The organism is Blastococcus saxobsidens (assembly GCF_010682065.1).
In the GTDB taxonomy this organism is placed as follows: Bacteria; Actinomycetota; Actinomycetes; order Mycobacteriales; family Geodermatophilaceae; genus Blastococcus; species Blastococcus saxobsidens_B.
On sequence record NZ_JAAGWG010000023.1, the window covers coordinates 1 to 57426 of the forward strand.

Below are 57426 nucleotides of genomic sequence, written 5' to 3' on the forward strand. Positions count from 1 at the left end.
AGGAGCGGACGCGCAGAAACTCGACCCTTCCGGGCTTCGTCCCTGGCTGGATGTCCAACTCTACGCCGGTTTCCAGAAGCCCGTCTAGCGGGGGTCCGGTCCGGCGGCCCTTCCGGGCCGCGCGGCGCAAAGAGAAAGTTACACGGGGGTGTCCGGCAGGTCAAACCCGGGGGTCCGTGACGCGCGCCACCCCTGTGGTGATTGCGGTCGGCCCCGTCCGGAGGCTCGCGCCGAGCGTGCGAGGCGTGAGCGGGACGGGGTCCTCTCAGAGCCCCAGGAAGCTCTCGATGCCCACGGTGAGACCGGGCCGGCGGCCGATCTCGCGGACGGCCAGGAGCACGCCGGGCATGAAGGAGGCGCGGTCGAAGGAGTCGTGACGGATCGTCAGGCTCTCCCCCGCCGCTCCGAGCAGCACCTCCTGGTGCGCGACGAGCCCCGCCAGCCGGACGGCGTGCACGGGGACGCCCTCCACGTCGGCACCGCGGGCCCCCGGGAGCGCGTCCGTCGTCGCATCGGGCGCCGGGGGCAGGCCCGCTGCGCGCCGGGCGGCCGCGACCAGCCGGGCGGTCCGGACGGCGGTGCCGGACGGGGCGTCGACCTTGTTCGGGTGGTGCAGCTCCACCACCTCCACCGAGGGGAAGAAGCGAGCCGCCTCCTGGGCGAACCGCATCAGCAGGATGGCGCCGATCCCGAAGTTCGGGGCGATGACGACGCCCAGCTCCGGCTTGGGCTCCAGCCACTCGGCGACCGTGGCGAGCCGGGTCTCGTCGAACCCCGTGGTGCCGACCACGCAGTGGATGTTGTTGTCGATGCAGAACCGGATGTTGTCCATGACCACGTCGGGCCGGGTGAAGTCCACGACCACCTGGGCGCCGGCGTCGGCCACGTTGAACAGCCACTCCCCGTCGTCGACCATGGCGACGAGTTCGAGGTCGTCGGCGTCGTTGACGGCCTTGACCACCTCGGTCCCCATCCGGCCCCGGGCGCCGAGCACCCCCACGGGGATCAGCGAGGACTCGCGGGCGGCGGGTGCGGGCTGCTGGTCGGTCGCGCTGGTGGTCACGCGGTCAGGTTTCCCGGCCGACGTCCCCGGCGCAAGACAGGCGCTCCGTTCAGCGGGATCGCCCGGCGGTCCACGCCCACGCGGCCAGCCCCATCGCGATGCCGAGGACGTCGGCGACGAGGTCGGCGACCGAGCCCGACCGACCCAGCGGCGCCACCCCCTGGACCACCTCGCTGAGGAGGGCGTAGCCGGTCAGGCCGGCAGCCAGCGGCCACCGGGCGAGCCCGGCCCACCGGCCGGTTGCCGCCAGCGCGGCGAACAGCAGCAGGTGGACGACCTTGTCCGTCCCGGGCGGCGCGGTGGGCACCCCGGACGCCGGGATGAACAGGACGACGACCGAGACGAGCACCGTGAGCCCGAAGGCGAGCGAGGGCAGCGGACGGCGGCCCGGGGACCCGGGCACGTCAGAGCCGGTCGAGGTCGGACTCGCGGTAGGGCCCCACGACGGCGAGGCAGGTCGGCTGACCGAAGAGGTCGGCGGCCACCGACCGCGCCTGGTCCTCGTCGACGGCGTCGATCCGGGCCAGGACGTCGCGCACCGGCACGTACTCGCCGTAGGACAGCTCGCTCTTGCCCAGTCGGCTCATGCGCGACCCGGTGTCCTCGAGACCGAGCACCAGACCGCCGCGCAGCTGGCCTCGCGCCCGTGCGACCTCGTCGGCGTCCAGACCCTCGGCCGCCACACGGCTCAGCTCGGCCCGGATCAGGCGGAGCACCTCCGGCACCCGCTTCTTCGAGCACCCGGCGTACACGGAGAAGGCGCCGGCGCCCGCGTAGTGCGAGAGCGCCGAGCCCACGCTGTAGACCAGGCCCCGCTTCTCCCGGATCTCCTGGAACAGCCGCGAGCTCATCCCACCGCCGACCGCGGCGTCGACGACCGCGGCGGCGTACCGGCGCTCGTCCAGCCGGCCCATCGCCGAGCCACCCAACAGCAGGTGCGTCTGCTCGGTGCGCCGCGGGATCAGCCCGAACGGCCGGGCCGGCCGGCTCAGCTCGACGTCGCCGGTGCGCAGCCCGACCGGTGCCGCGGACCCGGTCAGCCGGTCCCCGAAGGCCGCGGTCACCAGGTCCAGCACCTGTTGGTGGTCCACCCGCCCGGCGGCCGTCACCACGATGGACGGGACGGCGTACCGCGAGCGGTACCAGCCGTCGACGTCGTCACGGGTCAGTCCCTCGATGGACTCGACGGTGCCCAGCACCGAGCGGCCCAGCGAGGTGTCGCCGAACAGGGTCTCGGAGAACAGGTCGTGCACCGCGTCGGACGGCTCGTCGTCGCGCATGGCGATCTCCTCGAGCACGACCGTGCGCTCGGACTCCAGGTCCGCCGCGGTGTTCGTGGCCTCGGTGACCAGATCGGCCAGCAGCGTGACGGCGAGCGGCAGGTCGCTGGCGAGCACGTTCGCGTAGTAGCAGGTGTGCTCCTTGGCGGTGAACGCGTTCATCTCACCGCCGACGGCGTCCATGGCCGTCGCGATCTCCAGCGCCGAGCGCGAGGAGGTGCCCTTGAACAGCAGGTGCTCGAGGAAGTGCGACGAGCCGGCGACGCCGGCCGTCTCGTCCCGCGAGCCGACGCCGACCCAGATGCCGAGGGTCGCCGAGAGGACTCCCGGCATCGTCTCGGTCAGGACCCGCAGGCCCCCGGGCAGCGTGGTCCGCTCCACCCGGCCGCCGACCTCGTCCAGGTCGAGCAGCGCGGTCTCGCCGACGGCAACCGGGGCGGGTGCAGCAGCACCCGCCCCGGTTCCCGTGATGTCAGGCGTTGTCACTCACCCGCGGGCGCGGCAGCGGCCTCGGCCGGAGCCTCGGACGCGGCGCCACCGGCGTCGCCCTCGGCGACCGGCACGAGGCTGATCTTGCCGCGGGCGTCGATGTCGGTGATCTCCACCTGCATCTTGTCGCCGACGTTCGCGACGTCCTCGACCTTGCCGATGCGCTTGCCGCCACCGAGCTTGCTGATGTGCACCAGGCCGTCGCGGCCGGGCAGCAGGGAGACGAAGGCGCCGAACGGCGTGGTCTTGACGACCGTGCCGAGGAAGCGCTCGCCGACCTTGGGCAGCGTCGGGTTGGCGATGGCGTTGATCCGGTCCACCGCGGCCTGGGCCGAAGGGCCGTCGGACGCGCCGACGTAGATCGTGCCGTCGTCCTCGATCGTGATGTCGGCGCCGGTCTCGTCCTGGATGGCGTTGATCATCTGGCCCTTGGGGCCGATCACCGCGCCGATCTTGTCGACCGGGATGCGCACCGTGGTCACGCGCGGGGCGTAGGGGCTCATCTCGTCGGGGGCGTCGATGGCCTCGCCCATGACGTCGAGGATGTGCAGCCGGGCCGCGCGGGCCTGGGTCAGCGCACCGGCGAGGACGTCGGAGGGGATGCCGTCGAGCTTCGTGTCCAGCTGGAGGGCCGTGACGAAGTCCTTGGTGCCGGCGACCTTGAAGTCCATGTCACCGAACGCGTCCTCCGCGCCCAGGATGTCGGTCAGCGCCACGTACTCGGTCTTGCCGTCGACCTCGTCGGAGACCAGGCCCATGGCGATGCCGGCGACCGGCGCCTTCAGCGGCACACCGGCGTTGAGCAGGGCCAGCGTCGAGGCGCAGACCGAACCCATCGAGGTGGAGCCGTTGGAGCCGAGCGCCTCGGAGACCTGGCGGATCGCGTAGGGGAACTCCTCGCGGTCCGGCAGCACCGGGACCAGCGCCCGCTCGGCGAGCGCACCGTGGCCGATCTCGCGGCGCTTGGGCGAGCCCACGCGGCCGGTCTCACCGGTGGAGTACGGCGGGAAGTTGTAGTTGTGCATGTAGCGCTTGCGGCTCACCGGCGACAGCGTGTCCAGCTGCTGCTCCATGCGGAGCATGTTCAGCGTGGTGACACCCAGGATCTGGGTCTCGCCGCGCTCGAACAGCGCCGAGCCGTGCACCCGCGGGATGACCTCGACCTCGGCCGACAGCGGCCGGATGTCGGTCAGCCCACGGCCGTCGATGCGGACCTTGTCGCGCAGGATGCGCTGGCGGACGACCTTCTTCGTGAGCGCGCGGAAGGCTCCGGAGATCTCCTTCTCCCGACCCTCGAACTGTCCGGCCAGGGCCGCCTTGACCTCGTCCTTGAGCGCGTCGGTGGCGTCCTCGCGCTCGGCCTTGCCGGCGATCTGCTGCGCCTGGGCGAGCTTGTCGGCGACCTGCGCCTCGACGGCGGCGTAGACGTCGTCCTGGTAGTCCAGGAAGCGGGGGAAGTCGGCGACCGGCTTGGCGGCCTTCTCCGCCATGGCGGACTGGGCGTCGCACAGCGCCTTGATGAACGGCTTGGCGGCCTCGAGGCCCTGGGCCACGACCTCCTCGGTCGGGGCGGGGGCGCCACCGGCGACGAGCTCGATGGTCTTCTCGGTGGCCTCGGCCTCGACCATCATGATCGCGACGTCGCCGTCGGGCAGGACGCGGCCGGCCACGACCATGTCGAAGACGGCGTCCTCGAGCTCGGTGTGGGTCGGGAAGCCGACCCACTGGCCGTTGATCAGGGCGACGCGGGTGGCGCCGACCGGGCCGGAGAACGGCAGGCCGGAGAGCTGGGTGGACGCCGAGGCGGCGTTGATGGCCACCACGTCGTAGAGGTGGGTCGGGTCCAGCGCCATGACCGTGATGACGACCTGGACCTCGTTGCGCAGGCCCTTGGCGAAGGTCGGGCGCAGCGGGCGGTCGATCAGCCGGCAGGTGAGGATCGCGTCCTCCGACGGGCGACCCTCGCGGCGGAAGAACGAGCCCGGGATGCGCCCGGCGGCGTACATCCGCTCCTCGACGTCGACGGTCAGCGGGAAGAAGTCGAACTGCTCCTTGGGCTGGCGGCCGGCCGTGGTGGCCGAGAGCAGCATGGTGTCGCCCATGGTGACGACGACGGAGCCGGCGGCCTGCTTGGCGAGGCGGCCGGTCTCGAAGGTGATGGAACGGCTGCCGAAGCTGCCGTTGTCGATGACCGCGGTGGCGGTGGTGACGCCGTCCTCGGCGTCGAACTCAGCGGTGATGGTGGGTGCGGACATGTGTCCTTCTCTCTTCTTCGTCGCATCGGCCTCGTGCCGACCTGCGACTCCTCTGACGACCCGCTCGTCTGGTGCCGAGCCGTCCTGCGTCCGGGGCGACCGGTACTCGATCGAAGCCCTCGGGCGGTGCCGTTCCCGTCTCCGGGGACGGACGTCCCGGGGGCCACTACCGAGGACCGGCCCGTGCGGGCGCGTCCGGCGGCGGGCCGGTTCTCCCCGCGCGGCGGGTGCCGCACGAGGAAGGGGACCGCCCCGGATGTGTCCGGGACGGCCCCCTCGTCGTGCTAGCGGCGAAGACCGAGCCGCTCGATGAGCGAGCGGTACCGGTTGATGTCGGTCTTCGCCAGGTAGTTCAGCAGGCGGCGACGCCGGCCGACCAGCAGGAGCAGGCCCCGCCGGCTGTGGTGGTCGTGCTTGTGCATCTTGAGGTGCTCGGTCAGGTCGCTGATCCGGCGGGTCAGCATCGCGACCTGCACCTCGGGCGAACCGGTGTCCTTCTCGACCGTCGCGTACTCGGTCATGATCTGCTGCTTGACTGCGCTCTCGAGCGCCATGGTTCGCCTCCGGGGCGGGTCACGTGTGGCCCTCGGTCTGGTTCACGAGGGCAGGCTTCACACACGCCGGTCATACCGGCTGCCACGAGGCTACCAGCGGCACCAGTTCGGTCTCGCCGAGTGGGCCCCGGAGGGGTCCGCGCAGGCGGGAGGCAGCGGCTCAGCGGCGGAGGGGCCGGCACCTGGCCGCGGTGTCGTCCGGAGGACGACGATGTCACAGCCCGAGCGCTGATCGCGTGTCGGCGACGTCCTTCGCCATGGCCGCGAGCAGCGGCTCGATCCCGTCGAAGGCGGCCATCGCGCGCAGCCGCGCGGTGAACTCCACCCCGACGTGCTCGCCGTAGAGGTCGCCGCTGTAGTCCAGCGCATACGCCTCGACGGTGCGACGGGTGCCCTGGAACGTCGGGTTCGTGCCCACCGAGATGGCTGCGGGCAGCCGGTCGCCGCTGGTGCCGTCGCCGTGCCGGGTGACCAGGTGGCCGGCGTAGACGCCGTCGGCCGGGATCGCGGTGAACGGCGCGGTCTCCACGTTGGCCGTCGGGTAGCCGAGCTCGCGCCCGCGGCGGTGTCCGCGCACCACGACGCCGTCGACCCGGTGCGGCCGGCCCAGTGCACGGGCGGCCGACACCATGTCACCGGCGGCGACGCAGGCGCGGATGTAGGTCGAGGAGATGGTGACCTCGCCGTCGTCCGAGGAGTCCTGCGCCAGGGGCACGCCCTCGACCGAGAAGCCGAACCGCCGTCCCTCCTCGGCCAGGGAGCCGACGTTCCCGGCCGCCTTGTGGCCGTAGGTGAAGTTCTCCCCCACGACCACCTGGGCGGCGTGCAGGCGCTCGACCAGCACGGTGTGGGTGAAGGTCTCCGGCACCAGGCGGCTGAACTCCGGGGTGAAGGGCAGCACGCACATGGCGTCCACCCCGAGCCCGGCGACGAGCTCGGCCTTGCGGTCCAGCGCGGTGAGGATGGCCGGGTGCGAGCCCGGGCGCACCACCTCGGCCGGGTGCGGGTCGAAGGTCACCAGCAGACAGGGTCGGCGCATCGCCCGGGCCCGGGCGACGGCGGCCCCGATCAGCTTCTGGTGGCCCCGGTGGACCCCGTCGTACATCCCGATGGTGACCACCGAGCGGCCCAGATCACCCGGGGTGGCCTCCAGCCCCCGCCAGCGCAGCATGCGAGCGACTCCGGTCAGGAGACCCGGTGCAGCCAGCCGTGGGTGTCGGCCACCCGTCCGTGCTGGATGTCGAGCAGCGCCTCGCGCAGCCGCATGGTCAGGGTGCCCGGCGTGCCGTCGCCGACGGCGAAGTCGCCGGTGCCCGCCCTGACCTGGCCGACGGGCGTGATGACCGCCGCGGTGCCGCAGGCGAAGGTCTCGGTGACGGTCCCGTCGGCGACGCCGCGGCGCCATTCCTCCAGGCTGACCTTGCGCTCGGTCACCCGGTGGCCCAGCTCGCGCGCGACGGTGATGAGCGAGTCGCGGGTGATGCCGGGCAGCAGGGTGCCGGAGAGCTCCGGGGTGACCAGCTCGGCGTCGTCGCCGGTGCCGAGGACGAAGAACAGGTTCATCCCGCCCAGCTCCTCGATGTACGTCCGCTCCACGGCGTCGAGGTAGACGACCTGGTCGCAGCCGAGCGCGGTGGCCTGCTGCTGCGGACGGAGGCTGGCGGCGTAGTTGCCGGCGCACTTCACGTCGCCGGTGCCCCCGGGCGCGGCCCGGACGTAGTCCTCGGAGACGTAGACCGACACCGGGTGGACCCCCCGCGGGAAGTAGGCCCCGGCCGGGCTGGCGATGACGAGGAACAGGTACTCGTGCGCGGGGCGGACGCCCAGGAAGGACTCGCTGGCCAGCTGGTAGGGGCGCAGGTACAGCGTCTGGTCGGCGCCGGTGGGCACCCAGTCGCGGTCGGCGTCGACCAGCGCGTCGACGGCGGCGAGGAACGCCTCCGCGGGCACCGGGGGCATCGCCAGGCGCTCGGCGCTGCGGATGAAGCGCGCGGCGTTGGCCTCGGGCCGGAAGGTGGCGACGCTGCCGTCGGGCTGGGCGTAGGCCTTGAGGCCCTCGAAGATCGACTGCGCGTAGTGCAGGGCCGCGGTGCCCGGCTCCAGCGGCAGCGGGCCGTACTGCGTCAGCCGGGCGTCGTACCAGCCCTGGCCCTCGCGGTAGCGCGCCACGAACATCGAGTCGGTGAAGTGCCGGCCGAAGCCGGGGTCGGCCAGGACCTCCGCGCGCTCTGTGGTGGAGCGACGCTGCACGTCTTCGATGACCACCGGCACGTCCGCGGTGAACATCCGCGAGGAGGTACGGCTGTCGGCGAGCGTGTCGGTCATGGCTCCCACCCGGGCGTGCTGGTCACGGCGCCGGCCCGGCGGCACGCCGGGTCGGCACCGGCCCCGCGGACTGCGGGACCGGCGCCGTCACAGTAACCCCGGTCAGACCTGGTTCTCCTGGTTGGCCTTCGGCCCGGCGTACTCCAGCACCTCGTAGGTCCACACGTGCGCCGAGTGCGGCGCGGCCGAGGCCAGGGTGTCCCCGCCACCGTCGTGGGCGCGGTCGAAGTCCTGGCTGGACTGCCAGGCCTCGTAGGCCTCGGGGCTGCTCCACCGGGTGTAGACCAGGTACTGGTCGGTCCCCTCCACGGGGCGCAGCAGCTCGAACCACTCGAAGCCGGGCGTGGACTCCACGGCTCCGGCGCGCCCGCGGAACCGCTCCTCGAAGCGCTCCTGCTTGTCCTTCGGCACGGTGATCGCGTTGATCTTGACGACGCTCATGGGTCTCCCGTTCCCGGCGGGCGCCCCGGCCAACCCCATGATCAACCACATGTGCGGCAGGCTGGCGGTGTGAGCGCACCCCGCACCGGCGACCTCGGGTTCGCCCGGCTGGACCTGGACCGCGAACGCCGCACCGGCACGCCGGAGGTGGTCTACGCGGCGGGCAAGACGCCCGGCGAGACGGTGGCCTGCCTGGCCGGTCTGCTCGACGGTTCGCCGCGCCCCTTCGCCTGGGCCACCCGGGTCGACGACGCCACCGCGGCCGCCGTGCTGGAGCGCTGGCCGGACGCGGTCGTCGACGCGCAGGCGCGGTGCGTGCTCGTCGGCCGGCCGCCGGAGCCGGTCGGCGAGGTCCTGGTGCTCACCGCCGGCACCTCCGACGGCCCGGTCGCCGCCGAGGTCGCGGCCACGCTGCGGGCCTGCGGAGCGGGCTGCCGCCGGGTCGACGACGTCGGCGTCGCGGGGATCCACCGGGTGCTCGCGGTGTCGCCGGACCTGGCGGCCGCCGACGCGGTGGTCGTCGTCGCCGGGATGGACGGCGCCCTGCCCAGCGTGGTGGCGGGCCTGACCGACCGGCTCGTCGTGGCCGTGCCGACGTCGGTCGGCTACGGGGCGGCGTTCGAGGGCCTGGCCGCCCTGCTCACCATGCTCACCGCCTGCGCGCCCGGGGTGCTGGTCGTGAACATCGACAACGGCTTCGGCGCCGGGGTGGCCGCGGCCCGCATCGCCCGCGCGGTCGCCGGACGGGAGGACCGGTGACCACTCCCCCGGCGGTCGAGCTCGCCCCGGTGCCCCCGAGCGCGGCCGGTGAGCTGCTGACCCTGCAGCGCGCCGCCTACGTCACCGAGGCCCGGCTGTACGGCGACCCGGACCTGCCGGCCCTCACGCAGTCCCTGGAGGAGCTGGTCGCCGAGCTCGCCGGCAGCCGGTGCACCGGCGCGTGGCTCGGGCGCCGGCTGGTGGGCGCGGTGCGCACCCGGGAACGGGACGGGACGCTGCACGTCGGGCGCCTCGTCGTCGCCCCCGACCTGCAGGGCCGCGGCATCGGGAGCCTGCTGCTGACCGCCGCCGAGGAGGCCGGCGGGTTGCCGCGGGCCGCCCTCTTCACCGGCCACCTCAGCGAGGCCAACCTCCGCCTCTACCGCCGCGCGGGCTACGTGGAGACCCATCGGGAGGACGTCCACCCGGGACTCCGGCTCGTGCACCTGGTGAAGGCGACGGCCGGTCAGCGGTAGCGGACGGGGTCGGGCAGCAGCTCGTTCATGGCGCCGGAGCGGAACCCGCGCGGGTCCAGCTCCACCCGCGCGAAGCCGGAGACGGCCACGAGCAGGTCCGGCCGGGCGGCGACGTCGTCGACCAGCTCCGCGTCGACCTCCACCCGCGCCACGTCGTCGCCCAGGTCGCGCACCCGCAGGTCCCGCACCGGCAGCCCGGCGCGCAGCAGCGCGGTGCGCAGCGCGGACTCGGCCCGTTCCACGCGGGCCAGGCCGGCCGCCGACACCGGCACCCCGTAGGCGATGCGGCTGGCCAGGCAGGCGGCGGCGGGTTTGTCCGCCAGCGGCAGCTCCCAGCGGCGCGCGGCCGCCCGGACGTCGTCCTTGGTGAGGCCGGCCAGGACCAGCGGTGTCCAGGCGCCGCGCTCGGCGGCGGCGCGGATGCCGGGGCGGAAGCCCGCGCGCACGTCGTCGGCGTTGGTGCCGGTGACGACGTCGGCGATGCCGAGCCGCGCCGCCAGCGGCAGCAGGACCTCGACGAGCTCGGTCTTGCAGAAGGCGCACCGGTCGCCGGCGTTGGCGCGGTAACCCGCCCGGGAGAGCTCGTCGGTGCGCGGCTGCTCGTGACGGACGCCCAGCGACGCGGCGAACCCGGCGGCCCCGGTCAGCTCGGCCGCGGGCAGGCTCGGCGAGACGGCCGTGGCCGCCACCACCCGGTCGGCGCCCAGCGCCCGGACCGCCGCGGCCAGCAGCACCCCCGAGTCCACGCCGCCGGAGAACGCGACCACCAGGCCCGGCAGCGGGCGCAGCAGCGCGTCCAGGCCGGCCAGCCGGGCGTCGAGGCTCACGGCTTCAGGCTGCCACCGGATCAGGACGGCGGGAAGCCGACCGCCACGCGGGCGCTGCGGCCCGCGTCCTCGACGAGGGCGGCCAGCCGCCCGTCGGGGTCGACCGCGGCGTGCAGCCCCCCGGCGCCGGTGGCCGGGATCCGCTGGCCGTAGCCGAGCGCGCGCGCCTCCTCCGCGGTGAGCCGGCGCTCCGGGAAGACCAGCCGCGCGGCCTCGGTGAGCCCCAGGAACCCGGACCCGCCGCCGGCGACCAGCGACGCCGCCGACTCCTCGACCGTGCCGGCGGCGGTCACCGCGAACGGCCCGGACACGGTGCGGCGCAGGGCGGTGAGGTGCCCGCCGACGCCGAGGGCCGCGCCGGCGTCACGGGCGATGGCCCGGATGTAGGTGCCGGCGGTGCACTCGACGGTCACGTCGACGTCGACGAGGTCGGGCTCGGGGCGGGCGATGCGGTGCACCTCGAGCCGGTGGACGGTGACCGACCGGGGAGTCAGCTCCACCGTCTCCCCCGCCCGCACCCGGTCGTAGGAGCGGCGGCCGTCGACCTTGACCGCGCTGACCGCCGAGGGCACCTGCTGCAGCGGGCCGGTCTGGGCGGCGAGCGCCGCGCGGACGGCGTCGTCGTCGAGGTGGGCGGTGGAGGCCGTGCTCAGCACCTCCCCCTCGCGGTCGTCGGTCACCGTCGCCTGGCCCAGCCGGATGGTGGCCTCGTAGGTCTTGTCGTGCCCGCCGACGTGACCGAGCAGCCGGGTGGCGGTGCCGACGCCGAGGACCAGCAGGCCGGTCGCCATCGGGTCGAGGGTGCCGGCGTGGCCGACCTTGCGGACCGAGAGCGCGCGCCGGGCACGGGCGACGACGTCGTGCGACGTCATGCCGCCGGACTTGTCGACCAGCAGCAGGCCGGGCGGGACATCGGCATCCGGGCGTCTGGGGCTCACGCCGTAACCGTCTCAGGGGCGCCGAGCCACCGGTCACCCGCCACCCGGACGACGGTGCCGGTCAGCCGCAACGCGATGAAGACGGTCAGCCCGGTCCAGACGCCCGCGAGCCCCCAGCCGAGCGGCAGCGCCAGCAGCGACAGGGGCAGGAAGCCGAGCAGCGCCGAGCCGATCGTCAGCGTCCGCAGGTACCCGACGTCGCCCGCACCGATGAGGACCCCGTCGAGGGCGAAGACCAGGCCGGCCAGCGGCTGCATCCCGGCCAGGAACCACCAGACGACCTCGGCCTGGGCCACCACGGCCGGGTCGTCGGTGAACAGCGGGAGCAGGACCCCGCGCAGGGCCAGCAGCGCCCCGCCGATCAGCACACCGGTGCCCGCCCCCCAGAGCGCGACCCGGCGGGCCGTCGCCCGGGCCTCCGCCGGCGACCCCCGGCCCAGCGCCTGACCGACCAGGGTCTGCGCTGCGATCGCGTACGCGTCGAGCACCAGCGCGAGGAACAGGAACAGCTGCAGGGCGATCTGGTGGGCCGCCAGCGGCACCGTCCCGGCGCGCGCGGCCACCCCGGCGGCTGCCAGGAACGCCACCTGGAGGACGGCCGCCCGCAGCAGGAGGTCGCGGCCGATGACCAGCTGGGCCCGGACGGCGGCCGGGCGGGGGCGCCAGGCGACCCGCTCGCGCCCCAGAGCGACGAGGAACAACGCGGCCGTCACCGCCTGGCCGGTGACGTTCGCGACCGCCGACCCGGCCAGCCCGAGGCCGGCCGGGTACACCAGCACCGGGCAGAGGACCAGGCTGACCAGGCTGCCCGCCAGCACGTAGCGCACCGGTCGGCGCAGCTCCTGCACCCCGCGCAGCCAGCCGTTCCCGGCCAGCGACACCAGGAGCAGGGGCGCACCCACCGCGGCGATCCGCAGCCACTGCTCCCCCGCGTCCGCCACGGCCCCGGCGCCACCGGCCAGCGCGCGGGTCAGCGGGCCGGCCAGCAGCTGGAAGGCCAGCAGCACGGCCAGGCCCAGCCCCAGCGCGAGCCAGGTGGCCTGCACCCCTTCGGAGACCGCACCGGACCGGTCCCCGGCGCCGGCCCGGCGCGCCGCCCGCGCCGTCGTGCCGTAGGCGAGGAAGTTCAGCAGCCCCGCGGCCCAGGCCAGCAGCCCACCACCGACGGCCAGGCCGCCGAGGGCCACGGTGCCCAGGTTGCCGACCACCGCGGTGTCCACCAGCAGGTACAGCGGCTCCGCCGCCAGGACGACCAGTGCGGGCAGGGCGAGCGCCAGCACGCCGGGGCCCTCGCTGCGCGGTCCGGCGGACCGCGCGGTCATCGGACGCTGAGCTCCGCGCGCAGCGCGGCGACGGTGCCCTCGCGGTCGAGGTGCGAGGTGTAGCCGGCCGCGGCGCGGTGCCCGCCGCCGCCCAGCGCCATGGCCACGCGGGCGACGTCGGTGGCTCCGCGGGAACGCAGCGACACCGACCAGGAACCGTCGTCCTGCCCCTTGAGCACGCAGGCGACGTCGGCCTCCTGCGCAGAGCGGATGACGTCCACGAGCGCCTCGAGCTGCTCGCCGGCCAGTCCGTGCTCGGCGGCCTCGGCGGTGCTCGACCAGGTCCAGACCAGGCCTGCGCCGACGTCGGTCTCCAGCGCCGCACGGCCGGTCACGACCGACAGCAGCCCGAGCCAGCCGAAGGGCGCGGTGTCGAACAACCGGCGGCTGATGGCCGCGTGGTCGATCCCCGTGCTCAGCAGCCGCGCCGCCAGCTCGTGGGTCTCGGGGCGGGTGCTGCCGAAGCGGAAGGAGCCGGTGTCGGCAGCCAGGCCCGCGTACAGGCAGGTGGCCAGCTGCCGGTCCAGCGTCACGCCCAGGCCGTCGAGCAGGTCGGCCACGAGGGTCACCGTCGCCGGGGCGGCGGGGTCGACCACGCGGATCCGGCCGAAGCCCGGATTGCTGGCGTGGTGGTCGACGACCACCGAGGTCGCCGCCTGGTCCAGCAGGGGCGCCAGCTCACCCAGCCGGGGCGGGGAGGCGGCGTCCAGGCTCACGAACACGTCGGGTGAGGAGGGCACGGAGTCCGAGGGCACCAGCCCCTCGGCGCCCGGGATCCAGCCGAGGGACGCCGGCAGCGTGAAGGGCCCCGGAAAGGTCGCGAGCACCCGGGCCCCACGTCGGCGCAGCCCCTCGGCGAGCGCCAGCGTGCTGCCGAGCGCGTCGGCGTCGGGCTGGACGTGGCCGGACAGGACGACCGTCGAACGGGAGGAGGCGGCCTCGGCCAGGACCGCGGCGGCGGTCCGCATGGCCTCGGCGAGGTCGTCCGTCGTCGAGGCGCGGCTCACGTGCCCGCGTCGGGGTCGGCCATCCGGCCGCCCTGGTCCTCGCGGATGTCCCCGCCACCGACCTCGTAGCCGGGGCCGCCGTCGTCGGGCTCGTCGGCGGCGATGCTCGGCACCTCGCCGACCTGACCGCGCCGGCCGCCGTCGGTGGGGTCGCCGTCCGCTGGGACGGGCCGGCCGCCCAGCACGGACGTGCCCTGCCCCTCGTCCGGCTCGTACGGGTCGGGGTCGTTCTGGGTCACGGTGCGCTCCTGGTCTCCACAGCGGCGTCCTCGCCCCTGTCATCGGCAGTGCCGGATCCGACCGGGTCGGCTCCCCCGTCGGCCTCCTCGTCGTCCTCGTCCTCGTCCTCGGACGGGCGCCGGTAGGGGTCGGGCTCCCCGGCGTAGCTGGCGCCCTCGCGGGCGCGGGCGAGCTCGGCGTCGGCGTGCCGGGCACGCTCCAGCGCCTCCTCGAGCTCCCGCGCGGTGTCGGGGACGATGTCGGCGATGAAGGCCAGCGACGGCACGAACTTGATGCCGGTCTGCTTCCCCACCGTCGACCGCAGCACGCCGGTGGCACTGGCCAGCGCCTTCGCCGAGTCGGCGATCTGCGTCTCGTCGCCGTAGACCGTGTAGAAGATCGTGGCCTCGCGGAGGTCACTGGTCACGCGGGCGTCGGTGACGGTCACCATGCCCAGGCGGGGGTCCTTGATCTGGGTCTCGATCGCGGCGGACACGATCTGACGGATGCGCACCGCGAGCTTGCGGGCGCGGGCCGGATCGGCCATCGGAACTCCTCGGAACTGCCAGGTGTCGACCTGGGTGGGTCTGGAAGGCCCCGTCGCAGGGACCCATCGCCAGCGTGCGAGCGGTGGGGGGCGACGGGGCCCCTAATCGGTGTCGGAGAACAACTGCCGATGCGTCGACAGCAGCGTCACCTCCGGCCGCTCGGCCAGCAACCGCTCGCACGCGTCGAGCACGTCGTTGACCTGACCGGCGTCGCCGGCCACGGTGGCGACCCCGACCTGCACGCGGCGGTGCAGGTCCTGGTCACCGACCTCGGCGGCGGCCACGGCGAAGCGCCGCCGCAGCTCGGCCACGATCGGCCGCACCACGGCGCGCTTGCCCTTCAGCGAGTGGACGTCGCCCAGCAGCAGATCGGCGGTGAGCGTGCCAGTGAACACTAGAAGGACCCTCCTGCCCCCCACCGCTCGCGAGCTCGCACCGGGGCCCTGCACGAGGGCCGTTCCAGCACGTCACCCGCTCGCGGCGGGGGGCAAGGGAGCATCTTCTTAGTCGCGCGGCTTCTCACGCATCTCGAAGGTCTCGATCACGTCGTCGACCTTGATGTCGTTGAACGACCCCAGGCCGATACCGCACTCGTAGCCCTCGCGGACCTCGGTCGCGTCGTCCTTGAAGCGGCGGAGCGACTCCACCGTCAGGTTGTCGGCGACCACGGTCCCGTCGCGCATGAGACGGGCCTTCGCATTGCGGACGATCGTGCCGCTGCGGACCAGCGAACCGGCGACGTTGCCGATCTTCGGCACCCGGAAGACCTCGCGGACCTCCGCCGTGCCGAGCTGGACCTCCTCGTAGATCGGCTTGAGCATCCCCTTGAGGGCGGCCTCGATCTCGTCGATGGCCTGGTAGATGACCGTGTAGTACCGGACGTCCACCCCCTCACGGCTCGCCAGCTCCGTGGCCTGACCCTCGGCCCGGACGTTGAAGCCCAGGACGATGACGTCGTCGGCCAGCGCCAGGTCGATGTCGCTCTTGGTGATGCCACCGACGCCGCGGTGGATCACCCGCAGCGAGATCTCGTCGTCGATCTCGATCTTCATCAGCGCCTCTTCGAGCGCCTCGACGGTGCCCGAGTTGTCGCCCTTGATGATCAGGTTGAGCTGACGGGTCTCCTTGAGCGCCGCGTCGAGGTCCTCCAGGCTGATCCGCTTGCGCATGGAGGCGTTCTGCGCGTTGCGGATCCGGGCCTGACGACGGTCGGCGATCTGCCGGGCGATCCGGTCCTCCTCGACGACCAGGAAGGTGTCCCCGGCTCGCGGCACGGACGTCAGGCCGACGACCTGGACCGGACGCGCGGGCAGGGCTTCCTTGAGCTTGTTGCCGTGCTCGTCGAGCAGCGACCGGACGCGACCGTAGGCGTCGCCGGCCACGATGGAGTCGCCCTGGCGCAGCGTGCCGCGCTGGACGAGCACCGTGGCGACGGGGCCGCGGCCCTTGTCGAGCTTGCCCTCGATGACCACACCCTGCGGGTCCTGCTCGGTGTTCGCGCGCAGGTCCAGCGAGGCGTCGGCGGTCAGCAGGATCGCCGTGAGCAGCTCGTCGAGGCCCTGGCGGGTGGTCGCGGAGACGTCGACGAACATCGTGTCGCCGCCGTACTCCTCGGCCACCAGCCCGTACTCGGTGAGCTGCTGACGGATCTTGGCGGGGTTGGCCCCCTCCTTGTCGATCTTGTTGACCGCGACCACGATCGGCACCTCGGCGGCCTGGGCGTGGTTGAGCGCCTCGACCGTCTGCGGCATGACGCCGTCGTCGGCCGCGACCACGAGCACCACGATGTCGGTGACCTTCGCGCCACGGGCACGCATCGCGGTGAACGACTCGTGACCCGGGGTGTCGATGAAGGTGATCGGGCGCTCGTTGTGCTCGAGCTCGGTGACGATCTGGTAGGCGCCGATGTGCTGGGTGATGCCACCGGCTTCCTTGGACTGCACGTTGGCGTGCCGGAGGGCGTCGAGCAGCTTGGTCTTTCCGTGGTCGACGTGACCCATGACCGTGACGACCGGCGGACGGGACGACCAGTCGTCCTCGTCGCCCTCCTCGTCGCCGAAGGTGAGGTCGAAGGTCTCGAGGAGCTCGCGGTCCTCGTCCTCCGGGCTGACGACCTGGATGACCCAGCCGATCTCGGCACCGAGCAGCTGCAGCGTCTCGTCGTTGACCGACTGCGTCGCGGTGATCATCTCGCCCAGGTGGAACAGAGCGGTGACCAGCGCGGCCGGCTCGGCGTTGATGCGCTCCGCCAGGTCGGTCAGCGAGGCGCCACGGGGCAGGCGGACGGTCTGTCCGTTGCCCCGGGGCAGCATGACGCCACCCATGCTGGGCGCCGCCATCGAGTCGAATTCCTGACGCCGCTGCTTCTTGCTCTTGCGGCCACGGACCGGCCCGCGGCCACCGGGACGACCGAAGGCACCCGCGGTGCTGGCACCGGAGCCACCGCGACCGCGGCCACGCGGACCGCCGCCACCACGGAAGCCACCACCGGCCGGCGCGCCGGCACCGGGGGCACCGCCACCGCCACCGGGGCGGAAGCCGCCGCCGCCGCCGCCACCGGGACCACCCGGGCGGCCACGACCGCCGGGACCACCGGGGCCACCACCGGGACGGCCGCCACCTGCGGGGCGACCGGGCATCATGCCCGGGGAGGGCCGCTGCGGCATCATGCCCGGGTTGGGACGCGGCCCACCGGGACCGGCCGCAGGCCGCGGACCACCGGCACCCGGGCCGGGACGGGGACCGCCCGGACCCGCGGGACGGGGACCGCCGGCACCGGGCGCCGGGCGAGGACCGCCCGTGCCGGGCGCCGGACGGGGCGCGCCGGCCCCGGGACCCGGACGGGCTGCGCCGCCGGCGGGGCTGGGGCGCGGAGCGCTGCTGAAGGGGTTGTTGCCCGGACGCGGCGCGGGCCGCGGGCCGGGACGCGGACCACCGGGAGCGCCACCGGCCGCAGCCGGACGCGGCGAAGCCGGACGGGGGGCAGCAGGCTGCTGCGGCGGGGCCGCGGGCGCCTGGGCGGCCGGAGCCTGCGGCGCCGGGGCCTGGGGCGCCGGGGCCGGCGGACGCGGGCCGGGACGCGGACCCGCTGCGGGGCGGGACGCGGCCGGCGCTGCGGGAGCCGAGGGCGCGGCCGGCGCTGCGGGAGCGGCCGGTGCTGCGGCGGCGGGAGCCGACGGGGCAGCCGGTGCCGCGGGGGCGGCCGGCCTGGGGGCGCTGGGGCGGGGCGCAGCCGGGGCGGCTGCTCCGTTGCCGCCGCCGGTGGCGGCGCCGAGTGCCTCACGGAGCCGCCGGGCCACGGGGGCCTCGACGGTGGAGGACGCGGACTTCACGAACTCGCCCTGCTCCTTGAGCTTGGCGAGCACGGTCTTGCTGTCGACACCGAACTCCTTGGCGAGTTCGTGTACGCGGGCTTTGCCTGGCACGGGTCTCCTCTTTGTGAGGCCGGCGGCTTGCCCGCTCGACCTCGTCGTTAGTGGCGCATGGTCATCGTGAGAACTTCACGGCTGAGTCATCCGACGGTGTCCTGTCGACATGCGGACCGGCCTCGTGCCGGCCCGACTGGGAACTGCTGTCGCCCACTCCGGTCCTGCTCCCGACACCTCAGGACGAGGTGCCGAGTACGTGGTCCCGGAGCGGACCGGCCTCCAGCGGGGCGCTGCTGCGCAGCGCCCGCGGGAAGGCCCGGCGTCGCTCTGCCGCGCGCAAGCACTCCGCGGTCGGGTGCAGGGAGGCACCGCGACCAGGGAGCACCCGTCGTGGATCGGGGACCAGGGCCCCGGCCACCACGACGACGCGCAGCAGGTCGACGACCGTCGCGCGCTTCCGGCACCCCACACAGGTGCGGACCGGATTCGACGTTTCGGCCATCTGCAACTCTAGCGCGTGGCGGGTCCGCGATGTTCCGAGCGCCGTGGCGCGGAACGCGGACCCCCCGACGGAGCCTGCGAACGGGCCCCCGGAGCGCCGCCACGTCCCCCGCCCGGGTGGGCCGGGGACGCCTGCCGCAGCGGCGCGCGTCCGACCCCCGGCGAGGGGGTTGCGTCCGCCTCGTCGGTCTGCGCGTCGCTGCGGATGTCGATCCGGCAGCCGGTCAGCCGGGCGGCCAGCCGGGCGTTCTGCCCTTCCTTGCCGATCGCCAGCGAGAGCTGGTAGTCGGGGACGACGACCCGCACGGCCTTGGCCTGCGGGTCGACCAGGCGGGCGCTGCTGACCCGCGCCGGGCTCAGCGCCTGCGCCACGAACTCCGCCGGGTCCTCCGACCAGTCGACGATGTCGATCTTCTCGCCGTGCAGCTCGCTCATGACGTTGCGCACCCGCTGGCCCATCGGACCGATGCAGGCGCCCTTGGCGTTCAGCCCGGGCACCGCGGTGCGGACGGCGATCTTCGACCGGTGCCCCGCCTCCCGGGCGACGGCGACGATCTCGACGCTGCCGTCGGCGATCTCGGGGACCTCCAGGGCGAACAGCTTGCGCACCAGGTTCGGGTGCGTGCGGGACACGGTCACCTGCGGGCCGCGGAAGGTGCGGGACACGGCGACGACGTAGGCCTTGATCCGGCTGCCGTGGCTGTAGCTCTCCCCCGGCACCTTCTCCGCGGACGGGAGGACCGCCTCCACCTTGCCGATGTCGATCATCACCAGGCCGCTGGCGTTGCGCCGCTGGTCGGCCTGCACGATGCCGCTGACGATGTCGCCTTCCTTGCCGGCGTACTCGCCGAAGGTCTGCTCGTGCTCGGCGTCGCGGAGCCGCTGGACGATCACCTGCTTGGCGGTGCTGGCCGCGATCCGGCCGAAGTCCGAGGGGGTGTCGTCCCACTCGCGCACGACCTCGCCGTCGGGCCCGACCTCCTGGGCCAGCACGGCGACCTCGCCGCTCTTGCGGTCGACGTGCACCCGCACGTGCTTGGCCGCGCCGTCGGCGTGCCGGTAGGCGGTGACCAGGGCCGTCTCGAGGGCCTCGATCACCGTGTCGACCGGGATGCCCTTCTCCCGCTCCACCGCCTTGAGCGCGGTGACGTCGATGTTCACTTCTCTCCTCCGTCGTCGTCCGCGGGCTCGGCCTCGTCAAGGTCCTCGAGCTCCGCGGCGTCGTCCTGCTCGATGTCGTCGTCGATGTCGACCTCGAAGTCGGCGTCGACGTCGGGGTCGGGGGCGTCGTCCCCGGTGCCGGGCCGGCCGAACTCCACCTGCACGCGCCCGGCACCGAGCTCCGCCCAGGGCACGAGCCGGGGCTGCGGCGGGCGCTTCTTGGCGCCCGGCTTGCCCTTCGCCTCCACCGCCAGGGTCACGCCGGCGTCGTCCACCGCGGTGATCCGGCCGGTCAGCTGGTCGGCCGATCCGGACGGACCGGCGGCGACCTGCACGATGCGCCCCGTGTTGCGCCGCCAGTGCCGGGGGTCGGTCAGCGGCCGGTCGACGCCGGGGCTGGTCACCTCGAGCACGTAGGGGGTGCGCCCCATGCCGTCGTCGTTGCTGTCCAGCACCTCCGACACCGCCCGGCTCACCTCGGCGATGCCGTCCAGGGTCACCCCCTGGTCGCGGTCGACCACCACGCGGACGACGCTTCGCCGGCCCGCGGGCGTGACCACGAGCTCCTCGAGGTCGTATCCCGCCTCGGTGACGACCGGCTGGATCCAGCCGGTCAGCCGCTCGGTGGCGGGGTCGCTCCGCTGGGTTCCGCGAGAGGCGGACACGCTTGCCTCCTCAGGCTCGGTCGACCGGCACGATGCCGTGCGCGCACCCCCGCCGACCGGCGCCGTGGGCTGCGCCGCTGACCGGACCCGGTGCGGAGGGGGAAGGGCCCAGGCTACCGCCCGGCAGCCACCGCCGGACGGCCGCACCGGCATCCCCGCCCCGCACGGCCGGTCCCACGCGCTGGGACGGGAGGGGCGGGCGGGATCCGGGAGGGCCGCGAGTGCGACGCGGAGGGACGAGCCGCGCCCACGACCGGCTTCCGGGGTCCGCGGCTGCGAGGATGGACGGCGATGCCTCCCCTCGCTCCCGCCGGCCCGCGGACGTTCACCCGCAGGACCCTGCTCGCGGTCTCCGCCGCAGGGTTCGCCGTCGCCGTGGCCGGGTGCACCTCCTCCTCGTCGGCCGACGAGCGCGACGCCGTGACCAGCGAGCAGGCCGACGAGCTCGCCGCACAGGTGACCGTCCAGTCGGCCCTCGTCGCCGCCTACGACCTCGCCTTCACCGCCGACCCCGCGCTCGCCGCGGCGGCCGCCGACCTGGCGACGCAGGCGGCCGAGCAGCTGGAGCGGCTGCGCGCCGCCGCCCCGGGCGACCACCCGGCCGGCGAGCCGTCCGGTCCCCCGCCCGCGGTCGGGGCCCAGGGGTGGCTCCGGGCCCAGGTCGCCGTCGCCGCCACGTCGCACGCGTCCGCCTGCCTGGACCAGGCGGGCGGACGGGCGGCGCTGCTGGGGTCCATCGCCGCGGGGCTGCGCGGCCACGAGGCTCGACTGGCATGAGGGGGTCCACCCATGGCTGACGACACCGCCGACGTCCCCGCCGACGACGCCGCACTGAACGCCGCCCTCGCCGCCGAGCACGCGGCCATCTGGGGGTACGGCGTCGTGGGCGCCGCGCTGGGCGCCGGCCAGGCCGCCGTCCTCGCGGCCGAGATCGCGCACCGCGACGTGCGCGACCGGGTCACCACGCTGCTGGCCGACCGCGGCACCGAGCCCGTGCCGCCCGAGGGCGGCTACGCGCTCCCCTTCCCCGTCCTGTCAGCCGTCGACGCCGCCGCACTGGCCGTCGTCCTCGAGGAGGGCGTCTCCGCGGCGTGGGTGCGGGTGCTCGACCGGACCGCCGAGCGGTCCACCCGCGAGCTGGCGGCCGAGGTGCTCGGGGCCGCCGAGGTCCGCGCCGTGGGCTGGCGGGCCGCGGCGGCGCAGAACCCGACGACCCGGGCCTTCCCCGGCCTCTGAGGGCCCGGCCCGCGCCTCCGCCCGTGGCTCAGCCCGTGGCTCAGCCCAGGGCGCCCAGGAAGGCGTCGGTGACGGCGACCGCGGCGCTGCTGGACTGACCGCCCTCGACCAGCACCGCGAACGCCACGCCACCGTCCACGCCGCCCAGCCGGTAGCCGGCGAACCAGCCGTGCGAGTCCGGCGGGGTGTTGGTCCCGTACTCGGCGGTGCCGGTCTTGCCGAACACCTCGCCGCGATCGGCCAGCGCGGTCGCGGTCCCGGACAGGACGACCTGGCGCATCATCGGCCGGAGGGCGTCGAGCACGGCCGCCGGCGGTCCCGCCGGAGCGGGGCCCGCCGGAGCGGCACCCACCACCTCGACCGGTGCGGCCGGTGTCCCGCTCGCGATGCCGGCGACCACCAGCGCCATCTGCGCCGGGCTCATCAGCACCTGCCCCTGGCCGATCGCGTTGGCCGCCTTGGTGGTGCCGGTGCTGTCCGAGGGCACCGTCCCGCCGAAGATCCCGATGGGCAGCTCCCAGTCCGAACCCACGCCGTACGCGGCGGCGGCCTCGGCGAGCGCGCCGTCGGGCAGCTGGAGCCCCTGCTGGATGAAGGTGGTGTTGCAGGACTGGGCGAAGGCCTCGGTGAAGGGCACGGTGCCCAGGTCGAACTGGTCCTGGTTCTCGAACTCCCGGCCGTCGACGACCGTGGTGCCCGGGCACGGCACCGCGGTGTCGGGACCGAGCGCGCCGGTGGAGAGCAGGGCGGTGGCGGTGATGGCCTTCATGCTCGACCCGGGCGGGAACTGACCGCGCAGGGCGTTGCCGGGGTTGGCGCCCTCGTTGGAGGCGACGGCCAGGATCTCGCCGGTGCCCGGGCGCACGGCGACCAGGTGCGTGGGACGCGACTCGGTGGCGACCGCGGCTTCGGCCGCGGCCTGGATGGCCGGGACGAGGGGCGTCTGCACCGGCTGCCCCGGCACGGGGTCGACGGCCGCGATCTGCCGTCCGGCGTCACCGGTGGTCTCGTCGGTGCTGATCACCGACACGGCGAAACCGGGGGTGCCGGTCAGCTGCTCCTGGAAGGCCCGCTGCAGGCCGGAGAGCCCGAGCTGGTCGCCGGCGGCGTACCGGGGGGCGCCGTCCTCCGAGGACTCCTCGAGGACCTCGGCGGTCGCGCCGCCGACCCGGCCGAGCAGGGCCTCGGCGAACCGGGGCGAGGGCGCCAGCGGCCGGGTCTCGGTCGGGAAGACAGCACCGGGCAGGTCGAACACCTGCGCGCGGATCGCCTCGAACTGCGGGCGGCGCAGCGAGATGACCGGGACGAACTGCCCCTCCGGCGCGGCCTCCACCTTCGCGACGATCTCGGCGGCTGGGACGCCGGTGGCCGCCGAGAGCGCAGCGGCCAGGCCCGGGAGGTCGGTCTCCTGCCCCTTCGCGACGCCGACGTTGACCACCTCGGTGGGCGTGAACAGCGGTGCGCCGTCCGCGCCGGTGATGGTTGCGCGCTCCGGGAGGCTGCGGGTCAGCTCCAGGTGCTGCCCCTCCCCCAGCTCCGGGTGCACCAGCGCGGGCTCGGCGACCACCTGCCAGGCGTCGTCGCCCTCCTCGAGGCGCAGCTCCGCGTCGTAGCTCCAGTCGGGCGCGGCCGTGAGGTCCCAGGTCGCCGACCAGTCGACGGTCGCAGTGCCGTCCTCCACCACGACGTCCCCGACTTCGGCGGTGAGCGCGGCGTCGGGCAGGTCCCCGGCGGTCTGCTCGAGGATCGCGGTCGTCGCCTCCGGGTCGGTGGTGGCGGCGGCGGCAGCAGCCAGGTCACCCGCGGTCCAGTCGTCCAGGAACGCCTCGGCGGCTGTCCGCACGTCGTCCTCGCTGCTGCCGGAGCAACCGGCGAGCACGGGGGCGGCGAGCAGGAGCGAGATCAGCAGGGTGGGGGCCGGTCGTGTCCGCACGGGTCAACCCTGTCAGAGACAGGGCCCGGACCCGTTCCCGGCTCGCGGCGGAACTCCGGACCGGACCGTCAGAACAGGACGCTGGAGTACACGCCGACCTCGCGGAACCCGACGCGGGCGTAGGCGGCCCGCGCCCGCGCGTTGTAGTCGTTGACGTAGAGGCTGACGACCGGCGCGATGGCCGCCCGGGCGTACTCGACGACGGCCGCCGTGCCCGCGGTCCCGATGCCGCGGCCCCGGTAGGCCGGGGCCACCCACACGCCCTGGACCTGGCAGGCGGCCCGGGAGACCGCCCCGATCTCGGCCTTGAAGACGACCGCGTCGTGCTCGATCCAGGCCAGCGACCGGCCGGCCCGCACCAGGTCCCCGACCCGCGCCCGGTAGCCGGCGCCGCCGTCGGACCGCAGCGGGCTGACCCCGACCTCCTCGGTGAACATGGCGATCGACGCCGGCAGGAGCGTGTCGAGCTCGTCGGGACGGACGGGGCGGACGCGCGGCTCGGGCGCGACGGCAGGCGGGCCGTCGACGGCCAGCAGCGGCTGGCGGGGCCGGTGGTCCCGTGCCGGACCCCAGGACGGCTCGAGCAGCTCCCACAGCGGCTCCACCGACGCGGCCGGTCCCACGATGGTGCTGCACCGCCGGCCGGCCCGGCGGGCGCGGTCGGCGAAGGCGTGGGCCGCTCGCTGCTCGGCACCCGGCAGGGCGAAGGGGATGAGGTTGGCGCCGGCCAGGCAGACCGCCTCCAGCGACCGGCCAACCCCGAAGCCCCACAGCGGCGCCCCGATGGCCATGGGCGCGGTGCCCACCGCCTCGACCCGCCCGGCCAGCCAGCACGTGGCCACCGGATCGGTGGCCAGCAGCTCGGTGACGGCGGGCTCGTCGCTCTCGTCGAGGACCCGGGCGTGGGGCGTCCGCAGCACGGGTCAGCTGACGGTGACGACCGGCGGGCCCGAGGGCTCACCGGCGGCGAGCTGCTCACCGGCGATCTTCAGGGCCTCCTCGATGAGGGTCTCCACGATCTGGGACTCGGGCACGGTCTTGATGACCTCGCCCTTGACGAAGATCTGCCCCTTGCCGTTGCCGGACGCCACGCCCAGGTCGGCCTCGCGGGCCTCACCGGGGCCGTTGACGACGCAGCCCATGACCGCGACGCGCAGCGGCACCTCCATGCCCTCCAGCCCGGCGGTGACCTCGTCGGCCAGCTTGTAGACGTCGACCTGGGCGCGCCCGCACGAGGGGCAGCTGACGATCTCCAGGCCGCGCTGGCGCAGGTTCAGCGACTCCAGGATCTGGTTGCCGACCTTGACCTCCTCGGCCGGCGGGGCCGAGAGGGAGACGCGGATGGTGTCGCCGATGCCCTGGCTGAGCAGGGCGCCGAACGCGACGGCGGACTTGATGGTGCCCTGGAAGGCCGGGCCTGCCTCGGTGACGCCGAGGTGCAGCGGGTAGTCGCACTGCGCGGCCAGCAGCTCGTAGGCCCGGACCATCACGACCGGGTCGTTGTGCTTGACCGAGATCTTGATGTCGCGGAAGTCGTGCTCCTCGAACAGCGAGCACTCCCAGAGCGCGGACTCCACCAGCGCCTCGGGGGTGGCCTTGCCGTACTTGGCGAGCAGTCGCTTGTCGAGGGAGCCGGCGTTGACGCCGATGCGGATCGGGATGCCGGCGTCCTTGGCGGCCCGGGCGATCTCGCCGACCTTGTCGTCGAACTTCTTGATGTTGCCCGGGTTCACGCGGACGGCGGCGCACCCGGCGTCGATCGCGGCGAACACGTAGCGGGGCTGGAAGTGGATGTCGGCGATGACCGGGATCTGCGACTTCTTCGCGATGACCGGCAGCGCCTCGACGTCGTCGGTGTCGGGCACCGCGACCCGCACGATCTGGCAGCCCGACGCGGTCAGCTCCGCGATCTGCTGGAGGGTCGCGTTGATGTCGGCCGTCTTGGTCGTGGTCATCGACTGGACGCTGACGGGGTGGTCGCTGCCGACACCGACGCCGCCCACGTCCAGCTGGCGGGTCTTCCGCCGGGGCGCGAGGACGGGCGGGGGCGCAGCGGGCATGCCGAGGCCGACGGGGATCGCCATGCGCCCAGTATCCCCCGCCTGCGCCACCGTGCCGCCGACGCCGGCTGTGACCTCCACCCGGACGCCGGAGGCGCCGCCTCACACCGCGTAGGCGGAGGCCTCGGCGACGAGCGCGTCGACCACGGTCCGCACCGCCCGCCGGGCGGCCTTGTCCGGGCGCATGAGCGCCTCGACGATCCGCCCGGCCCGCAGGTCGGCCAGGGGCACGAGCGCCAACCGGCCCTCGGCCCTGTCCCGGGTGGTGTGCCGGGGCAGCAGCGCGATGCCGTGCCCGTGACCGACCAGCTTCTCCATCAGCGGCAGGTGCGTGGTGCGGCGGACGACGTGCACCGGGGCACCGGCCCGGGCCGCGATCGCGGTGAGCACCCGGTCGATCGGGAAGTCGGCCGGCGGGGCGATCCACCGCTCGCCGATCACGTCCAGCGGGCTCACGCGGTCGCGCGTGGCCAGCGGGTGGTCCAGGGGCAGGGCGACGTCGAGGGGCTCGCGCAGCAGCAACCGCACCTCGACCTGCGGCCGGGCCGGGGGCACCACGTCGTCCGACCGGTGCGCGACCACGATGTCGTAGTCGGCGGTGAGCGCGGCGAAGTCGTCCTGGGACACGTCCTCGTCGTGGGTCTCCAGGACGATCTCCGGGACCGCGGCCAGCCGGTCGAGCAGGCCGGGGACCAGCAGCTCGCCGGCCGAGTGGAACACCGCGAGGCGCACAGTCCCCCCGGCGCCGCCCCGGTAGCCCGCCCAGTCGGCCTCGGCCACGGCCAGCGCTGTCGCGACACCGGTGGCGATGCCGGCCAGCGCCCGGCCGGCATCGGTCAGCCGGACCCCCCGGCCCACCCGTTCGACCAGCGGCACCCCCACCCCCCGCTGCAGCACCTTCAGCTGCTGGGACACGGCGGACGGCGTCCTGGCGGTGGCCCGGGCGACGGCGGTCACCGATCCGTGCTCGGCCAGCTCGCGGAGCAGGAGCAGCTGGGCCGGCTCGACCCGCTCCCAGAGGCCCGGACCGTTCACCACCATGAAGGCACGCTACAACGACGTTTCACGACATCGCGCTTGTCCTTCACCGACGATGCCCGGAGGCTCGCGGTGTGCCCGTCCGCGACCGCCTTCTCGCGTGCCTCGTCGCGGTGTGCTGGGGGCTGAACTTCCCCGCCACCGCACTCGCCCTCGAGCAGTTCCCGCCCCTGTTCATGGTCGCCCTGCGCTTCGCGCTCGTGGGCCTGCCCGCGCTGCTGCTGATCCCCCGGCCGCGCGTCCCGCTGCGCTGGCTGGTCGGCGTCGGGGTGGGCATCGGGATCCTGCAGTTCGCGTTCCTCTACGCGGGCATGGCCGCCGGCATGCCGAGCGGCCTGGCCTCCCTCGTCCTGCAGGCGTCGGCGCCGTTCACCGTCCTCATCGCCGGCTTCTGGCTGCACGAGCGGCTGACCGCGCGCCAGCTCGGCGGAGTGCTGCTCGCCGTCCTCGGCCTGGCCGCGATCGCCGTGCACCGGGCGCAGACGGCCGCCTGGCTACCCGTCGTCCTCACCCTCTGCGGGGCGCTCGGCTGGGCGATCGGCAACGTCTGCAGCCGCCGGGCGCAGGCGCCGAACGCGTTCCACCTGACGCTCTGGACGGCGGCGATCCCGCCCGTGCCCATGCTGGTGCTGGCGCTGGTCGTCGAGGGCCCGACCCGCATCGGGCGCTCGCTGTCGACCGCGTTCACGACGTCCGCGCTGCCGTCGGTGCTCGGGCTGCTCTACGTCGTCGTCGTCGCCACGCTGGTCGGCTACGGGATCTGGAACACCCTGCTCTCCCGGCACCCGTCGAACGTGGTGGCACCGTTCTCCATGCTCGTGCCGGTGGTCGGCGTCCTCGCGTCGTGGCTGGCCTTCGGCGAGGTGCTGGACCCGGTGGAGCTGGTCGCCGGCGTCCTCGTGGTGGGCGGCGTCCTCGTCGCCTCCCGGCCGGCCCGCCGCACCGCGACGCCGGCCGCGCCGATCACCCAGCCAGCGTGACCGGGTTGACGATGTCGGCGACGAGCAGCAGGAGCGACAGCGCCAGGAAGAGACCGGCGACGGCGTAGGCGACCGGCATCAACCGCGCGATGTCGAACGGCCCCGGGTCGGGCCGGCCGCGCACGCGGGCCACCGTGGCCCGCCCCTTCTCGTAGAGCGCGCCGGCGATGTGCCCGCCGTCGAGCGGGTAGATCGGCAGCATGTTGAAGAGGAACAGCACCATGTTCATCCCGGCGAGCAGCTGGATGAAGTAGCTGATCTTCTGCGTCCCGGAGAAGCCCTCGAAGGCGAACACCTCGCCGGAGATCCGGCTGACGCCGACCACGCCGATCGGGCCGAGCGGGTCGCGCTCCTCGCCGAGGAACGTGGCCCGGAACAGCTGTGGGACGCGCTCGGGGATCTCGAGCAGCCGGTCCACCGACCGGACGACGATGGTGCCGAGATGGCCGGGGACGTCGGTGATCGACTGCCGCACGTCGCGCGGCGCCGGGCTGATCCCGACGAAACCGACGGTCTCGGTCCGCTCGCCCTCGTCGTCGGCGTACACGCGGTTCTCGGTGGGCGTGACCGTGAGGTCGAGCCGTTCATCCTCGCGCTCGACGGTGAAGACGACCGGCTCGTCGGCGCTGACCCGGATCGCCTCCTGCACCTGCTCCCAGCCGACGTCGGTCTCCCGGGACACCGGCTCGCCGTCCAGCGCCACGATGGTGTCGCCCGGGGCGAGTCCGGCCTCGCTGGCGGGGCTGCGGGGCGGGAGCGCGCAGCCGGGGGCCCCGGTCTCGCAGAGCTGTCCTTCCGGCGTGATCGGCACCGCGCACGGGTCCTCCGCGCGCGCCGACGCCGCCCCGGCGGGCAGCACGCAGTCCGGCACCCGGGCGATGGTGGTGGTGATCTCCGGGATGCCGAAGCCGACCAGGACGACGGTGAAGAAGACGACGGCCAGCACCAGGTTGTGGAACGGCCCGGCGAACATCACGATGACGCGCTGCCACCAGGGCTTCTTGTAGAAGACGCGGCCGCCGTCGGAGGGCAGCACGTCGTTGAGCGACTGCCCGCGGACCTCGGCGATGAAGCTGCGCATCCGGGTGGCGCGCTTGCTCTCGCCCTCCTCGGCCGGCGGGATCATGCCGACGATGCGGATGTAGCCGCCCAGCGGGATCGCCTTGACGCCGTACTCGGTCTCGCCGCGGCGCCGGGAGAACACCGTGGGCCCGAAGCCCACCATGAACTGCGGCACCCGCATGCCGAACTTCCGGGCCCACCAGAAGTGGCCGGCCTCGTGGAAGGCGATGGAGAACATCAGGCCGAGGGCGAAGAGGACGATCCCCAGGATCGTCAGCAGGATCTCGCTCAGCTCGGCCCCTCCGTCACATGCCTCGGTCGATCACGCGCCGGGCGTGCTCCCGGGCCCACTTCTCCGCCGCCAGGACGTCGTCGACGCAGGTGGGGGCACCGAGATCCGGTGCGGCGTCGAGGGTACGCGCGACGAGGTCGACGATCCCTGTGAACGAGAGGCGACCCGCCACGAACGCCGCGACGGCCTCCTCGTTGGTGGCGTTGTACATCGCCGGCACCACGCCACCGGCCTCCCCGGCCTCCCGCGCCAGCCGCACCGCGGGGAACGCCTCGGAGTCCAGCGGGGCGAACTCCCAGGTGCTGGCCGTCGACCAGTCCAGCGCCGGCTGCACGTCGGGCAGGCGGTCGGGCCAGGCGAGGGCCAGCGCGATCGGCAGCCGCATGTCCGGCGGGCTGGCCTGGGCGATGGTGGCGCCGTCGGCGAAGGTCACCATCGAGTGCACGATCGACTGCGGGTGCACGACGACGTCGATGTCGGCGAACGGGACGCCGAAGAGCAGGTGGGCCTCGATCAGCTCCAGGCCCTTGTTCACCAGCGTGGCCGAGTTGACGGTGATGACCGGGCCCATGTCCCAGGTGGGGTGGGCCATCGCCTGCTCGACGGTGACGGCGGACAGCTCCTCGCGGGTTCGGCCGCGGAACGGACCGCCGCTGGCGGTCAGGACCAGGCGGGCCACCTCGCTCCGGTCACCACCCCGCAGGCACTGGGCGATCGCCGAGTGCTCGGAGTCGACCGGTACCAGCTGGCCGGGCGCGGCGGCGGCGAGGACCAGGTCCCCGCCGGCGATCAGCGACTCCTTGTTGGCCAGCGCCACCGTCCGCCCGGCGGACAGCGCGGCGAGCGTCGGGCCCAGGCCGATCGACCCGGTGATCCCGTTGAGCACCACGTCGGCGGGGCGGGCGGCGAGCTCCTCGGCCGCCCGCGGACCGGCGAGGATCTCCGGCAGCGCGTACTCCCCCTTGGCCCAGCCGCGCTGGGACGCGGCGGCGTAGAACGCCAGCTGCAGGTCCTGGGCGGCGGTGGCCCGGGCGACGGCGACGGTGCGCACACCGAGGGAGAGCGCCTGCTCGGCCAGCGTGGCGACGTCCCCACCACCGGCGGCCAGCCCGGTGATCCGGACCCGGCCCGGGTTCTGGCGAGCGACGGCGACGGCCTGCCGGCCGATCGAGCCGGTGGAGCCGAGGAGGGTGATCTCGCGGGGTTCGCTCGACGCCTCCGCTTCGCTCCCGCGGGGCGCTCCGCTCCTCACTCGTCCCGCGCTGCGATGCTCACGCCCCTGTTCGCTCACACCCGCATACTCCCCGACCCGCCGTGCACACCCACCTCGGAGGGTGCGGCGACCCCACGCCTGCCAGAATGGCGGGGTGACCGAGGCATTCCACTCCCCGTCGACCCAGCGGGTCAACCAGCCCGGACGAGAAGAGGGCATCGTCCGCGCCGGCTCCCACCCCGTCGAGCACGAGAGCCCGCAGGACTGGGGCTGGCACGGCGAGACCGGCAAGTGGGGCCAGATCGGCGGCTGGCTCGCCACGATCGTGATCCTGACCTACCTGATCGGCAACCACGAGGGCCGCGTCGAGGACCTCTGGCTCTACGCCATCGCCGGCATCATGGCCCTCATCCTGATCTGGGACCTGCGCCGCAAGAAGACCGCCTGGCGTCGCTGACGCCAGGCGGTAGCGACGGCGGCCGGGTTCCCTGCGCGGGAGCCCGGCCGCCGTCGTCTGTCGGCACCGGAGGACCGAGGACCCTGCTGCCGGCAGGACGACGTGGACCGTCGGCACGTGCGCCGGATGGCGGCTACGGACGGAACGGGCGCTGACTTCGTCAACTTCTGGCCGGAAAGCTCTCGAACCATGGCGTGTCCTGCCCGTTTCTCGATCGCACAGCGGGCGCCGCTTGTCGGTAGACATTGCCTATCCGGTCGCGCACCGGTCCCGATGAACCGGAGCGTCCGATGTCCCGCTCGTCCCTCGCCCGCGTCGCCGCCGCGTCCGGGCTGACCCTCGGCCTGGCTCTGGCGAGCGCAACGCTCGCGCCGGCCGCCCACGCCGCGCCCGCCCCTGCCGCACCCTCGGCGGCTCCGGTCGTCACTCCTGCCTCCGTGGCCGCGGGTCCGGCCACCACCGTCACCATCACGGGGACCGGCTGCACCATCTCCGGCTCCACCGTCCCCACCACCGCATCCGCCGGCGTGAGCTTCGGGGAGATGGGCAACGGTGGCCAGGTCCAGGCCAACACCGACGGCACCTGGTCGATCAACGTCAAGCTCCCGGCCGACCTGCCCGCGGGCAGCTACCCGGTCATGGCGAAGTGCCTCACCTACTACGGCACCGACCTCTTCACCTACGCCGCGCAGTCCGTGACCGTCACCGCCCCGGCCGCGCCCGTCAAGACCGCGACCGTGACCAAGGACGCCAAGGGCGTCGTCACCGTCACCGCCGAGCCCGGCCAGTCGCTCACACCGCAGGGCCCCGTCAAGGTCGGTCAGCGCCTCGCCCTCCGCCTCACCGGGTACACCCCCGGGGAGACCGCCAAGCTCGTGCTCCACTCGACGCCGCGGGACATGGGGACCCGCACGGCCGGTGCCGACGGCGTCCTCGTCACCGACTTCGTCGCCCCGGCCGGCACCCCGGCCGGTGAGCACACGCTGAAGGTCACCAGCGCCGACGGCACCGTGCGGAGCTACCCCGTCACCATCTCGGCGGAGAAGCTCACCGCCGCCGAGCTGGCGGCCACCGGCGCGGACGTCACCGTCCCGCTGGTCGGCGGCATCGCGCTCGTCCTGGTCGGCGCCGGCGTCACCTACGTCGCACGCCGTCGCCCGACGGGGGCTGCGCAGGCCTGAGCATGACCACGTCCGCCACGGGCGCCGACCGGGACTGTCCCGGTCGGCGTCCGTGGCGTCCGCGTCTGCGGCCGACCCGGCTCCGGCTCGCGCTGGCCGCCGTCGTCGTCCTCGCACTGGTGTGTGCCGACGCCGCGCTGCTGCAGAGCCGGATGGATCGGCTCGACGTGACGCTGACCGCCGGCGAGGGCACCACGTGGGTGCTGGTCGGCACCGATTCCCGGGCGGCCCTCCCTGCCGGGGCGCCGGCATCTGAGTTCGGCACCGCCGACGACGTCCCCGGCACCCGAGCCGACGTGGTCCTGGTCATCCACGAGTCGACGGAAGGCACGACCGCGTTCTCCGTGCCGCGTGACCTCCTGGTGCCCGAGGGGCCACTCCCCCCGAGGCTGGCCGTGACCTGGCTCGACGGTCCGCAGGCCACCGTGGACGCGCTGTGCACCGTCGGTATCCCGACCGACCACCTCGTCGCCGTCGACCTGGCGGGGTTCGCCGCCACGGTGGACGCCGCCGGCGGCGTCGAGATCGAGATCGCCGAGCCGGTCCGGGACCCCGCCGCCGGACTGGAGCTGCGCACGACGGGGCGCCAGCGCATCGACGGACGGACGACACTCGCCGTGGTCCGGTCGCGCCATCCCGAGCACCTGGTCGACGGGATCTGGGTGCCGGCTCCAGTCGACCCGGACGGACGGGCCACGGCCGCCGGCACGGTCGTGCGGGCCCTGGCCGACGCTGCAGGGCAGCTGACGACCCGCCCTTGGCGGCTGCAGTACCTCGCGTGGGCCGGGTCCGGCGCCCTCACGGTGGACGACGGCACATCCCTGGCCGAGCTGTCCGCCCTCGCGAGCTCCGGCATCCCGGAGGTCCAGGTGCTGCCGACCGGCTTCGAGGGCGGAGACGGCCTGGTCCGGCCGGTGACGGCGGAGACCACCGAGGCGCTCGCGGCCGCGGGCATGTCGTGCGACGGCCGGGTCAGCTGACCGCGACGCCGATTGCCGAGCCGATCAGGTAGGTGATCCCGGCCGCGGCGGCCCCGAAGACCAGTTGCCGCAGGCCGGCGAACCACCAGGGCCGCGGCGTGAACCGGGAGGAGATCGCGCCGGCGGTCAGCAGACCGAGGCCGCCGCACAGCAACGCCACCCACAGCAGGGAGACGCCGAGGAGGTACGGCAGCAGCGGCAGCAGCGCGCCGGTGCCGAAGGTCAGGAACGACGAGACGGCGGCGACCGTCGGGGACGGCCGGTCCTCGGGGCTGACGCCGAGCTCGGCGAGCACGTGCAGGCGCAACGCCGTCTCCGGGTCGCGGGAGAGCTGGACCGCGACCTGCCGGGCCAGCCGGTCGTCGACGCCGCGGACCCGCAGCATCTCGGTGAGCTCGGCCAGCTCCCCCTCGGGGTTGCGCTCGAGCTCCCGGCGCTCCTTCTCGACCTCGAGGTCGAGCTGCTCGTTCTGGGTCTTCACCGAGGTGTACTCACCCAGCGCCATGGACACCGCACCGGCCACGAGGCTCGCGACGCCGGCCAGCACGATGCCCCGGGGCGCCGCTCCCCCGCCGCCGACGCCCGCGACCAGGGCGGTGTTCGTGACCAGCCCGTCCATGGCGCCGAAGACAGCTGCCCGCAGCCAGCCGCCGGAGACGTCGGCGTGGCTGTGCTCGTGCGCCTCGGCCGCAGCGGGTGGCGGGAGCGGGGCGCCGGCGGTCACGCCTGGTCCGCCTCGGCACCCAGCGGCACCGGCGGCTCGACCGGCTCGACCGACGGAGAGGCGAGCGCGACACTCGGCACGCCCTCGACCTGGTCGGCGGCGGCCAGCTGCCCGCAGGCGCCGTCGATGTCCTGGCCGCGGGTGTCGCGGACCGTCGTCGGCACGCCGGCGGCGCGCAGCCGGGCGACGAACTCCCGCTGGGCCGGCAGCGGGCTGGCGTCCCACTGGCTGCCGGGCGTGGGGTTGAGCGGGATCAGGTTGACGTGCGCGAGCCGCCCGGCGAGGAGCTTGCCGAGGAGGTCGGCGCGGAAGGGCTGGTCGTTGACGTCGCGGATGAGCGCGTACTCGATGGAGTAGCGGCGGCCGGTCCTCCGCGCGTAGGCGTCGGCGGCGTCGACCACCTCACCCACGTTCCAGCGGGTGTTGATCGGCACGAGGGTGTCGCGCAGCTCGTCGTCCGGCGCGTGCAGGCTGACGGCGAGGGTGACGTTGCGACCCTCCTCGGTGAGCTTCCGGATCGCGGGCACCAGCCCGACGGTGGAGACGGTCACGGAGCGCTGCGACAGCCCGAGCCCGTGCGGGGCGGGGGTGAGCAGCGCGTCGAGCGTCTTGCGCACCCGCGCGTAGTTGGCCAGCGGCTCGCCCATGCCCATGAACACGACGTTGGACAGCCGTCCCGGGCCGCCGTCGAGCTCGCCGTTGGCCATGGCCGCCGACGCCGCGACCGCCTGGCCGATGATCTCGGCGGCGGAGAGGTTCCGCGTCAGGCCCTGCTGGCCGGTGGCGCAGAACGGGCAGGCCATCCCGCAGCCGGCCTGGCTGGAGATGCAGACGGTGGCACGGTCCGGGTAGCGCATGAGCACGCTCTCGACCAGCGCGCCGTCGTGCAGCCGCCAGAGGGTCTTGCGGGTCCGGCCGTCGTCAGCGGTCTGGTGGCGGACGACGGTGAGCAGCCCCGGCAGCAGCGCCTCGGTCAGCGTCTCGCGAACCGCGGCCGGCAGGTCGGTCATCTGCTCCGGATCGGTGACCCCGCGGTAGAAGTGCCGGGCCAGCTGGTCGGCCCGGAAGGCCGGCTGGCCGAGCTCGGACACGGCTGCGCGGGCCTCCTCGCGGGTGAGGTCGGCGAGGTGGCGGGGCGGCTTGCCGCGGCGGGGGGCGTCGAAGACCAGGGGCAGGGCAGTCATGGCGCCCTCCATCGTCCCACTCCCCCGCCTCCCGCGGCCGGTCCGGAGACCCATCTCACCCGGCCGGACCGGACCCCTGGCATCGTCGGGGCATGAGCCGGCTCGCCGACGTCGACCTGTCCGCCACCCTGTCCAAGAAGGACGGCAAGAAGCAGCTGCAGGAGGCGCAGGAGCGGCTGGTCCACCTACGGCTGCTGCTGGGCGGCCAGATCGGCCCCGGCGACCTCGGCCCGCCGCTGCTGGTGCTGTTCGAGGGCTGGGACGCGTCGGGCAAGGGCGGGGCCATCCAGCGGCTGGTCGGCGAGCTCGACCCGCGGCACGTGCGGGTGGCCCAGTTCGCCGCACCCACCCGGGACGAGAAGCGGCACCACTTCCTGTGGCGGTTCTGGCCGGTGCTGCCCGGCTGGGGAGGCATGGCCGTGCTCGACCGCACCTGGTACGGCCGGGTGCTGGTCGAGCGGGTGGAGGGCTTCGCTCCCGAGGAGGCCTGGCGCCGCGCCTACGGCGAGATCGTCGACCTGGAGACCTCGCTGGCCGCCGAGGGCACGATCCTGGTGAAGTTCTGGCTGCACGTCTCCGCCGAGGAGCAGCTGCGCCGGTTCGAGAGCCGGCGGGCCGACCCGTACAAGGCGTGGAAGCTCACCGACGAGGACTGGCGCAACCGGGAGAAGCGGGGCGCCTACGAGGCCGCGGTCGAGGAGATGCTGGAGTGCACGGACACCGAGGTGGCGCCCTGGCACGTGGTCGCCGGGGACGACAAGCGGTGGGCGCGGGTCTCCGTCGTCCGCACGGTGTGCGAGGCGATCGAGTCGGCGCTGCACGCCCGCGGCATCGACCCGGACCCGCCGCTCGGGGACGACCGATGAGTTCCGGGCGGCCGGCCGGTCTCTAGCGGCAAGGAACCCACGAGCCACCAGGAGCGCACCATGACCGCCGTGCTGTCCACCGACACCCTCGACGTGCCGGGCGCCGCCCTCGCCTACGACGTCCGCGGGCCGCTGCCGACGGCGGACGGGCGGCCGGTGTTGCTGATGGTCGGCCAGCCGATGGACGCCGGCGGGTTCGGCACCCTGGCCGGGCTCTTCGCCGACCGCACCGTCGTCACCTACGACCCGCGCGGGCTCGCGCGCAGCGAGCGCAGCGACGGCCGGACCGACCACGACCCGGTGCAGCAGGCCGACGACCTGCACCGGCTCGTCGAGGCCCTGGGGGCCGGGCCGGTGGACCTGTTCGCGAGCAGCGGCGGGGCGGTCACGGCGCTGGCGCTGGTGGCCGCGCACCCCGGGGACGTGCGCACGCTCGTGGCGCACGAGCCCCCGATGCTGGGTGTGCTCCCCGACGCGGAGCAGGCCTTCGCCGCGTGGCGCCGGATCCGCGCGGCCTACGACGAGCGGGGCTGGGGCGCCGGCATGGCCGGGTTCGTCGCACTGACCTCGGTGCAGGGCGAGTTCACCGGCACCTTCGACCTCCCCGACCCCGCCGCGTTCGGCTTCCCGGCCGAGGACGACGGCACCCGCGCCGACCCGCTCCTCTCCGGCGCCTCCGACCCGGTGGTGGCCCACCGGCCCGACGTCGAGGCGCTCCGCGCCGCCCCGACGCGGGTGGTCGTGGCCGCCGGGGTCGAGTCGCAGGGCACGCTCACCTGGCGGACGTCCGCCGCGACCGCCGAGCTGCTGGGGCAGGAGCTCGCGGTCTTCCCCAGCCACCACGGCGGCTTCCTGGGCGGCGAGCACGGGTACGCCGGCCAGCCGGAGGCGTTCGCGGCACGGCTGCGCGAGGTGCTCGGGGACGCCTAGCGGTTCGCGCCGAGGTCGGCGTGCTGCCGGATCCAGGCGTGCATCGCGATGCCCGCGGCCACGCCCGCGTTGACCGACCGGGTGGAGCCGAACTGGGCGATGGAGACGGTCATCGCCGCGCCGGCTCGTGCCTCCGCGGTGAGCCCGGGGCCCTCCTGGCCGAACAGCAGCACGCACCGCTCGGGCAGGTCCGCCGTCTCGATCGGCACGGCTCCGGGCCCGTTGTCGACGGCCACGACGGTCAGGCCCTCCCGGGCGGCGAAGCCGAGCAGCCCGCCGACGTCGGGGTGGTGGCGCAGGTGCTGGTAGCGGTCGGTGACCATCGCGCCGCGGCGGTTCCACCGCCGCCGCCCGACCACGTGCACCTCAGCGGCGAGGAACGCGTTGGCGGTGCGCACGACGGTCCCGATGTTGAGGTCGTGCCCGAAGTTCTCGATCGCGACGTGGAACGGGTGCCGGCGCCGGTCGAGGTCGGCGACGATCGCCTCGACCGTCCAGTACCGGTAGCCGTCGACGACGTTGCGCCGGTCCCCCTCGGCCAGCAGCTGCCGGTCGTAGCGCTCGTCCTCGGGCCACGGGCCCTCCCACGGGCCGACGCCGACCGTCGTGCCCCAGTCCGTGGGGCCGGGCAGGGCGTCGTCGGTCACGCCGGCGATGCTCCCAGCCCGTCGCCGAGCCACTCCAGCCGCCCGCCGTGCGGTGCGGACCGGGCCAGCGGCCGGCGGTCCAGGGAGACGACGAACTCGTTGCCCCAGCCGTCGGCGGGACGCTCCCCGGTGCCGGGGACCATCCCGGCCGGCTCCTGCGCCAACCAGCGCACCGGGAGACCGGCGACGGTCTCGGCGAAGCGGGCCCGGACGTCACCCGGGACGTAGGGCAGCACGGCGGTGTGCAGGACGACGACGGTGCTGCCGGGGGCGGCGAACCCGAGGGCGTCGGGGAGCCGGTCGACCAGGTCCCCGCGCAGCAGCGTGGCCGGCTCGGCGGCCGCCACCTGTGCGGCGGCGTCGAGCCGGCGCAGCCGCTCGTCGGCGACCGGGCCGGGCCAGACGAGCGCGCGCAGCCAGGCGCGGTCACCGGGATCGGCGGGGTCCAGCGGGTTGAGGTCCACACCGATGCGGGCGACCACCTCCGGCACGGCGGCGGGCACCGGCACGGCCCCGGAGGTCTCCACCCGGATGCGGAGGGAGTCCGACGGTCCGACCTGCACGCCGTCGTAGTCGTAGCCGTACCGGTCGGGGTACAGGCACAGGCCGGCGGAGGCCCCGACCTCGATCAGCGTCAGCGGCCCCTCCAGCTGGGCCAGCACCGGGAGCAGCGCTCCGCAGCGGGCGGGCTCGTTGGTCTGGGTGGCCCGGGTCAGCATGGTGGCGCGCAGCCGCTCGGCGTCGTCGGTGATCCGGCGGTCCAGCTCCGCACCGTCGCCCGGGGCGCCGCCGAGGAACTGCAGCGCCCCCAGCAGCAGGTTGGGCTGGCGCTTGCCGGTGGGCAGCGCGGCGAGGAACTCCAGCACCGTCGGGGAGCCGGCGGCGTGCTCGGCGAGCCGGGCGTACAGGGGCGACGTGGGGCGGGCCTCGTCGACGAAGGCGCGGTAGCCCTGGGCGATCCGGTCGATGTCCTGCTCCGTCATGGGGGCAGGATCGCAGGGTGACAACAGGCACCTCTCGGCCGCGTCCCGGGGCCCGCCCTGAGCCCGCGAAGGGTGGGGAGGACGTGGTCCTTCATCTGATCGAGCCGGCCGCCTGGCGCGAGGCGCTGCGCGAGGGCGCCGTCCGCCCGCCGTCGCTGGCCGACGCCGGCTTCGTGCACCTGTCGACGCCGGACCAGGTGCACCTGCCCGCGCAGGCGCTGTTCCCGGGCCGCCGGGACCTGGCACTCCTCGTCGTCGATCCCGCCCGCCTTCCCGATCCGGTGCGCTTCGAGTCCGGGCGGCCCGAGGACCCGGCGGGGATGCTGTTCCCCCATCTGTACGGCCCGCTGCCGGTGTCCGCCGTCGTCGCCGTCGTGCCGTACCGGCCGCCGGCCCCGCTGCGGCTGCCCGCGCCCGGGGACGCCGAGGCGCGCGCCCGCGCCTTCTTCACGTCGCTGCCGGTGCGGCGGGCGGTCGGCGTCGGGGACGTGCCGGGCGGCGTCGCCGTCCTCGACCCCGACCACGTCCGCTCGCACGACAACAACCGGCTGCTGGTCACCGAGGCGGTCGACGCCGGCACGGTGGAGGCCGCTGCCGACGAGGTGGGCGGCAACGCCGGCTGGCCGCACCGGGCAGCGCTGCTGGCGTGGGCCGGTGCGGAGCCGGTGGCCGCCGAACTGCGCGGCCGGGGATGGGAGACCGAGGAGCTCGTCCTCATGGCGCGGGAAGCCGGACGGCCGGCGTCGGCGCACACCTCCCGGGTCGAGACCGTGCCGCAGCAGCAGGTGCACGACTTCTGGGCGCGGTCGTGGCGGCAGGGGCTGGCCTCCCTGGGGGCGGACCTGGAGCGGACGGTGGCGGACCTGGTGGGCCGGGAGCACCTCAACGACCGGGTCGTGGCCGTCACCGACCTCGTCGTCCGCGAGGACGGCGCGGTCGTGGCCTCGGCGCAGCTGCGGGTCGACGGCGCCACCGCGGCGGTGGACTCGGTGCTCACCGACCCGGCCGCCCGGGGCCGGGGGCACGCCGACGCGCTGCTGGCGCGGGCACTGGAGCTGGCCACCGACGCCGGCTGCGATCTGGTGGTGCTGGAGGCGTCCGGCGACGACTGGCCGCGGCACTGGTACGCCCGGCGCGGCTTCCGCCCGGTGGGCTCGATGTGGGGCGTCGACCGGGGAGCCTGATGGAACGGCCCCGTCCAGGGCACCGCCCCGAGCCGGCGAGGGGTGGGGAGGACGGGGTCCTGCTAGGGCGCGAGCACCGACAGCAGCAGGTAGGCGGCGGCCGCCGACGGGAGCAGTGAGTCGAGCCGGTCCATGATCCCGCCGTGGCCGGGCAGCAGGTCGCCCATGTCCTTGATGCCGAGGTCGCGCTTGATCAGCGACTCGCCCAGGTCACCGACCGTGGCCGACACCGCGAGGGCGGCGCCGAAGACGAGCCCGCCCCACCACGGCCCGTCCAGCCACAGCCAGACGAACGGGGTGGCCATGAGCATGCAGGCCACGATCGAGCCGGCCATGCCCTCCCACGACTTCTTCGGGCTGATCGACGGCGCCATCGCGTGCTTGCCGAACAGCACGCCCGCCGCGTAGCCCCCGACGTCGCTGGCCACCACGGTCGCGATGAATGCGAGGACCCGCGCGGCGCCGTCCTCGGGGACGAGCAGCAGGACCGCGAACCCGGCCAGCAGCGGGACGTACAGGGCGACGAGTACGCCGGCCGCGGCGTCACGGCGGTAGCCTGCCGGCCCGGGGGCCAGCCGCCACAGCAGGACGGCGAGGGCGGTCAGGAAGAAGCCGGTGACCAGGCCGGTCGGTCCGCGTGTCCAGGCCAGCGCCTCCATGGCGAGGGCCCCGACCAGCAGCGGCACGAGCGGCGCGTGGAAGCCGCCCTTGCGCAGCGCCCGGGTCAGCTCCACGACGGCGACCAGGATCGCCGCGGTGAGCACGGCCAGGAACGCCGGCCGCCAGACCAGCAGCGAGGCGATGATGAGCCCGACCAGGCTCACCCCGACGCCGATGGCCGCGCGCAGGTTGCGCCCGGCCCGCCCGACCGGCTTCTCGGTGGTAGGGAGCGCCTCCACGTCGTCGGGCTGGGGCATCGCCGTCGACGTCGGCACCTCGGCGGCGGGCCGGCCGACCTCCGGGAAGGCCGCGGTGTCGTCGGGCACCGGGACCGGGGCCCGCGCGGGCAACGGCGGCAGCGGCGGCACCGGGCGGGAGGACCGCACCGGCCCCGTGTCGTCCCCGGCCGGCCGGGGCGCGCCCGCGCGCCCACCGGCACGCGGGAACGGTTCGGCGCCCGGGCGGAGGGAGCCCGGGCGGTCGGCGGAGGGAGGCGTCATCGACGTGGCGGCCGGAGTGCGAGGTCAGACCTCGAGCAGCTCGGCTTCCTTGTTCTTGACCGCGTCGTCGATCTGGGCGACGTGCTTGCTGGTCAGGTCGTCGAGGTCCTTCTCGGCGCGGCGCACCTCGTCCTCGCCGGCCTCGCCGTCCTTCACGATGCGGTCGAGCTCGTCCTTCGCCCGGCGGCGGATGTTGCGCATCGCGACCTTTGCGTCCTCGCCCTTCGACCGGGCCATCTTGACCAGGTCGCGGCGACGGTCCTCGGTGAGCTGGGGGAACACCACGCGGATGATCTGGCCGTCGTTGGTCGGGTTGACGCCCAGGTCGCTGTCGCGGACGGCGCGCTCGATCGCCGCGAGCTGCCCCATGTCGTAGGGCTTGATGACGGCCATGCGCGCCTCGGGCACGGTGATGGATGCCATCTGCGGCACCGGCGTCATCGCGCCGTAGTAGTCCACGAAGATCTTGGCGAACATCGACGGGGCGGCCCGGCCGGTGCGGACCGACCCGAGGTCCTCCCGAGCGACCGACAGGGCCTTGTCCAGCCGCTCCTCGGCGTCGAGCAGGGTGTCGTCGATCACGGGTCTCTCCTCCATCGCGACGGCGTCGGCGCCGTCCTCGTCTGCGTGCTGGGGTGCAGCCGCGCTCAGGCGGGCTGGCTGATCAGCGTGCCGATCCTCTCACCTGAGGCGGCACGCGCGATGTTGCCGTCCGTCAGCAGGTTGAACACGACGATCGGCATGCGGTTCTCCATCGACAGGCTGATCGCCGTCGCGTCGGCGACCTTCAGCTCGTCGGCCAGGACCTTGGCGTAGTCCAGATCGGTGTACATCTGCGCGGCCGGGTTGGTGCGCGGGTCGTCGTCGTACACGCCGTCGACGCCGTTCTTGGCCATCAGCAGCACCTGGCAACCGATCTCCAGGGCACGCTGGGCGGCGACGGTGTCGGTGGAGAAGTACGGCATGCCGGCACCCGCGCCGAAGATGACCAGCCGCCCCTTCTCCAGGTGCCGGACCGCCTTGCGCGGGATGTAGGGCTCGGCGACCTGGCCCATCTCGATCGCCGTCTGGACCCGGGTCTCCAGGCCGACCTGCTCGCAGAACGCCTGCAGCGCCAGCGCGTTCATGACCGTGCCGAGCATGCCCATGTAGTCGGCCTGCCGGCGGTCCATGCCGGCCTCGGCCAGCTCCGCGCCGCGGAAGAAGTTGCCGCCACCGACGACGACCGCGACCTGGGTGCCGCCGTGCACGACGTCGGCCAGCTGCCGGGCGATGCTGTGCACGATGCCGGAGTCCACACCGACGCTGCCGCCGCCGAAGGCCTCACCGGAGAGCTTCAGCAGCACGCGCTTGTAGCCGTGCCCGTCGGCGGGCTCGAAGGCACTGGGAGCGGACAGCGGCGGGGTGGTGTCGGTCAACGCGTCATCCCTGGGGTCGTGTCGAGGCGGTGGGAGTCGATCGGAGTGATCCTGCCGCATGGCGGCACCCGGCTCCTGCCGAGTGCCGCGGTCGCGACCGGGGCAGGAGCCGGGCTGGACAGGCGACCGGCCCCGTCCCTGAGCGGGAACGGGGCCGGTCGTACTACCGGGGTGGAGATCAGGCCTGGCCGACCTCGAAGCGGGCGAACCGCTCCACGGTCAGGCCGGCTTCCTCGACGATCTGCTTCACCGTGCGCTTGGGCTCGGTGATCGACGGCTGCTCGAGCAGGACGAAGTCCTTGTAGTAGGCGTTGACCCGACCCTCGACGATCTTGCTGATCGCCTGCTCGGGCTTGCCCTCTTCCTTGGCCGTCTGCTCGGCGACGCGACGCTCGGTCTCGACCGCCTCGGCCGGGACCTCCTCGCGGGTGAGGTACCGCGGGCGGGCGGCGGCGATGTGCATCGCCAGGCTGCGCGCGGCCTCCTCGCTGCCACCGGTGTACTGCACCGCGACACCGATGGCCGGGGGCAGGTCGGTGGCCCGCTTGTGCAGGTACACGGCGGTGGTGCCCTCGAAGGCGGTGAAGCGGGAGAGGACCAGCTTCTCGCCGATGCGGGCGGACTCACCCTCGATCAGCTTCTCGACGGTCTGGCCGTCGACCTCGGTGGCCAGCAGCGCGGCGGCGTCGGCCGGCTTGGACTGCAGGCCGATCCCGAGCAGGCGCTCGGCGAGGGCTCCGAAGTCGGCGTTCTTGGCGACGAAGTCGGTCTCGCAGTCCAGCTCGAGCAGCGCGCCGTCCTTGCTGACGACGATGCCGTTGGTCGTCGAGCGCTCGAGGCGCTTGCCGACGTCCTTGGCGCCCTTGACGCGGAGCAGCTCGATGGCCTTGTCGTACTCGCCGTCGGCCTCGGTCAGGGCCTTCTTGGCGTCCATCATGCCGGCGCCGGTGGCGTCGCGGAGTCGCTTGACGTCGGCTGCGGTGAAGGCAGGCATGTCTCTTCCCTCTGGTCGGGTGGTGCGTGCTGTGGAACGGCCGTGCGGCAGCGCCGTCCTCCCGCGATCAGCGGGAGGACGGCGCCGGGCCGTCAGACGGCGTTGTTCTCCTTGCCACCGGTGGTGGCGGGGACGTCCTCGACCGGGGCGACCTCGCCGACGGTGACGTCGGCCGGCTGCGCCGGGGTCTCGGGCAGCGGGGTGGCGGCGGCCTGGTCGGCGGCGGTGCCACCGGTCAGCAGCTCGCGCTCCCAGTCGGCCAGCGGCTCGCCGGCGGCGACGGCGGGCTCGGCGCCTTCCTCACGGCCGGCGTTGGCCTGCGCGGCCGAGCGGGCCATGAGGCCCTCGGCGACCGCGTCGGCGACCACGCGGGTCAGCACCGCGATGCTGCGGATCGCGTCGTCGTTGCCCGGGATCTTGTAGTCGACCTCGTCGGGGTCGCAGTTGGTGTCGAGGATCGCGACCACCGGGATGTTCAGCTTGCGGGCCTCGCCGACGGCGATGTGCTCCTTCTTGGTGTCCACGATCCAGATGGCGCTGGGCACCTTCTTCATGTCGCGGATACCGCCGAGGGAGCGGTCGAGCTTCGCCTTCTCGCGGCTGAGGACCAGCTGCTCCTTCTTGGACAGGGAGACCAGCACGCCGGTCTGCTCCATGTCCTCGATCTCCTTGAGGCGCTCGAGGCGCTTGAAGACCGTCTGGAAGTTGGTGAGCATGCCGCCCAGCCAGCGCTGGTTGACGTAGGGCATGCCGACGCGGGTGGCCTGCTCGGCGACGACTTCCTGCGCCTGGCGCTTGGTGCCGACGAAGAGGATCGAACCGCCGTGCGCGACCGTCTGCTTGACGAACTCGTAGGCGTTGTCGATGTACCCCAGCGTCTGCTGCAGGTCGATGATGTAGATGCCGTTGCGCTCGGTGAAGATGAATCGCTTCATCTTCGGGTTCCAGCGGCGGGTCTGGTGCCCGAAGTGGACGCCGCTGTCGAGCAGCTGCTTCATGCTGACGACTGCCATTGCAGCCTCTCTGATCTTCGCGCGGCCACCGGCCGCGCTCCTCGGTTGTCGCGGAGTCGCCGGGTGGCGCTCCGCCCTGGCGTCCTGGCTGCGCCACTCCCCCGGCGAGGCCGGGACCGAGGTGGCGACTGTCCCGCCGATGGGCGGGAGAAGGACGCGCGAAGTCGACCCGTCGAGACGGGCCGCGTCCCACAGCATACGTTGTGTCAAGGCGTGCTCCGTCCACAGGGCGAGACCTCTCCACAGCTCCCGCTCGACCGGCCCACCAGCGGGCCTCCGACAGCAGCGTGGTGGAGGTGCGCACCCGCCTGGTCCTCCTCCTCGTGCTCGTGTCACCGGCGCTCGTCGGGGCGCTGCCGGCGGCGGCCGGACCCTCGCCGCGACCGGCCGGTACGCCGAGCTCCTGGGCCGCTCCGCTGCCCGTCGAGCTGGTGGTGACCCGGCCGTTCGAGGCGCCGCCGCACCGGTACGGCCGCGGCCACCGCGGTGCCGACCTCGCCGGTGCGCCGGGGCTCGCGGTGCTCGCCGCGCGCGACGGGGTGGTCGTGTTCGCGGGCATGGTCGCCGGGCGTCCGGTGGTCAGCGTCGACCACGCCGGAGGCCTGCGGACGACGTACGAGCCGGTCGCCCCCTCGGTCGGCGCGGGCCAGCCCGTGGTCCGGGGCGCACCGCTGGGCACGCTGCTGCCCGGCCACGAGGGGTGCCCGGTTGCGGCCTGCCTCCACTGGGGCCTGCGCCAGGGCGAGGACTACCTCGATCCGCTGGCCCTGCTCCGTCCGCCGCGGGTCCGGCTGCTGCCGCTGGAGGCTGCTCCTACGCGGGGCGCGTCGCCCGCCAGATCGTCCAGCGGTCGGTCTCGGTCAGCGGCCCCTCGGGCAGCCGATCCCTCAGTTCGTCGACCAGCGTCGCCAGCTCCGCGTCGTCGAGCTCGTGCAGGATCGAGCGGCCGGTGCGGGTGCCGATCTCCGCCAGGTACTGCTCGCGGTCCTCGTAGCGGCGGCGCACCTCCCACAGCGAGCTCGCGTCCACGCCGTCGAAGCCGGCGGCGGTCAGCGTGGTCGCGAGCGCCGCGGGGTCGGGCCGGCGGCGGTTCTCCACCTCGAGCAGACGGGGGTGGACCTCGAACAGCCAGCCGCGCGGGTGGGTCGGCGATCCGGGCTGGGCGACGTCCTCGGCGGTGCGGTCCTGGATCAGGTACGTGCCGCCGGCGTGGAGCACCCGGAAGGCCTCGGCCGCGACGGCGCCGAGGTCGGGCGTGTGGTGCACCAGGGCCCGTTCGAAGACGACGTCGGCGCACCTGTCGGCCAGGCCTGTGGCGGCGGCCTCCCCCTGGCGGAAGTCCACGCCGGGCAGGCCGGCGTGCGCCTCGCGGGCCGCGTCGAGCATCGGGTCGCTGAAGTCGACGCCGAGCACCATGGCCGCGCCGAGCTCCTGCCAGGCGCGGGTGTAGGTGCCGCCCCCGCAGCCGACGTCCACGACCACGGCGTTCACCGGCTCCACCAGCCTGCCGACGGCGTCGCGCCAGGAGTCATCGGCCCGACGCCCCGAGTAGGTGCGGCGGTTGGCCTCCGCGTGGAAGTCGATGGCCACGAGCACCTCCGGGATGTCCGACCGAGGAGCCGAACCTAACCCGTTCCGCAACCGGACGGTCGCGCACCCAGTGATCAGGCGATGCCGGCGGCGCGACTCCGCGCCGCGGTCCGCTCCTCGCTCGTTCCTCGCTGCGATGCTCCCGCTGCTGTCGTCTGTGACCCATCACGTTAGTTGGGCAAACCGCGATCTTCTGAACAGCGGCTTCGTCACTCGTGAGCAACGCGGTCGTCACTTCAGTTGGGCAAACCCCGGAAAGTTCGTCACTTCAGTTGGGCAAGGACGTTCGTCAGTTCAGTTGGGCAAAGCGTGCCCGGACGGCGGCACGAAAGACCCTCGCTGCGCTCATCCAGGTCGGCTATGCCTGAACTTCGCGGACAGCCTCGTAGGCCAGGGCCTCCAGATCGGCCCGGAGTGCCGCGAAGTCCTCCACCGGGCTGAGCGGCTCTTCTCGCAAGTTGTGTTCACTGCGGATGCGGCGGATGGCTGCGCGGAGGGTCTCGGCCTCGATGCCCGCAGTAGGGACCTTCTCGTCGATGTCTTCGAGGAGGGCCGCGACGTCGCGCTTCGAGGCGGTCTTGGGGTGGTCCTTCAGGAAGTTCTTCCGCAGCCGGTTCACGGTTTTGGAGGTGCGTTCGCGGTCGTTGCGTCGCATGGCGTCGCGCTGCGCCCGATCGATACGGGCAAACAGCACCTCGAAGTTGCCCAGGACACGATCCCGTTCCTCTGCCGGTGTGTCCCCATGTGCAAGTACGTGGAGGACGGCGCGGGCAAACGCCACCTTGGCGAGCCGCAACTTGGTGGAGGCGCGTGCGCTGGCGTCCGTGGCCGCCTTCTGGGCGGCTTTGAACAACTTCTGCTCGGGACCGATGTCGATCGTGGTGAGGTCCTGGTCGATGATGGCTGCGTCTCCTGGAGAGAGCACCTCGCAGGCCAGGTGCTTGATAGCGAGGATCGCGATCTCGCTGGTCAGGAGGTCTTCCATCTCCTGGACCGTCTTGGTGGAGAGGTCGAGCGCTGCGGGGTCGTCGTCCTGGCCGAGGGTGCCGACCTGAATGACGAGATCGTCGTCCACGAGTTGGGTCTCTCGGTAGCCGAGGTGCAACTCTGCGGCAATGCCGTCTGCTTCATCGTCGCTGTCGAGCAGAACAATGACTGCGGGGGTGTCGACGTCGCGGCCACGGGCCAGGTAGACCATGTAGGGAATGTGTTCGGCGCCTCCGGCCGGAACGAGGGACAACTCGTTGAGGTCGAGGCTGGCGCCGGTGCGGCCGAGGCGGCGGCAGAGGGAACTGATGCCCGCCAGGAGCACCTGGTCGGCCTGGCCTTCCAGCATCAGGTTGCAGTGCCCGATGAAGGTTGTCTCGGCGACGAATGCACCGAACGCGGAGCGGAGCGGCTCGTAGTGGTTGTGGGCGGCGTTGCCAACCACCCTGGTGCCTTCTTCGCCGTCACCCTTCTCCAGCACGCGGATGCGTTCGCCGTGGTTCTTGTCGATTAGGAACGGCGAGTGGGTCACGTAGACGACCTGCACGGGGCGCTTGTCGAGGTCGTCGGGGTTGGCGAAGGAACTGAAGATTTTCAGCAGGTCCTGCTGGCCGAGGCTGGACAGGTAGGTATCCGGCTCGTCCATGAGCAGAACTTCCTGCGTGCTCTTGGGCTGGTGCGACAGGTACTGGACGAAGTAGGAGAGGAAGTAACTCATTCCGCCGCTGCGCTCGCTGAACGAGTAGTCGCTGCCGGTGCGATCACGGACGGTGAAGACGAGGTGGAAGTCCCGCAGGGTCAGGTAGAGCGAGAACTGGCTGTCCTGGGACCACCACTTGGGGAAGTTGAGTGCGTCGGCGAGTTGCCGGTTCATCCGGTCAACGATGCCGTTGGCGTACCCCTCGGACTGCTGGGCCGCGTCCCGCAACTCCTCGAACGCCGTCCGGTTGATCCCGGCTACATCGACGAGGAGTTTCTCGGCGAGTTCGAGGCGAGCCCGCAGGTGCTTGTCCTCGTCGCTCGGCTCGGTGGCGAACGCTTCGGCGATGGTCTTCTGCTTCGCCTGGTCGATGCTCGTCAAGGACTCGAAGAGGGACCAGTTCTTGCGGACGTTCTTCATCGCGCTGAGGTCATGCTTGCGCGACCTCGGCTGGTCGGTGTCCGGGGCGACGAGGTAGTCGAGGGAGACGCTGTCCGGCAGCGGGATGTCTGCGTCGATCTCGAAGTAGGTCGGCAGGGCGATCTTCTTGACGTCGGCTGGTCGGAGGGGCACGTCCACCCACTCGTCCGCCTTGAGCACATAGAGGACGGCGCGCTTCCCGAAGCGGAAGAGGTGGAAGGACGACACATGGGCGTCCTCGTCGAGTTTGGCCAAGGACCGGATCATCGTCGCGTCCTCGGGGCTGAGGTTGTCGAACTCTCCGCCGAACTCCGGCAGTGCCATCTCCTTGTTGACCGCGAAGAAGTCGGAGTAGCGACAGAAGTCGCGACGGACGATGTTGTCGCCGGTCAGCAGGCACTTGATGGCGGAGAGCAGTTGACTCTTGCCCGACTCGTTCGCGCCGACGACGGTGGTGATGTCGCGTTCGAGGGAGACACGGACGAACGGGTAGAACAGTTGGTCCTCGCCGAGGACGTCCCAGGGATCGGCGACTGCGCGAGGGTCGCTCTTGCGCAGGTAGTCGTAGTTGAACGACCGGAAGAACCGGACGTAGAGGTTCTTGACGTTCACCGTAGGCCGCCCGACTCCCGGTGTTGCTCCACGAGGACGGCCAGCCGCGCGACTTCGACCTGCTTCGACTTCACGTCTCGCACCGTACGGGGAAGGTGCGACAGACGGTGCGCTTAGTCATCACGCCGCTACCGCTGTCGCTACGTCCAGGGTGCAAGGGGATCAGTAGTTGTCGCCGAGTTCGTCGAACAAGGCTTCGACCTGAGGCTTGGTCGTCGCCTTATCGAGTCGTTCTGCGATGCCGTTGCGGGTGAGGTCGAGAGACTGGAGCCGGTCATCCACCTTGATGACAGCGACCACGCGGCGGACTCGCTCGGGCTTCGTCTGCGCCCAGCGGGCGAGTCCGGCCCACTTGGGTCCGGTGTCGGCGGAGTTGTGCAGGTGTGGGTCGACGATGTCCAGGCTCAGGCCCTCGTCCTCGATCTGGTGGAAGAAGAGGAAGTCGGGGTGGAGGAGCCCTTCTTCGCCGCCGTGCTCGTAGGGGATGGAGAGCGCGTGCTTGCCACTGGAGGGGTTGCGGTACCAGCCGACGAGGGAGTCGAAGGTCAGTTCTTCTTCGAGGACGCCTTGTTCCCAGGTGGATCCGAGGGGTGCGGGGTAGTCCCCGGCGTTCGGGTGTCCGGCGGGCAGGGCGAAGGCATGCCTGGGGTAGGTCTTGACCGGCACGAGGGTGTCCCCGGAGACCTTCTCGGTAGCCACCTTGACCGATTCGGGAACGTCCAGGTTGGCGGCGGCCATGCCGCCCTTGGTTGGCTCCCAGAGCGCCTTGAAGTCGGTCTGCACGGCCTGCGTGAAGCCCCGTTCGACGGCGGTCTTGTGGGTGCGCTTCCAGGCGTCGATCTGGGTAGCGGCTGCGGCCTCGACGGCGTCGATAACGCCGTCGAGGGTTGAGAGGGCGGCGACGCGGGCCATGGCGTCTTCGTCGTCGTATCCCTGGTTGTCGCAGAGGTCGCCGTAGTACCAGTCGGCCGTGGCGTCGGGCATGACTCGCCGGGCCTTGTTGTAGGCGTCGGCGAGGTCGCGCCGGGTGACGCGCCGACGCTGCGGCTCCGCCGAGCCAGCGTCGGCGGCAGCCTCTTCATCGTCGATGACGGTGAACGTGCCCCCGGCGATCGCCCGCTCGGTCATGAGGAGTTCGAGGTTGTCGGCCACTCGCTTGTCGACCGCGTGACGGTGGGCGTCGTCCTCGGTGCGGACTGCGGCGATCATGCGGGCCTTGACGGTGGCCGTGGGGGCGGCTTCCAACTCCTTCTCGGCCAGCAGATCGGCGAGGGCGATGAGTCGGGCGACGTTGGAGCGGTAGGCCCGCTTGGGACGGACGTAGGACGGGAGGGAGGCGAGAAGGTCGAACACGTCCTGGGGAACCGCCGGGTTGGCCGGGCAGACGACCGGGTTGATGACGACCTGTGGCGGGGCGACGGTCTCCCCGGCCAGGGCTTCGACGACCTTCTCCACGTTCTCGGGGTCGTAGTAGGGCAGGTACATGGTCACGTCGTTGAGTGACTCGTCGGTCTCGATCCGGCGGGCCAGCGGGGTGCGGACCATGCGGCCGATCAACTGGGCGATGTTCGTGTAGTCGGCGGCGGCGCGGAGCGACAGCATGACTTCGGCGCGGGGGCAGTCCCAGCCGGTGGTGAGCGCGTCCTTGAAGAGGACAACTCGGACGCGGTCGTCGTCGGTGATCGACTCCGGGGACACGTACCGGACCTGCCTGTCCCCGATGCGCAGCGTGCTGTGCTCGCCGAAGGAGTGCGCGACTGCCTCGTTGGTCAGGATCGGCCAGTTGAGGGCGAGCGTGTCGAGAATGGCGGCGACCTTTGTGTCGGGAACTGCGGGCGGGACCTGGACGACCAGGATTGGTTCGACGAGGGAGTCGCCGGTGGCCTCGTAGTGGGCTCGCCAGGCAGCGTCGGAGGCCATGAGGTCCTGGACGGCCTGCTGAAGGAGGGTGTCTTCGGCGATCTGCGCTTCGCCGGGGTGCTTGACGAGGATGCGGTCCTTGAGCATGCCGGACTCGCGGACCGCGTTCGCGTCCACGCTGACCGGGGTGACGGTCCGCGTGCCCTGGGCCTCGCGAGCGCTCATCGACTCGTAGAAGCGCTCCGGCGTGGCCGAGATGCCGAGCACGAGCGGGGCCGGGGGCTGGTGCGTGCCGATCGGCGTCGTGCCGCCGTGCACGACGGTGTTGACGATGGTCTGCTTCGCCGCAGCCCCGTTCCCGGTGCCCCGGTGCGCCTCGTCCCGCACCACGAGCAGGTTGGCCCCGCGAGCCCGGACGGTGTTGGCGATGGTGTCCCACAGGCCATGCGTTCGGTGATCGTTCGCCATCACGTTGCCGTCCCGATCGGGCACGGCTGCGTGATAGGAGGTCGCTCCCCTGCCGAGTTGCTGGATGTGGCAGAAGTACACCTTGCCGGGGGCGAAGGTCCGTTCGTCGAACGTGTTGTCGATCGTGACCAGGTGGCCGTCGGTGAACCGGGAGGACGCGAGCAGCATCTTGTTGGCTGTCTGTGCGTTCAGCGCCGGGTCGTCGGTCAGCCACAGGACCGCGAGGTCGCGGTTGGCGTCGGTGTCCTCGGTCCCGAACATGAGCCCTTCGAGCACGGCGGTCGCGATGACCGTCTTGCCTGCGCCTGTCGGCGCGGTCAGCCCGATGGCGGACATTCGGCCACGGCCCTCGTAGGCGGCGGCGGCCTCGCGAAGTTCGGTGATGACGTCACTGGTCGCCTTCACCTGGTAGTCGGTCAGAGTGAACTTCACAAGTCAGCCTCTCGGCGGTCGGCACGGATGGTGCGGCAGGGCAGTGATCTCTTCGGGCTCATCACGCGCCGCCCTGAGTGTTGATCTCGAAGTTGGTCAGGTAGTCCTCGTAGAGCCGCTTGACCGGCACGCCCTGCGGGAGCCGGGACAGCGCTCGTTCGTAGGCGGTGTCGGAGTCGGTCACGACGAAGCACACCCGGATGTCGGTCCCGTCGAGAACGGCCTTGGTGACAGCCTCGGCGAACCGGACCGTGGCGTCGGTGTCGAAGAGAACCCCGTAGCGGCCGGTGAGCGCCCAACCGGACTCGGTCGGCTCGCCAATGCGCTCGTCGGTGGCTCCGGCTTCCAGCCACAACAGAGGCGCGATCGCCGCGAACTCGCGTCCGCGCCGGACCGTGCCGGGGTCGAGGTAGTGCAGGTCGAAGAACTCGACGTTGGCGGACATCCCGTCGGAGTAGACCGAACCGTCCGGCCGCTTGCCGGTAACAACCGTGGAGATACGCGGGCGGGTGACGTACTCGAACACGCCCCAGGCGTTCCAGTCGGGATCGCCGGGATGATGTCCCGCCTTCCGCAAAGCCTTCGCCTGCTTGGCTCCGACTTCGTTGTTGGTCACGAGGATCGAGCGGCGAGTGCCACCGTCCTCTGCGTTGAGCCGGAGGACCGCTTCCGTGGTGGTTCCCGAGCCGCCGAAGAAGTCCAGGATGACGGCATCGTCCGGTGCCGCGAGCGCAATCCAGCGCATCAGGACGTCAGGGTCCTTGGGATTCGGAAAACGCTTGGCCCCCAGGATCTCGGTCAACCGCGCACTTGAAGCGTTGCGGTCGCGAACGAAGACTGACTCGGGCACTTGGCTGTTCATTTCCTCCAGTCGAGAGATTCCGCCGACGCCCGATGTCTCGGTCGGACCGAAGTGAATCAAGCCACGCTCGACGAGGTCAGACATTGTCTCGCGCGAGTAACGCCATCCATTCGGTGGCATGGGGACGGGCTTGCGGGTGCGGGGGTGCAGCAGGTCGTACTGGAGGTTCGGTCGCGGGTTGGGGCTCGTGAGGTTGCCGTCGGTCCGAATGGGTCGCCCATCGGCGTCGAGTGAGACGAACCGCGTGACGGCGTCAGATGCCACGCCTGTCTTCTTGAAGTCCTTGATCCAGGCGCGCCACCGCTTGGTGGCCTCGGCGTGGTCGCCATTCGTGGCCGCCCAAATCTCCGCCGCCTTGTCCAGCGCCTCGTCAACTCCGGGCTTTTTTTCCCGCCACTCGATCTCCGCCTGGGTCAGCGCTTCCTCGTTCTTCGCGTAGACAAGCATGTAGTCCGCGCCGTTAGAGACATAGCGCGAGTCGTTCTTTCGGCCGCCCTGCCAGACGATGTTGGAGATGAAGTTCTGCGGGTGAAACACCTGGTCGAGGAGCATGCGGAGCCGGTGCTGCTCATCGTCTCCAATGGCGACGATGATGACCCCGGTCGGCTTCAGCAGATCCCGTGCGATGAGCAGGCGGCGTTCCATGAACGACAGCCACTTCGACGACCGAGTGCGGTCGTTGGCATCGACGTATCGGTCGTTGTAGATCCAGGAGTCGCTGCCGGTGTTGTAGGGCGGGTCGATGTAGATCAGATCGATCTTGCCGAGATGTGCAGACTTGAGAGCCTGAAGGACGTGGTAGTTCTCACCGTTGATGACGGTGTGCCAAGGCTGTCCGGGCGTCCGTTCGATGCGTTCCACAGAGCGCAGACCGGGATAGACCGGATCCCCGAAGGCGCGAACGACTACAAGGTCGCTGACCGGCCGTTCCGAGCCGTCGTCGAGGACCGCAACAGCGCGGACTGTGCTGGTGAAGCGTTCTACCGTCCAGGTGTCGGTCGAGGACTCGTCGCGCAGTGCGACCGTCACGCCCTTCCGGACGGGGTGATTCGAGAGGCGTGCCGCCTCGGGCATGTGGCGGTCGAAGAGCAGGCCGAACGTCCGCGATCCGCGCAGTTTCTCGACCTCGGACTCGATCAGCCGACGCAGGGCCGGGTTGTCGATCCGATCGATGGCGTCGTCCAAGATCGGCTTTTGCCGGTTGGCAACCATGCTGCGGCGACTCCTCATCGACCTTGCCCACTACCTACCGTGCCTGTATCGGCACGATGAGACGGTAACTGCGACGTCCGACACGGCGGGTTCAGCAAGCGGAGTCAGGGCTGCTCGGCCAGTCCAGCGGTGGCGCGAGCCGGGCAGCACACCGGGCGCACCGCGCTACAACATCAACCAGCAGGCCAGAGAGCGTCGCGTCGCGCCAAGGACGTACCTGACTCGAAGTTCGGGCCGCAACAGCGTCTACGAGGTAGCGCTGACCTCAGGCGCCGGAGGAGAGGTCCGAACGGCTGCTTTGCCGCCGTTCCCTCTCGGACACACGCTGTTGGCTGGACACCGGACGCAGGCCGTAGTCCACGGCGAGGCTCAGGTCCTTCGCGACGAGCATGAGGTCGTCGATCCAACTGCCGACCGGCGGAGGCTTCATGCTGTTGAACTCAGCCGTGGCTCGCCCGAGCGCGGTCAGCAGGCGATCGGTCCTGGTGACTAGGACATCGACAAGTTCGGCGGGAACGCCGACGAGTGGCGGGCGGTCCTGAGCGCGCCGGGCCTGCTGCTTCTGGGTGTTCCGCTCGGTCCGGTGCGGTAGGCAGAACGCGGCCTTGGGGTGGTCGGAGATGGTGGTGTCGCAGCAGCGGCACCAGTTGGTGCCGTCAGGGGCTCGGCGGCCTCGCACATCGCCGGTGGGGAACCGGAGGGGCACGTCCTCCATCGAGATCGGACCCTCGGTGGGTCGCGACGCTGGGTTCGAGACCTGGTCGAGCGTGAGCCCTTCTGGCTGCTGCACCGGGGTCTCCTTGGCATTCGTGACTGTCATAGGTGCATTCGTGACAGTCACGAATGCGGCGCTCGATCGCGCGGACGGAACGGTCAACAGTGCTCTGACCTGCTCGTTTACATGTCGAGTGGTCGGGCGCTTGACGCAGCGTATGCGCACAGTCGTGTCATTCGTGACAGCCGCGCCCGCTGGACCGTCCGGATTTCGCCACCGTGGAAGCGTCGAGCCGACCCACGGCTCTTGGAGCCCGGAGGTCCGGATGACCAGCACGACCCCCTGCGCCAGGCCCTCGCCTGGTGGTGCGCCTGCCTCGGGGGCGTTCGCCTGCCCGGCGCTGACGCCGGTGGATCTTGTCGGCCTCACGACCTACTGTCCCGCCCATCGTTCGAACAGGCGTTCGAACAGGGAGGAGCGCGTCGTGTCGTCCACAAGCATTCGGCTGCTACCGCCGGTGCTCCGGTACCGGTCACCTGCTGCACCGCCGCTGTGGTCAGCGGATGCGACCTGGCGCGACCTGACCGCCCAGCGCCCGGTGAAGGCCATGGCCGATCCGGACCGGGGCTGGACTTCGCGCTGGACCGTGACGTACCGGCACGGCCAGACCGAGAGCACGGAGACCGTCACCGACGTGTCCCCCGGAGACCTGCTGTCGTCCGACCCCATCCGTACCAACACCTGGCACGCCCGCACGATGACCCGCTCCGGGCTGCACTTCCTTGCTTCCACCGGTGAGTTGCAGGCACATGAGTCACTGTTCGAGCGGGACCTGCTGGTCGTGCTGGACTTCGACGCGGTCACCGCCGTCGCCAGTCAACCGTTCACGCTCAGTTGGCACGACGGCGAGCGGCAGCGGAAGCACACCCCCGACTTCATGATCGTCGCCGACGGTGTGCCGACCGTGGCGAACTGCCGCCCCTCGGCCCTGGTCAACGATGCGCTGCTGGAAAACTGCGCCGCGATCGCAGCGATCTGCGTGGCTCGCGGCTGGGGCCACGCGCTCGTCACCGACTATCCCCGGCCGCCGTTCACCGTGCTGTCCACCATCGCCGCCACCCGCAACTGCGACGACCCCTACGGCTACGGCGAGGACATCCTGGAGCGGCTGGCCAGCGACGGCCCGACACCCTTCGCTCGGCTGGCCGACACGTTCCCGGCTCCAGCGTTCGCCCGCGCGATCCTCCAGCGGCTGATCTGGGACCGCGAAGTCACCGTGGACCTGTCCCGGCTCCTCGCCGACGACACGCTCGTCGCGCTGCCCGGTCAGGAGTCAACGCGATGACCACGATCCGTCCGATCCCCGGCGTACGCCTGGCACTGGCAGGGGTCCAGCACACCGTCCTCGGCTACGACACCGCCGAGGGTGCGGTGCGGCTGGCCGATGAGAACGGCGTCCTCGTCACCCTCGGCGTCGAGGACTTCGTCACCCACCCGGACCTGCACGACCCGGCTGGTGCTCGCGCGCACAACGCGGCGGCCGAGCGCCTGTCCACGACCGATCGGCGGCTGCTGGAAGCCCGCATCGAGCACGTCCGGGAAGCAGAGACCGGATACCGGTCCGGTGATCCGCACCGGCCCGCTCCGGGTGAGCCTCGTCCGCAGTACAACCCGGAGACCACGACGCTGACCGCGCGGCGGCGGACGAAGGCCGCCGAACTGAACAACGATCTCGCGCGGGCAGCCGGACTGGACATGTCCTACACGACGATCCGTCGGATCAGCGCCGCCCTGAATACGGGAATGGGCCTGGACGGCGTCGTGGATTGCCGCCTGGTTCGCCGGTCACACGGTCGGCACTCCATCGACAAGCGCGTCGAAGAAGCCTGCTGGATCGTCTTCGAGGAGACCCGCCAGGGCTCCAACGTGTCCATGAAGACCCGCATGAACAAAATCAAGCAGTGGATGCTCGAACACCACGGCAAGGGCGCCGACGCGCTCGTGCCGTCGGCCTCCACTATCGAGCGCTGGTTCAAGGACCGGTTCATCCCCAGCGACCTGTCCGGCAAGGCCCGCACCCGGCGCAGCGCCACCACGGCGCCCGCGCACGGTTTCCGGCGGCCGAACCCGACTCGTCCCGGCGAACTCGTCCTCATGGACACCAACAACCTGGACGTGCTGCTGGCGGGCACCAACCTGGCGGGGGTCATCCGGGGAAGCCTGGTCCTCGGCATCGACTGGTACTCGCGGTCGGTCGTCGAAGTCCGGGTCGTGGAGAACGCCGAGAAGGCCATCGACATCACCTTCGCGCTGCGTGACTTGGCTCGCCCCATGCAGATGCGCGCGGGATGGCCTGACGATGCCCGCTGGCCGTTCGTCGGCGTCCCCGAAGAACTGATCACCGAGATCCACGGCGGCGAAATCGCCGGGCTCCCCTTCGTCAACACTGAAGCGGTGGTGGTCGACCACGGCTCCACCTACAAGTCCCACATCAGCGTCGCCGCCGCCCGCCAGCAGGGCATCAGCGTGCTTCCCGCCCGTGTCCGCATGGGCTCGGACAAAGCCATCGTGGAACGGTTCTTCGGCTCCCTGAGGTCCATGCTGCTGGAGCACCTGCGGGGCTATCGGGGCAGCGACTCCTCCGAACGCGGCGCGAACGTCGATGGCACGGTCGTGTGGTCGGCGCAGCAGTTGGAAGACGAGATCGCCCTGTGGGCGGTCCGGATCTGGCAGAACCACGCGATGTCCGAGGTCAAGCCGCCGTGGTGCCCGGAAGGTGACTGGTCACCCAACACCCTGTACCAGCACGGCCTGTCCACCTCGGGGCTTCCGCCGCGCGTGATGTCCAGCGACGACTACTACGGTCTGCTTCCGACCATGGCCGTGAAGGTCCACGGCCGGGGCGTGAAGATCCGGCAACTCTGGTACGACCACGAAGTCCTCGGCCCGCACCGGAACCTGCCGTCCCCGTACGGCGGTGCCGCCAAGGGCAAGTGGACCGTCCGGTACGACCCGCGCGACATGCGGCAGGTCTACTTCCTCGACGAGGACGGCCAGTACCAGGTGATCCCGTGGACCGGTGCGACCGGTCCGATGCCGTGCTTCACCGACCGGCACGTCACCGCGCTCAACCGCATCCGCCGCGAGAGCGGGATGCGTCCCCGGCACGACAGCGAACTGGTCGAAATCCTCATCCAGGACGTGCTGACGGTGCACGAGCCCAGCAGCACCTGGCAGACGGTGCCCAAGAAGGTCCTCAACGATCGGTCACGGACCCAGCGCAACTGGGAGATGGCCCGTCGTGACCGGGAAGCCGTCGACCTTCCCGCTGACGACGACCACCCCGTGGAGGCAGAAGGCCAGGAAGAGGCCGCGACCGACGCCGAGTTGAGCCGTCCCGGCTCCGGTCTGAGTTCCAAGCCACCGGCGACCGTCACCGCCATCGGCACCGCTGCGGTCGCCGACGCACGGGCTCGCAAACGGCAGAACGCCACCGTCGGCACGGTCGTCCCAGCAGCGCGGCTGGGTGCCAAGCGCGGTAGCACGTACGGCGACCTCGCGGCCCTGACCGACGAGGAGCCGACGTGACCTCGCCACGCGGTCCAGCCCTTCCATGGCTGTAGGCGAAGCCCCTTCGCATCCGCAGCCGTGCTCTTCCCCTCACGCATCCCAGAAATGGATAACGCCATGATCGAAGACCTGCCGAAGAACTGGTTCCGTCAGCCCCCCGACCTCAACCAGGTCCAGGACGCGGACGGCTGGGCCACCTACGTCGCCCGCCGGGACGACTACCAGATGCCGCCGCTGCTCACCCGCTCCGCGTATGAGGGCCTGG

The 57426-nt window shown here is 72.7% G+C and carries 53 protein-coding genes and 2 pseudogenes (1 of these 55 only partly in view); 15 read left to right on the forward strand and 40 right to left on the reverse strand.

Features of this window, described 5'->3' with window-relative positions; genetic code table 11:
- Window positions 1–265 precede the first annotated feature (265 nt).
- The 8 genes from dapB to GCU60_RS14275 all read right to left on the reverse strand — a co-directional run bounded on the left by dapB (window position 266) and on the right by GCU60_RS14275 (window position 8407).
- Window positions 266–1063 carry a 4-hydroxy-tetrahydrodipicolinate reductase gene (gene dapB / locus GCU60_RS14240; RefSeq protein ID WP_163206345.1) on the reverse strand — a complete coding sequence of 266 codons (798 nt, stop codon included), beginning with the start codon at window positions 1061–1063 and terminating at the stop codon, window positions 266–268.
- Between the two features lie 49 nt (window positions 1064–1112).
- Window positions 1113–1466: a VanZ family protein gene (locus GCU60_RS14245; RefSeq protein WP_345770601.1), complete on the reverse strand. Its 354-nt coding sequence runs from the start codon at window positions 1464–1466 to the stop codon at window positions 1113–1115.
- A gap of 1 nt (window position 1467) precedes the next feature.
- Complete coding sequence (locus GCU60_RS14250) at window positions 1468–2829, reverse strand: insulinase family protein (RefSeq protein ID WP_163206347.1); 1362 nt, start codon at window positions 2827–2829, stop codon at window positions 1468–1470.
- Window positions 2826–5087 (reverse strand): polyribonucleotide nucleotidyltransferase, encoded by a 2262-nt coding sequence (locus GCU60_RS14255; RefSeq protein ID WP_163206349.1) that lies wholly within the window; start codon window positions 5085–5087, stop codon window positions 2826–2828. The genes GCU60_RS14250 and GCU60_RS14255 overlap by 4 nt, the downstream gene beginning before the upstream one ends.
- A gap of 284 nt (window positions 5088–5371) precedes the next feature.
- Window positions 5372–5641 carry a 30S ribosomal protein S15 gene (gene rpsO / locus GCU60_RS14260; protein WP_163206351.1) on the reverse strand — a complete coding sequence of 90 codons (270 nt, stop codon included), beginning with the start codon at window positions 5639–5641 and terminating at the stop codon, window positions 5372–5374.
- 214 nt (window positions 5642–5855) lie between these two features.
- The gene (locus GCU60_RS14265; protein ID WP_163206353.1) at window positions 5856–6812 is read right to left on the reverse strand and encodes a bifunctional riboflavin kinase/FAD synthetase; all 957 of its coding nucleotides are present in this window, start codon (window positions 6810–6812) and stop codon (window positions 5856–5858) included.
- A 14-nt stretch (window positions 6813–6826) separates the two neighbouring features.
- Entirely contained in the window at window positions 6827–7966 is a 1140-nt protein-coding gene (locus tag GCU60_RS14270; RefSeq protein WP_204262054.1) for a branched-chain amino acid aminotransferase, read from the reverse strand.
- Window positions 7967–8068: 102 nt separating this feature from the next.
- Window positions 8069–8407, reverse strand: a complete 339-nt coding sequence (locus tag GCU60_RS14275) for an antibiotic biosynthesis monooxygenase family protein (RefSeq protein WP_163206355.1) — start codon at window positions 8405–8407, stop codon at window positions 8069–8071.
- A 69-nt stretch (window positions 8408–8476) separates the two neighbouring features.
- On the opposite strand from GCU60_RS14275, the gene larB reads away from it, so the two are divergent.
- Both larB and GCU60_RS20415 read left to right on the forward strand, forming a co-directional pair.
- Complete coding sequence (larB, locus tag GCU60_RS14280; RefSeq protein WP_345770602.1) at window positions 8477–9166, forward strand: nickel pincer cofactor biosynthesis protein LarB; 690 nt, start codon at window positions 8477–8479, stop codon at window positions 9164–9166.
- On the forward strand, window positions 9163–9642 hold the full coding sequence (locus tag GCU60_RS20415; protein WP_163206357.1) for a GNAT family N-acetyltransferase: 480 nt from the start codon (window positions 9163–9165) through the stop codon (window positions 9640–9642). Before larB ends, GCU60_RS20415 begins: the two co-directional genes overlap by 4 nt.
- On the opposite strand, the gene larE is transcribed toward GCU60_RS20415, so the two are convergent.
- The 12 genes and pseudogenes from larE to rimP all read right to left on the reverse strand — a co-directional run bounded on the left by larE (window position 9633) and on the right by rimP (window position 20198).
- Window positions 9633–10469, reverse strand: a complete 837-nt coding sequence (larE, locus tag GCU60_RS14290) for an ATP-dependent sacrificial sulfur transferase LarE (RefSeq protein ID WP_163206359.1) — start codon at window positions 10467–10469, stop codon at window positions 9633–9635. The genes GCU60_RS20415 and larE overlap by 10 nt on opposite strands.
- Before the next feature lie 20 nt (window positions 10470–10489).
- Window positions 10490–11407: a tRNA pseudouridine(55) synthase TruB gene (gene truB / locus GCU60_RS14295; protein ID WP_163206361.1), complete on the reverse strand. Its 918-nt coding sequence runs from the start codon at window positions 11405–11407 to the stop codon at window positions 10490–10492.
- Window positions 11404–12729 (reverse strand): MATE family efflux transporter, encoded by a 1326-nt coding sequence (locus GCU60_RS14300; RefSeq protein ID WP_163206363.1) that lies wholly within the window; start codon window positions 12727–12729, stop codon window positions 11404–11406. The genes truB and GCU60_RS14300 overlap by 4 nt, the downstream gene beginning before the upstream one ends.
- On the reverse strand, window positions 12726–13736 hold the full coding sequence (locus tag GCU60_RS14305; RefSeq protein WP_345770603.1) for a DHH family phosphoesterase: 1011 nt from the start codon (window positions 13734–13736) through the stop codon (window positions 12726–12728). Before GCU60_RS14305 ends, GCU60_RS14300 begins: the two co-directional genes overlap by 4 nt.
- Window positions 13733–13975, reverse strand: coding sequence for a hypothetical protein (locus GCU60_RS14310; RefSeq protein ID WP_163206366.1), 243 nt, complete (start codon window positions 13973–13975; stop codon window positions 13733–13735). The genes GCU60_RS14305 and GCU60_RS14310 overlap by 4 nt, the downstream gene beginning before the upstream one ends.
- Window positions 13972–14502, reverse strand: a complete 531-nt coding sequence (gene rbfA, locus GCU60_RS14315) for a 30S ribosome-binding factor RbfA (protein ID WP_163206368.1) — start codon at window positions 14500–14502, stop codon at window positions 13972–13974. The genes GCU60_RS14310 and rbfA overlap by 4 nt, the downstream gene beginning before the upstream one ends.
- Window positions 14503–14604: 102 nt before the next feature.
- Window positions 14605–14898 (reverse strand): DUF503 family protein, encoded by a 294-nt coding sequence (locus tag GCU60_RS14320; RefSeq protein WP_163206370.1) that lies wholly within the window; start codon window positions 14896–14898, stop codon window positions 14605–14607.
- Between the two features lie 108 nt (window positions 14899–15006).
- Entirely contained in the window at window positions 15007–16842 is a 1836-nt protein-coding gene (infB, locus tag GCU60_RS20420) for a translation initiation factor IF-2 (RefSeq protein WP_239521224.1), read from the reverse strand.
- 942 nt (window positions 16843–17784) lie between these two features.
- Window positions 17785–17928: pseudogene (locus GCU60_RS21110) on the reverse strand (translation initiation factor IF-2 N-terminal domain-containing protein); the annotation flags it as partial.
- A gap of 178 nt (window positions 17929–18106) precedes the next feature.
- Window positions 18107–18373 carry a YlxR family protein gene (locus tag GCU60_RS14330; RefSeq protein WP_163206374.1) on the reverse strand — a complete coding sequence of 89 codons (267 nt, stop codon included), beginning with the start codon at window positions 18371–18373 and terminating at the stop codon, window positions 18107–18109.
- A gap of 8 nt (window positions 18374–18381) precedes the next feature.
- Window positions 18382–19533 carry a transcription termination factor NusA gene (gene nusA, locus GCU60_RS14335; protein WP_163206376.1) on the reverse strand — a complete coding sequence of 384 codons (1152 nt, stop codon included), beginning with the start codon at window positions 19531–19533 and terminating at the stop codon, window positions 18382–18384.
- Window positions 19530–20198, reverse strand: coding sequence for a ribosome maturation factor RimP (gene rimP / locus GCU60_RS14340; RefSeq protein WP_163206378.1), 669 nt, complete (start codon window positions 20196–20198; stop codon window positions 19530–19532). Before rimP ends, nusA begins: the two co-directional genes overlap by 4 nt.
- Before the next feature lie 291 nt (window positions 20199–20489).
- On the opposite strand from rimP, the gene GCU60_RS14345 reads away from it, so the two are divergent.
- Both GCU60_RS14345 and GCU60_RS14350 read left to right on the forward strand, forming a co-directional pair.
- Window positions 20490–20975, forward strand: coding sequence for a hypothetical protein (locus GCU60_RS14345; RefSeq protein WP_163206380.1), 486 nt, complete (start codon window positions 20490–20492; stop codon window positions 20973–20975).
- A 12-nt stretch (window positions 20976–20987) separates the two neighbouring features.
- Window positions 20988–21434 carry a DUF4439 domain-containing protein gene (locus GCU60_RS14350; protein ID WP_163206382.1) on the forward strand — a complete coding sequence of 149 codons (447 nt, stop codon included), beginning with the start codon at window positions 20988–20990 and terminating at the stop codon, window positions 21432–21434.
- A gap of 40 nt (window positions 21435–21474) precedes the next feature.
- Here the strand turns inward: GCU60_RS14350 and GCU60_RS14355 are convergent, their stop codons facing one another.
- The 4 genes from GCU60_RS14355 to GCU60_RS14370 all read right to left on the reverse strand — a co-directional run bounded on the left by GCU60_RS14355 (window position 21475) and on the right by GCU60_RS14370 (window position 26468).
- Entirely contained in the window at window positions 21475–23367 is a 1893-nt protein-coding gene (locus tag GCU60_RS14355; protein WP_345770604.1) for a penicillin-binding transpeptidase domain-containing protein, read from the reverse strand.
- A gap of 68 nt (window positions 23368–23435) precedes the next feature.
- A complete protein-coding gene (locus GCU60_RS14360; RefSeq protein WP_163206384.1) occupies window positions 23436–24287 on the reverse strand; it encodes a GNAT family N-acetyltransferase in 852 nt (283 codons plus the stop codon).
- Window positions 24288–24290: 3 nt separating this feature from the next.
- On the reverse strand, window positions 24291–25451 hold the full coding sequence (gene ispG / locus GCU60_RS14365; RefSeq protein ID WP_163206386.1) for a flavodoxin-dependent (E)-4-hydroxy-3-methylbut-2-enyl-diphosphate synthase: 1161 nt from the start codon (window positions 25449–25451) through the stop codon (window positions 24291–24293).
- 78 nt (window positions 25452–25529) lie between these two features.
- Window positions 25530–26468: a LysR family transcriptional regulator gene (locus tag GCU60_RS14370; protein ID WP_163206388.1), complete on the reverse strand. Its 939-nt coding sequence runs from the start codon at window positions 26466–26468 to the stop codon at window positions 25530–25532.
- A 71-nt stretch (window positions 26469–26539) separates the two neighbouring features.
- Here GCU60_RS14370 and GCU60_RS21655 point away from each other — a divergent pair, with 71 nt between their 5' ends.
- Window positions 26540–27445, forward strand: coding sequence for an EamA family transporter (locus GCU60_RS21655; protein ID WP_163206390.1), 906 nt, complete (start codon window positions 26540–26542; stop codon window positions 27443–27445).
- Here GCU60_RS21655 and GCU60_RS14380 read toward each other — a convergent pair.
- Together GCU60_RS14380 and dxr are read right to left on the reverse strand one after the other, a co-directional pair.
- A complete protein-coding gene (locus GCU60_RS14380) occupies window positions 27429–28799 on the reverse strand; it encodes a M50 family metallopeptidase (protein WP_275585552.1) in 1371 nt (456 codons plus the stop codon). The two genes, GCU60_RS21655 and GCU60_RS14380, sit on opposite strands and share 17 nt — an antisense overlap.
- A 13-nt stretch (window positions 28800–28812) precedes the next feature.
- Window positions 28813–30051, reverse strand: a complete 1239-nt coding sequence (gene dxr, locus GCU60_RS14385; RefSeq protein ID WP_163206395.1) for a 1-deoxy-D-xylulose-5-phosphate reductoisomerase — start codon at window positions 30049–30051, stop codon at window positions 28813–28815.
- Window positions 30052–30166: 115 nt separating this feature from the next.
- On the opposite strand from dxr, the gene GCU60_RS21660 reads away from it, so the two are divergent.
- From GCU60_RS21660 to GCU60_RS14400, 3 genes are all read left to right on the forward strand, one after another.
- Window positions 30167–30469, forward strand: coding sequence for a DUF2631 domain-containing protein (locus GCU60_RS21660; RefSeq protein ID WP_163206397.1), 303 nt, complete (start codon window positions 30167–30169; stop codon window positions 30467–30469).
- 290 nt (window positions 30470–30759) lie between these two features.
- Window positions 30760–31650: a hypothetical protein gene (locus tag GCU60_RS14395; protein ID WP_163206399.1), complete on the forward strand. Its 891-nt coding sequence runs from the start codon at window positions 30760–30762 to the stop codon at window positions 31648–31650.
- 2 nt (window positions 31651–31652) lie between these two features.
- Window positions 31653–32630, forward strand: coding sequence for an LCP family protein (locus GCU60_RS14400; RefSeq protein ID WP_163206401.1), 978 nt, complete (start codon window positions 31653–31655; stop codon window positions 32628–32630).
- On the opposite strand, the gene GCU60_RS14405 is transcribed toward GCU60_RS14400, so the two are convergent.
- Both GCU60_RS14405 and rlmN read right to left on the reverse strand, forming a co-directional pair.
- Entirely contained in the window at window positions 32623–33354 is a 732-nt protein-coding gene (locus GCU60_RS14405; protein WP_163206403.1) for a VIT1/CCC1 transporter family protein, read from the reverse strand. The genes GCU60_RS14400 and GCU60_RS14405 overlap by 8 nt on opposite strands.
- Window positions 33351–34538 (reverse strand): 23S rRNA (adenine(2503)-C(2))-methyltransferase RlmN, encoded by a 1188-nt coding sequence (rlmN, locus tag GCU60_RS14410; protein ID WP_163206405.1) that lies wholly within the window; start codon window positions 34536–34538, stop codon window positions 33351–33353. The genes GCU60_RS14405 and rlmN overlap by 4 nt, the downstream gene beginning before the upstream one ends.
- Window positions 34539–34630: 92 nt before the next feature.
- Between rlmN and GCU60_RS14415 the strand changes: the two genes are divergently transcribed.
- Together GCU60_RS14415 and GCU60_RS14420 are read left to right on the forward strand one after the other, a co-directional pair.
- Window positions 34631–35404: a polyphosphate kinase 2 family protein gene (locus tag GCU60_RS14415; protein WP_163206407.1), complete on the forward strand. Its 774-nt coding sequence runs from the start codon at window positions 34631–34633 to the stop codon at window positions 35402–35404.
- Window positions 35405–35464: 60 nt separating this feature from the next.
- On the forward strand, window positions 35465–36334 hold the full coding sequence (locus GCU60_RS14420) for an alpha/beta fold hydrolase (protein ID WP_204262056.1): 870 nt from the start codon (window positions 35465–35467) through the stop codon (window positions 36332–36334).
- Here the strand turns inward: GCU60_RS14420 and GCU60_RS14425 are convergent.
- A complete protein-coding gene (locus tag GCU60_RS14425; RefSeq protein WP_345770605.1) occupies window positions 36331–36981 on the reverse strand; it encodes a TrmH family RNA methyltransferase in 651 nt (216 codons plus the stop codon). The genes GCU60_RS14420 and GCU60_RS14425 overlap by 4 nt on opposite strands.
- Complete coding sequence (locus GCU60_RS14430; RefSeq protein ID WP_163206409.1) at window positions 36978–37964, reverse strand: DUF2332 domain-containing protein; 987 nt, start codon at window positions 37962–37964, stop codon at window positions 36978–36980. The genes GCU60_RS14425 and GCU60_RS14430 overlap by 4 nt, the downstream gene beginning before the upstream one ends.
- Before the next feature lie 83 nt (window positions 37965–38047).
- On the opposite strand from GCU60_RS14430, the gene GCU60_RS14435 reads away from it, so the two are divergent.
- Window positions 38048–39148, forward strand: a complete 1101-nt coding sequence (locus GCU60_RS14435) for a GNAT family N-acetyltransferase (RefSeq protein WP_163206411.1) — start codon at window positions 38048–38050, stop codon at window positions 39146–39148.
- Window positions 39149–39210: 62 nt separating this feature from the next.
- Here the strand turns inward: GCU60_RS14435 and GCU60_RS14440 are convergent, their stop codons facing one another.
- From GCU60_RS14440 to rpsB, 5 genes are all read right to left on the reverse strand, one after another.
- The gene (locus GCU60_RS14440; RefSeq protein WP_345770606.1) at window positions 39211–40194 is read right to left on the reverse strand and encodes a phosphatidate cytidylyltransferase; all 984 of its coding nucleotides are present in this window, start codon (window positions 40192–40194) and stop codon (window positions 39211–39213) included.
- Between the two features lie 138 nt (window positions 40195–40332).
- On the reverse strand, window positions 40333–40890 hold the full coding sequence (gene frr / locus GCU60_RS14445) for a ribosome recycling factor (protein ID WP_163206415.1): 558 nt from the start codon (window positions 40888–40890) through the stop codon (window positions 40333–40335).
- 65 nt (window positions 40891–40955) lie between these two features.
- Window positions 40956–41726 (reverse strand): UMP kinase, encoded by a 771-nt coding sequence (gene pyrH, locus GCU60_RS14450; RefSeq protein WP_430537425.1) that lies wholly within the window; start codon window positions 41724–41726, stop codon window positions 40956–40958.
- Window positions 41727–41904: 178 nt separating this feature from the next.
- The gene (gene tsf, locus GCU60_RS14455; RefSeq protein ID WP_163206419.1) at window positions 41905–42720 is read right to left on the reverse strand and encodes a translation elongation factor Ts; all 816 of its coding nucleotides are present in this window, start codon (window positions 42718–42720) and stop codon (window positions 41905–41907) included.
- 92 nt (window positions 42721–42812) lie between these two features.
- Window positions 42813–43733, reverse strand: coding sequence for a 30S ribosomal protein S2 (rpsB, locus tag GCU60_RS14460; protein ID WP_163206421.1), 921 nt, complete (start codon window positions 43731–43733; stop codon window positions 42813–42815).
- Between the two features lie 434 nt (window positions 43734–44167).
- Between rpsB and GCU60_RS20435 the strand changes: the two are divergent.
- A pseudogene (locus tag GCU60_RS20435) lies at window positions 44168–44482 on the forward strand (M23 family metallopeptidase); the annotation flags it as partial.
- Window positions 44483–44546: 64 nt separating this feature from the next.
- Here the strand turns inward: GCU60_RS20435 and GCU60_RS14470 are convergent.
- From GCU60_RS14470 to GCU60_RS14490, 5 genes are all read right to left on the reverse strand, one after another.
- Entirely contained in the window at window positions 44547–45323 is a 777-nt protein-coding gene (locus GCU60_RS14470; RefSeq protein ID WP_163206423.1) for a methyltransferase domain-containing protein, read from the reverse strand.
- Between the two features lie 358 nt (window positions 45324–45681).
- Complete coding sequence (locus tag GCU60_RS14475) at window positions 45682–48042, reverse strand: AAA family ATPase (RefSeq protein ID WP_163206425.1); 2361 nt, start codon at window positions 48040–48042, stop codon at window positions 45682–45684.
- Window positions 48043–48204: 162 nt separating this feature from the next.
- Window positions 48205–50802, reverse strand: a complete 2598-nt coding sequence (locus GCU60_RS14480; protein WP_163206427.1) for a DEAD/DEAH box helicase family protein — start codon at window positions 50800–50802, stop codon at window positions 48205–48207.
- Between the two features lie 61 nt (window positions 50803–50863).
- Window positions 50864–52876: a site-specific DNA-methyltransferase gene (locus GCU60_RS14485; RefSeq protein ID WP_163206429.1), complete on the reverse strand. Its 2013-nt coding sequence runs from the start codon at window positions 52874–52876 to the stop codon at window positions 50864–50866.
- 265 nt (window positions 52877–53141) lie between these two features.
- Window positions 53142–53666, reverse strand: coding sequence for a hypothetical protein (locus GCU60_RS14490; RefSeq protein ID WP_163206431.1), 525 nt, complete (start codon window positions 53664–53666; stop codon window positions 53142–53144).
- A 250-nt stretch (window positions 53667–53916) separates the two neighbouring features.
- Between GCU60_RS14490 and GCU60_RS14495 the strand changes: the two genes are divergently transcribed.
- The 3 genes from GCU60_RS14495 to GCU60_RS14505 all read left to right on the forward strand — a co-directional run.
- Window positions 53917–54936: a TnsA-like heteromeric transposase endonuclease subunit gene (locus GCU60_RS14495; RefSeq protein WP_163206433.1), complete on the forward strand. Its 1020-nt coding sequence runs from the start codon at window positions 53917–53919 to the stop codon at window positions 54934–54936.
- Entirely contained in the window at window positions 54933–57179 is a 2247-nt protein-coding gene (locus GCU60_RS14500; protein WP_163206435.1) for a Mu transposase C-terminal domain-containing protein, read from the forward strand. The genes GCU60_RS14495 and GCU60_RS14500 overlap by 4 nt, the downstream gene beginning before the upstream one ends.
- Before the next feature lie 99 nt (window positions 57180–57278).
- Window positions 57279–57426, forward strand: the start of a protein-coding gene (locus GCU60_RS14505) for an ATP-binding protein (RefSeq protein WP_163206437.1). It continues 1052 nt past the right edge of the window; the window shows 148 of its 1200 coding nt (coding positions 1–148); it begins with the start codon at window positions 57279–57281; its stop codon lies beyond the right edge, outside the window.

Bases quoted from the DNA above. Each gene is read 5' to 3' on its own strand.
- GCU60_RS14255 (WP_163206349.1), bottom strand. From the start codon at position 5,087: ATGTCCGCACCCACCATCACCGCTGAGTTCGACGCCGAGGACGGCGTC.
- rpsO (WP_163206351.1), bottom strand. From the start codon at position 5,641: ATGGCGCTCGAGAGCGCAGTCAAGCAGCAGATCATGACCGAGTACGCG.
- GCU60_RS14265 (WP_163206353.1), bottom strand. From the start codon at position 6,812: ATGCTGCGCTGGCGGGGGCTGGAGGCCACCCCGGGTGATCTGGGCCGC.
- GCU60_RS14270 (WP_204262054.1), bottom strand. From the start codon at position 7,966: ATGACCGACACGCTCGCCGACAGCCGTACCTCCTCGCGGATGTTCACC.
- GCU60_RS14275 (WP_163206355.1), bottom strand. From the start codon at position 8,407: ATGAGCGTCGTCAAGATCAACGCGATCACCGTGCCGAAGGACAAGCAG.
- GCU60_RS14300 (WP_163206363.1), bottom strand. From the start codon at position 12,729: ATGACCGCGCGGTCCGCCGGACCGCGCAGCGAGGGCCCCGGCGTGCTG.
- rbfA (WP_163206368.1), bottom strand. From the start codon at position 14,502: ATGGCCGATCCGGCCCGCGCCCGCAAGCTCGCGGTGCGCATCCGTCAG.
- infB (WP_239521224.1), bottom strand. From the start codon at position 16,842: ATGGCGGCGCCCAGCATGGGTGGCGTCATGCTGCCCCGGGGCAACGGA.
- GCU60_RS14330 (WP_163206374.1), bottom strand. From the start codon at position 18,373: ATGGCCGAAACGTCGAATCCGGTCCGCACCTGTGTGGGGTGCCGGAAG.
- GCU60_RS14345 (WP_163206380.1), top strand. From the start codon at position 20,490: ATGCCTCCCCTCGCTCCCGCCGGCCCGCGGACGTTCACCCGCAGGACC.
- GCU60_RS14350 (WP_163206382.1), top strand. From the start codon at position 20,988: ATGGCTGACGACACCGCCGACGTCCCCGCCGACGACGCCGCACTGAAC.
- ispG (WP_163206386.1), bottom strand. From the start codon at position 25,451: ATGGCGATCCCCGTCGGCCTCGGCATGCCCGCTGCGCCCCCGCCCGTC.
- GCU60_RS14370 (WP_163206388.1), bottom strand. From the start codon at position 26,468: ATGGTGGTGAACGGTCCGGGCCTCTGGGAGCGGGTCGAGCCGGCCCAG.
- GCU60_RS14395 (WP_163206399.1), top strand. From the start codon at position 30,760: ATGTCCCGCTCGTCCCTCGCCCGCGTCGCCGCCGCGTCCGGGCTGACC.
- GCU60_RS14400 (WP_163206401.1), top strand. From the start codon at position 31,653: ATGACCACGTCCGCCACGGGCGCCGACCGGGACTGTCCCGGTCGGCGT.
- rlmN (WP_163206405.1), bottom strand. From the start codon at position 34,538: ATGACTGCCCTGCCCCTGGTCTTCGACGCCCCCCGCCGCGGCAAGCCG.
- GCU60_RS14415 (WP_163206407.1), top strand. From the start codon at position 34,631: ATGAGCCGGCTCGCCGACGTCGACCTGTCCGCCACCCTGTCCAAGAAG.
- GCU60_RS14420 (WP_204262056.1), top strand. From the start codon at position 35,465: ATGACCGCCGTGCTGTCCACCGACACCCTCGACGTGCCGGGCGCCGCC.
- GCU60_RS14430 (WP_163206409.1), bottom strand. From the start codon at position 37,964: ATGACGGAGCAGGACATCGACCGGATCGCCCAGGGCTACCGCGCCTTC.
- tsf (WP_163206419.1), bottom strand. From the start codon at position 42,720: ATGCCTGCCTTCACCGCAGCCGACGTCAAGCGACTCCGCGACGCCACC.
- rpsB (WP_163206421.1), bottom strand. From the start codon at position 43,733: ATGGCAGTCGTCAGCATGAAGCAGCTGCTCGACAGCGGCGTCCACTTC.
- GCU60_RS14485 (WP_163206429.1), bottom strand. From the start codon at position 52,876: ATGGTTGCCAACCGGCAAAAGCCGATCTTGGACGACGCCATCGATCGG.
- GCU60_RS14495 (WP_163206433.1), top strand. From the start codon at position 53,917: ATGACCAGCACGACCCCCTGCGCCAGGCCCTCGCCTGGTGGTGCGCCT.
- GCU60_RS14500 (WP_163206435.1), top strand. From the start codon at position 54,933: ATGACCACGATCCGTCCGATCCCCGGCGTACGCCTGGCACTGGCAGGG.